This is a genomic window from Stenotrophomonas maltophilia (assembly GCF_004920835.1).
Taxonomy (GTDB): domain Bacteria; phylum Pseudomonadota; class Gammaproteobacteria; order Xanthomonadales; family Xanthomonadaceae; genus Stenotrophomonas; species Stenotrophomonas maltophilia_AQ.
This window is the reverse complement of sequence record NZ_QFHO01000035.1, coordinates 1-43,365: the sequence shown is the minus strand read 5'-3', so window position 1 is coordinate 43,365 and position 43,365 is coordinate 1. Positions and strand designations below refer to the sequence as shown.

The 43,365-nt window shown below is 66.8% G+C and carries 39 protein-coding genes and 1 tRNA gene; 13 read left to right on the top strand and 27 right to left on the bottom strand.

Annotated features, from left to right (window positions below; translation table 11 throughout):
* Positions 1-77: 77 nt before the first annotated feature.
* Positions 78-614: a hypothetical protein gene (locus DI041_RS18775; protein ID WP_136640147.1), complete on the bottom strand. Its 537-nt coding sequence runs from the start codon at positions 612-614 to the stop codon at positions 78-80.
* Positions 611-3,052, bottom strand: a complete 2,442-nt coding sequence (gene mrcB, locus DI041_RS18770; protein ID WP_136639998.1) for a penicillin-binding protein 1B — start codon at positions 3,050-3,052, stop codon at positions 611-613. Before mrcB ends, DI041_RS18775 begins: the two co-directional genes overlap by 4 nt.
* A 96-nt stretch (positions 3,053-3,148) precedes the next feature.
* Here mrcB and DI041_RS18765 point away from each other — a divergent pair, with 96 nt between their 5' ends.
* The gene (locus DI041_RS18765) at positions 3,149-5,248 is read left to right on the top strand and encodes a glycosyltransferase (protein ID WP_136639999.1); all 2,100 of its coding nucleotides are present in this window, start codon (positions 3,149-3,151) and stop codon (positions 5,246-5,248) included.
* Here the strand turns inward: DI041_RS18765 and DI041_RS18760 are convergent.
* Together DI041_RS18760 and DI041_RS18755 are read right to left on the bottom strand one after the other, a co-directional pair.
* Positions 5,245-6,810, bottom strand: coding sequence for a hypothetical protein (locus DI041_RS18760; protein WP_136640000.1), 1,566 nt, complete (start codon positions 6,808-6,810; stop codon positions 5,245-5,247). The genes DI041_RS18765 and DI041_RS18760 overlap by 4 nt on opposite strands.
* Positions 6,811-6,840: 30 nt before the next feature.
* Entirely contained in the window at positions 6,841-8,997 is a 2,157-nt protein-coding gene (locus tag DI041_RS18755) for a RelA/SpoT family protein (RefSeq protein WP_046987844.1), read from the bottom strand.
* A gap of 129 nt (positions 8,998-9,126) precedes the next feature.
* Between DI041_RS18755 and DI041_RS18750 the strand changes: the two genes are divergently transcribed.
* Positions 9,127-9,663 carry a hypothetical protein gene (locus DI041_RS18750; RefSeq protein WP_046987845.1) on the top strand — a complete coding sequence of 179 codons (537 nt, stop codon included), beginning with the start codon at positions 9,127-9,129 and terminating at the stop codon, positions 9,661-9,663.
* Between the two features lie 110 nt (positions 9,664-9,773).
* Here the strand turns inward: DI041_RS18750 and hrpA are convergent, their stop codons facing one another.
* The gene (gene hrpA / locus DI041_RS18745) at positions 9,774-13,856 is read right to left on the bottom strand and encodes an ATP-dependent RNA helicase HrpA (RefSeq protein WP_136640001.1); all 4,083 of its coding nucleotides are present in this window, start codon (positions 13,854-13,856) and stop codon (positions 9,774-9,776) included.
* Positions 13,857-13,942: 86 nt separating this feature from the next.
* Here hrpA and DI041_RS18740 point away from each other — a divergent pair, with 86 nt between their 5' ends.
* The 6 genes from DI041_RS18740 to DI041_RS18715 all read left to right on the top strand — a co-directional run bounded on the left by DI041_RS18740 (position 13,943) and on the right by DI041_RS18715 (position 20,951).
* Positions 13,943-14,491 carry a Dps family protein gene (locus DI041_RS18740; protein ID WP_025879374.1) on the top strand — a complete coding sequence of 183 codons (549 nt, stop codon included), beginning with the start codon at positions 13,943-13,945 and terminating at the stop codon, positions 14,489-14,491.
* A gap of 558 nt (positions 14,492-15,049) precedes the next feature.
* Positions 15,050-16,855, top strand: coding sequence for a DNA helicase RecQ (gene recQ / locus DI041_RS18735; RefSeq protein WP_136639872.1), 1,806 nt, complete (start codon positions 15,050-15,052; stop codon positions 16,853-16,855).
* Between the two features lie 224 nt (positions 16,856-17,079).
* Positions 17,080-17,463 carry a CopL family metal-binding regulatory protein gene (locus tag DI041_RS18730; RefSeq protein WP_046983229.1) on the top strand — a complete coding sequence of 128 codons (384 nt, stop codon included), beginning with the start codon at positions 17,080-17,082 and terminating at the stop codon, positions 17,461-17,463.
* Between the two features lie 75 nt (positions 17,464-17,538).
* Positions 17,539-19,341 carry a copper resistance system multicopper oxidase gene (locus DI041_RS18725; RefSeq protein WP_136639871.1) on the top strand — a complete coding sequence of 601 codons (1,803 nt, stop codon included), beginning with the start codon at positions 17,539-17,541 and terminating at the stop codon, positions 19,339-19,341.
* On the top strand, positions 19,338-20,357 hold the full coding sequence (locus tag DI041_RS18720; protein WP_136639870.1) for a copper resistance protein B: 1,020 nt from the start codon (positions 19,338-19,340) through the stop codon (positions 20,355-20,357). The genes DI041_RS18725 and DI041_RS18720 overlap by 4 nt, the downstream gene beginning before the upstream one ends.
* Positions 20,358-20,438: 81 nt before the next feature.
* Complete coding sequence (locus DI041_RS18715) at positions 20,439-20,951, top strand: GNAT family N-acetyltransferase (RefSeq protein WP_136639869.1); 513 nt, start codon at positions 20,439-20,441, stop codon at positions 20,949-20,951.
* 6 nt (positions 20,952-20,957) lie between these two features.
* Here DI041_RS18715 and DI041_RS18710 read toward each other — a convergent pair whose 3' ends face one another.
* Positions 20,958-21,275, bottom strand: coding sequence for a TFIIB-type zinc ribbon-containing protein (locus tag DI041_RS18710; RefSeq protein WP_136639868.1), 318 nt, complete (start codon positions 21,273-21,275; stop codon positions 20,958-20,960).
* Positions 21,276-21,424: 149 nt separating this feature from the next.
* On the opposite strand from DI041_RS18710, the gene DI041_RS18705 reads away from it, so the two are divergent.
* Both DI041_RS18705 and DI041_RS18700 read left to right on the top strand, forming a co-directional pair.
* On the top strand, positions 21,425-22,192 hold the full coding sequence (locus tag DI041_RS18705) for a CPBP family glutamic-type intramembrane protease (protein WP_136639867.1): 768 nt from the start codon (positions 21,425-21,427) through the stop codon (positions 22,190-22,192).
* Positions 22,193-22,286: 94 nt separating this feature from the next.
* Positions 22,287-22,712, top strand: coding sequence for a response regulator (locus DI041_RS18700; protein WP_046983224.1), 426 nt, complete (start codon positions 22,287-22,289; stop codon positions 22,710-22,712).
* A 37-nt stretch (positions 22,713-22,749) separates the two neighbouring features.
* Here DI041_RS18700 and DI041_RS18695 read toward each other — a convergent pair whose 3' ends face one another.
* Together DI041_RS18695 and DI041_RS18690 are read right to left on the bottom strand one after the other, a co-directional pair.
* A complete protein-coding gene (locus tag DI041_RS18695) occupies positions 22,750-23,688 on the bottom strand; it encodes an alpha/beta hydrolase (protein ID WP_136639866.1) in 939 nt (312 codons plus the stop codon).
* A gap of 84 nt (positions 23,689-23,772) precedes the next feature.
* On the bottom strand, positions 23,773-24,624 hold the full coding sequence (locus tag DI041_RS18690) for an alpha/beta hydrolase (protein ID WP_136639865.1): 852 nt from the start codon (positions 24,622-24,624) through the stop codon (positions 23,773-23,775).
* A gap of 198 nt (positions 24,625-24,822) precedes the next feature.
* On the opposite strand from DI041_RS18690, the gene DI041_RS18685 reads away from it, so the two are divergent.
* Positions 24,823-25,140, top strand: a complete 318-nt coding sequence (locus DI041_RS18685) for a hypothetical protein (RefSeq protein ID WP_136639864.1) — start codon at positions 24,823-24,825, stop codon at positions 25,138-25,140.
* A gap of 75 nt (positions 25,141-25,215) precedes the next feature.
* On the opposite strand, the gene DI041_RS18680 is transcribed toward DI041_RS18685, so the two are convergent.
* A tRNA-Lys gene (locus tag DI041_RS18680) sits at positions 25,216-25,291 on the bottom strand.
* A gap of 178 nt (positions 25,292-25,469) precedes the next feature.
* Between DI041_RS18680 and DI041_RS18675 the strand changes: the two genes are divergently transcribed.
* On the top strand, positions 25,470-26,426 hold the full coding sequence (locus DI041_RS18675; protein ID WP_136639863.1) for a DUF2268 domain-containing putative Zn-dependent protease: 957 nt from the start codon (positions 25,470-25,472) through the stop codon (positions 26,424-26,426).
* Between the two features lie 75 nt (positions 26,427-26,501).
* Here DI041_RS18675 and queC read toward each other — a convergent pair whose 3' ends face one another.
* From queC to aspS, 18 genes are all read right to left on the bottom strand, one after another.
* Positions 26,502-27,167, bottom strand: coding sequence for a 7-cyano-7-deazaguanine synthase QueC (gene queC / locus DI041_RS18670; RefSeq protein WP_049422913.1), 666 nt, complete (start codon positions 27,165-27,167; stop codon positions 26,502-26,504).
* Between the two features lie 77 nt (positions 27,168-27,244).
* On the bottom strand, positions 27,245-27,946 hold the full coding sequence (gene queE, locus DI041_RS18665; protein WP_046983218.1) for a 7-carboxy-7-deazaguanine synthase QueE: 702 nt from the start codon (positions 27,944-27,946) through the stop codon (positions 27,245-27,247).
* Between the two features lie 232 nt (positions 27,947-28,178).
* Entirely contained in the window at positions 28,179-28,997 is an 819-nt protein-coding gene (gene ybgF / locus DI041_RS18660; RefSeq protein WP_046983217.1) for a tol-pal system protein YbgF, read from the bottom strand.
* Between the two features lie 3 nt (positions 28,998-29,000).
* A complete protein-coding gene (gene pal / locus DI041_RS18655; protein ID WP_006386160.1) occupies positions 29,001-29,519 on the bottom strand; it encodes a peptidoglycan-associated lipoprotein Pal in 519 nt (172 codons plus the stop codon).
* A gap of 64 nt (positions 29,520-29,583) precedes the next feature.
* Positions 29,584-30,903: a Tol-Pal system beta propeller repeat protein TolB gene (gene tolB, locus DI041_RS18650; RefSeq protein ID WP_006386162.1), complete on the bottom strand. Its 1,320-nt coding sequence runs from the start codon at positions 30,901-30,903 to the stop codon at positions 29,584-29,586.
* Positions 30,904-31,197: 294 nt separating this feature from the next.
* Positions 31,198-32,253 carry a cell envelope integrity protein TolA gene (gene tolA / locus DI041_RS18645; RefSeq protein WP_136639862.1) on the bottom strand — a complete coding sequence of 352 codons (1,056 nt, stop codon included), beginning with the start codon at positions 32,251-32,253 and terminating at the stop codon, positions 31,198-31,200.
* On the bottom strand, positions 32,243-32,671 hold the full coding sequence (gene tolR, locus DI041_RS18640; RefSeq protein ID WP_006386166.1) for a protein TolR: 429 nt from the start codon (positions 32,669-32,671) through the stop codon (positions 32,243-32,245). Before tolR ends, tolA begins: the two co-directional genes overlap by 11 nt.
* A 24-nt stretch (positions 32,672-32,695) precedes the next feature.
* Positions 32,696-33,475, bottom strand: a complete 780-nt coding sequence (tolQ, locus tag DI041_RS18635) for a protein TolQ (RefSeq protein ID WP_046983215.1) — start codon at positions 33,473-33,475, stop codon at positions 32,696-32,698.
* Between the two features lie 10 nt (positions 33,476-33,485).
* Entirely contained in the window at positions 33,486-33,917 is a 432-nt protein-coding gene (ybgC, locus tag DI041_RS18630; protein WP_006386170.1) for a tol-pal system-associated acyl-CoA thioesterase, read from the bottom strand.
* Positions 33,907-34,947, bottom strand: a complete 1,041-nt coding sequence (gene ruvB, locus DI041_RS18625) for a Holliday junction branch migration DNA helicase RuvB (protein ID WP_046983214.1) — start codon at positions 34,945-34,947, stop codon at positions 33,907-33,909. Before ruvB ends, ybgC begins: the two co-directional genes overlap by 11 nt.
* 488 nt (positions 34,948-35,435) lie before the next feature.
* On the bottom strand, positions 35,436-37,355 hold the full coding sequence (locus DI041_RS18620) for a potassium transporter Kup (RefSeq protein ID WP_136639861.1): 1,920 nt from the start codon (positions 37,353-37,355) through the stop codon (positions 35,436-35,438).
* Between the two features lie 49 nt (positions 37,356-37,404).
* Positions 37,405-37,998 carry a Holliday junction branch migration protein RuvA gene (ruvA, locus tag DI041_RS18615; protein ID WP_005410756.1) on the bottom strand — a complete coding sequence of 198 codons (594 nt, stop codon included), beginning with the start codon at positions 37,996-37,998 and terminating at the stop codon, positions 37,405-37,407.
* A gap of 13 nt (positions 37,999-38,011) precedes the next feature.
* Entirely contained in the window at positions 38,012-38,533 is a 522-nt protein-coding gene (gene ruvC / locus DI041_RS18610) for a crossover junction endodeoxyribonuclease RuvC (RefSeq protein WP_006386268.1), read from the bottom strand.
* A gap of 129 nt (positions 38,534-38,662) precedes the next feature.
* Positions 38,663-39,394, bottom strand: coding sequence for a YebC/PmpR family DNA-binding transcriptional regulator (locus DI041_RS18605; protein WP_006386270.1), 732 nt, complete (start codon positions 39,392-39,394; stop codon positions 38,663-38,665).
* 162 nt (positions 39,395-39,556) lie between these two features.
* The gene (locus tag DI041_RS18600) at positions 39,557-40,189 is read right to left on the bottom strand and encodes an esterase/lipase family protein (RefSeq protein WP_012511900.1); all 633 of its coding nucleotides are present in this window, start codon (positions 40,187-40,189) and stop codon (positions 39,557-39,559) included.
* Between the two features lie 75 nt (positions 40,190-40,264).
* Entirely contained in the window at positions 40,265-40,786 is a 522-nt protein-coding gene (locus tag DI041_RS18595) for a GNAT family N-acetyltransferase (protein WP_136639860.1), read from the bottom strand.
* Between the two features lie 32 nt (positions 40,787-40,818).
* Entirely contained in the window at positions 40,819-41,151 is a 333-nt protein-coding gene (locus DI041_RS18590; RefSeq protein WP_136639859.1) for a DNA primase, read from the bottom strand.
* A 16-nt stretch (positions 41,152-41,167) separates the two neighbouring features.
* Positions 41,168-42,919: an aspartate--tRNA ligase gene (gene aspS, locus DI041_RS18585; protein WP_136639858.1), complete on the bottom strand. Its 1,752-nt coding sequence runs from the start codon at positions 42,917-42,919 to the stop codon at positions 41,168-41,170.
* A gap of 158 nt (positions 42,920-43,077) precedes the next feature.
* On the opposite strand from aspS, the gene DI041_RS18580 reads away from it, so the two are divergent.
* Positions 43,078-43,365: DUF3011 domain-containing protein (locus DI041_RS18580; protein ID WP_136640146.1), on the top strand; the 288-nt coding region annotated here is incomplete at its 3' end.

The following is a 43,365-nucleotide window of genomic DNA, read 5'->3' as shown; positions in this document are numbered from 1 at the left end:
CCACCCACCCGGCCCATCACCCGCATCCATCAGTGCGCGCGCCGCAGAGGGGGCAGCGCCCGATGGAGTGGAATACCTCAGTACCGCTTGATCCCCGGCACGGTGCAGCCTTCAATCTGCGCATGCGCGGACACCGCGTTCTCCTTCTCACCGCGCGCCAGACGCGACTGCTCGATCGTCGCCCAGTGGCGGCGGCACAGCGGCCCCGTCTTCGAGCCCAGATCAACAGCCTTGCGCGCGAACGTCTCCGCCTGTGCCCACTGACCCTGCAGCAGCGCCAGTTCGGCTCGTTCCTGCAGCACCGCCGGATCGGCGGCCACGATTTCCAGCGCATGATCCAGGCTGCTGGCGGCACCGGCCAGGTCGTTGGTCTGGCGTTGCGCCTGCGCGGTCACCCGCAGGTCTTCCACCTGCGAATCACGCAGCGGCTGCACCGACAGTTCCTTGTCGTCCGGGCCTGCGGCGGCGTCGACTGCGGCCAGGCGCTGCGCCGGCGTCGTGGTATCCACCGGTTTGGCCGCCGGTGGCGGGCTGCTCACGCAGGCGGCCAGGGCCAGGCTGAGGCCGGTCAGGGCCAGGGGCTGCAGCAGGGATCGGATGTTCATCGGCATCATCGGCTCGGAGGAGGTGTGGCTGCGGCGGGTGCCGCGGCAGGTTCAGCAGGCGGCTCGGGCTTTCGGTCCAGGCCGAACCAGCTGCGCCAGCCGCCGCCCTCACCTTCGGCCCCACCCTGCCCATCCGGCGACACCGCCGGCGCACACGGCGCATAGGCCGGTGCATAACCCACCACGAACGGGAAGCGACGCGCGCCCGGGCATCCATCGTCGGTGGTGTTCATGCCGGTGGCGGCCACCGACTGCCAATCCAGGCCCTTGTTGCTGACCTTCAGCGGTGCGCTTGGCAGGCGCTGGAAGATACCCGACCAAACCCGCATCGCGCCGGTGGCACCGTACAGGCCGGCCTGTTCGTTCTGGTCGTTGCCCATCCAGATCACCGCCAGGTGGTCGCCGGTGTAACCGGCATACCAGCTGTCGCGGCCATCATTGGTGGTACCGGTCTTGCCCGCCGGCTGCAGGCGGCCCAGGCCATCGGCATTCAGTCGCTGCGCGGTACCGCTGGCAACCACCTGCTGCAGACCAATGCTGATCAGGTTGGCGGCAATGGAATCACCTTCCTGCGCTGGCGCTGGGGTCTTGTCATAGCGCTTGAGCAGCTTGCCCTGCGGATCGAGCACGCCACGCACCGCATGCAACGGCTGGATCTCGCCACCCGAAGCCAGGAACTGGTACAGCTGCGCCATCGCGTAGGGGCTCTGGTCGGTCGAACCGAGGATCACCGCCGGGTTCGCCTCGGCCTTGATGCCGGCCAGCACGTGAATCAGCTGGGTCACGCGCTCGGGGCCGACCTGCATGCCAACGCGCACCGTGGCCTGGTTGTACGAATGGGCCAGCGCATCGATCAGGCGCACAGTGCCATGGCTGCGGTTGTCCGCGTTGCCGGGGTTCCAGTTGCGGCCGCGGCCGAGCTGCACGGTCACCGGCGAATCGTCGACCCAGCTGGCCAGCGAGTAGCGGTCCGGCTGTGCCAGCGCCAGCAGGTACACGAACGGCTTGAGCAGCGAGCCGACCGGGCGCTGTGCCTCGATGGCGCGGTTGAAGCCGACTTCGGAGACCTCGCGGCTGCCGATCACCGCCAGCACGTCGCCGTTGTGCACATCGGTCAGCACCATGCCGGCCTGCAGCTCGGGCCGGCGCTTGCTCTCCAGCGACTTGATGGTGCGGGTCACCGCGCCTTCGGCATAGGCCTGGGCGGACGGCGACATGCCGCTCATCACGCTCAGGCCGGCGCCCTGCAGTGCCGATTCCGGATAGTCATGGCCAAGCTGGCGACGGACCAGATCGACGTAGGCCGGGAAGCGGTTGGCAGCGACCAGGCCCGGAGTCTTGGGTACGCCGAGCGGCGCTTTGAGGGCGCGCTGGTACTCGGCATCGTCGATCAGAGTTGCCTCGTGCAGCTTGCCCAGCACGAAGTTGCGGCGATCCAGCGCGCGTTCCGGGTTGCGACGCGGATCGTAGAAGGAGGGGCCCTTGACCAGGCCGATCAGCAACGCGATCTGCTCGGTTTCCAGCGACGACAGGTCGCGGCCGAACCAGAATTCGGCGCCGGAGGACATGCCGTGGATGGCCTGGCTGCCGCGTTGGCCCAGGTACACCTGGTTGAGATAGGCCTCGAAGATGGTGCGCTTGTCGTAGCGCGCTTCCATGATCAGCGCGTACAGCACTTCGTTGAACTTGCGGGTGACCGTCTGTTCCTTGCCGATGCCGAGCAGGCCGCTGCGGGCCAGCTGCTGGGTCAGCGTGGACGCGCCCTGTCGGCTCTGGCCACCGGAGCGGATGGTTACCCACACCGCGCGCGCAATGCCGGACAGGTCGATGCCGTGGTGGCGGTTGAAGTCCTTGTCCTCAACCGCCTGCAGGCCGGTCACCAGCAGATCCGGCGCTTCGTTCATGCGGATCAGGCGGCGCTCTTCCTGCTTCTGCCCGTACAGCGTGGCGATGCGCGCCGGATCCAGGCGGGCGGCCTTCAGTACCTTGCGCGAATCGGGATCACGCAGCGACGCGATGCTGCCACCGGACAGCGACAGTTCCACCCGCTTGGCAGCGACGTGGCCATCGACATCGTTGTAACCGCGGCTGGAGATGGTGAAACGCCCGCCCTGCACCGCATAGGTCGCCGGCTCCTTGCCCTGCCCGTCATCGCGGTAGGCGGAGGCGGCCAGCTCGGTCTTCAGGGTGGACGCGTCCATCGCCTTGCCCGGCGTGAGCACCAGCGGGCGGGCGTAGACCCGTGTCGGGATCTGCCAGCGCAGTTCGCCGAAGCGCTGGGTCACCTGCTGGTTCAGGTACAGCGTATAGGGAATCAGGAAACCCAATCCCAACGCGACCGCTGCCATGCTCCAGGTGATCAGGCGGCGCCGCCACAGGGGACCGTTGTCCTGCTGGTCGTCGTCGTCGAAATCGTCGATGTCGTCGGAATCGTAGCGTCGGGGCACGGGAATGCGAGAATGTAAGGTCTGGCGAGTCTACCCCAGCCACCGTGGCTGGCGGATTCTCCCGGGTTCCCCTGCTTAAGCTGGAGTTGCAACCGGATGGCGATGTCCCTGGCCGAGATCCGATACCTGATCAACCGCCTGTCGGGCTTGGCCCGGCGCAGCCTGGCCAGCCTGCGCACCCGCGGCTGGAGGGCCACCTGGCAGCGGATCCGGGTCCATGCCCAGCGTGCCGTCCCCGCCCCGCGTACTCCCTTGTACCTGCCACCCGCGGAGGCATTTGCCCCGTTCGCGGTGCCGTACAGCCCGGCGCCGGAGGTGAGCATCATCATCCCGGTCTACAACCACGTCGAGCACACCCTGGCCTGCCTTCGCGCCCTCGCCGCGCATCCACCGGCCGCCGCGTGCGAGATCCTGGTGGTGGACGACGGCAGCAGCGATGCGACCGCGCAATGGATGCCACAGGTGGCCGGCCTGCGCTACGAGGTCCGGGAGCGCAATGGCGGCTTCATCGAGGCCTGCAACGACGGCGTTTCGCGCGCGCGCGGCCGTTACGTCGTACTGCTCAACAACGATACCGTGCCGCAGCCGGGCTGGCTGGATGCACTGCGGGACACCTTCAGCAGCGTGCCCGACGCCGGCCTGGTCGGCAGCCAGCTGCTGTACCCGGACGGTCGCCTGCAGGAGTCCGGCGGGGTGATCTTCGCCGACGGCAGTGGCTGGAGCTATGGCCGCTTCGAGGCAGCCGACGACCCGCGTTTCGCCAGCCTGCGCGACGTGGACTACTGTTCAGGCGCCGCGCTGATGCTGGCGCGCACCGTGTGGCAGCAGCTCGGCGGCTTCGACACGCGCTACAAGCCGGCGTACTACGAAGATACCGACCTGGCCTTCCGCGTACGTGGGCAGGGCCTGCGCGTGCTGGTGCAGCCTGCCAGCCGGGTGATCCACGACGAGGGCACCAGCAATGGCACCGACACCGGCAGCGGGGTCAAGGCCTACCAGGTGCGCAACCAGGCGGTCTTCGCGGCGAAATGGGCGACCGAGCTGACAGGCCACCCCGCCGTGGGCACGGTGCCATCGCCGGCGCTGCTGCTGCGCGGTCGCCGCCAGGTACTGATCCTGGACGAGGAAGTACCGCAGCCGGATCGCGATTCCGCGTCACTGCGCCAGGTCAACCTGATCCGCCTGCTGCAGCAGGGCGGCGCCCACGTGGTGTTCGTGCCGACCCGGCGCGAGCACGGCGGCTCGGCCACCGAAGCGCTGCAGCGGATGGGCGTGGAGGTCTGGTACGCCCCCTTCCTGGAAGGCGTGGCCGGCTGGTTGCGCATGCATGGTGCACGTTTCGACGTGGCACTGCTGGTCCGCCACCATGTCGCCCATGAATGCCTGCCGCTGCTGAGGCGCTATGCACCCCAGGCGCGCACCGTGTTCGATACGGTGGACCTGCATTACCTGCGCGAGCGCCGCGGCGCCGAAGTGGCCGGAGATGCCGGCCTACTGCGTGCCGCCGAACGCACCCGTGCGAGCGAGCTGGCGGTGATGCAGCAGTGCGATATCACCGTGCTGGTCAGTGCCGCCGAACGGGAGCAGCTGCAGGCCGATGCGCCAGCGGTACGGGTGGAGTTGATTTCCAACCTGCACGATGTCGCCGGTGCCGGCAAACCGTTCGAACAGCGCCATGACCTGGTGTTTGTCGGCGGCTTCCGCCATCCGCCGAACCTGGATGCAATGGAGTGGTTCATCGGCGAAGTATTCGCCAGCATCCGCGCCCGCCTGCCCGAGGTACGGCTGCACTGCATCGGTGCCGCAACACCAGAGTCACTGCTGGCACTGGCCGCCCGCCAGCCTGGCGTGCAGATGCATGGCTTCGTCGAGGACATCACGCCCTACATGGACGGTGCACGCATCTCCGTCGCGCCACTGCGCTTCGGTGCCGGCGTGAAGGGCAAGATCAACCTGAGCATGGCCCATGGCCAGCCGGTGGTTGGCACCACGTGCGCGGTGGAGGGCATGCACCTGCGCGCCGGCCAGGATGTGCTGGTCGCTGACGATGCGGCCAGCTTTGCCGATGCTGTGGTCCGCCTCTACCAGGACCCGCAGTTGTGGCAACAGCTGTCCAATGCCGGCCTGGCCAACATTGCCGAGCACTTCTCGCTCGACGCCGCCCGCGCAACCGTGCAGCGGGTGTTCTTCGCCTAGTCCACGTGCCCACCGGCACGGCGCAGGCGGTCTTCGAAGGCTGGCAGTTCGGCCAGATCCGGTTGCAGCAGCCGGGCCTGCTCTGCCGCATGCGCGGCAAACGACACATCACCACTGCCCAGCCGCTCGCTGCCGATCGCCAGCCAGCGCTGGGCCAGTCGCAGTCGTGCTGCAGGCAGGCTCGCCGCGGTTGGCGACAGTGTCTGCCAGGCCTGCAGGCAGGCGCCCGCGGCCTGCACGCGGTTCTGCCGCAGGTTGTCATCGAAGCAACGTCGGCTGGCCGGCAGCAGCCGCGCGGCAGCCGCTTTCACCCGGGCATCGCGCGGTGCCAGTGATTGCGCCTCACGCAGCGCATCGAACGCGCTGTGGCCCGGCGGGCTGATCCACTGACCAGCACGCTCGGCGCGTTCAACCCTGCGCAGGTGCTCGCGCAGTTGCCGCTCACGCTGCGCATTGCTGACGCTTGGCTGCTGCATTGCCTGCTGCGCCTGTTGCGCACGCTGCAGGCGCTGCGCCAGTTGCTGCCGCGCCGCCGGCGAAGCCCCCAGTTCCTGCGCCAGCATGGCATCACGCTGTGCAGCTTCGAACTGGAAGTCGTCAGCCTGTTTCTGGCTGCGTGCCAGCACAGCCTGCAGCGACTGCTCACGGCCACGTTGAGCGTTGGGATCGTCGGGTGCGACGGCCAGCACGGCCAGGAACCCTTTCCCTGCAGCGTCCAGCTGCTGCCGCTGCAAGGCACGCTGGGCCTGCCGCAAGCGCTGGTCAACCGCCTGTGCCAACGCTTCCTGGCTGGCGGGCAGATCGGCATGGCCGGCATCGAACTGGCGTGCGCGCTGCACGATGCCAGCGGCCGCGGCCAGTTCACCGCGCCCGGCCAGTGTGCGCGCATGCTGCAATAGATCGCTCAGGGCATCCTCGCGCCCTTCCAGCGCCGGCAGGTTATCCGGCTGCACTGCCAGGATGCGTTGGAACAGAGGCAGCGCACTGCTGTCCCCGTCATCCAGGCGGCCGGCGGCAAAGGCATTGCGGGCCTGCGCCAGCAGCGCGCCGATACCTGCTCCGGCGCTGCGACGTGCCTGCAGCTGGCGCGCCACGGCGTCGCCATCAGCCTGCGGCACCTGCAGCTCACGGGCCAGCGCCAGCGCCTGCGCGCTGCCGTCCAGGTCATTGGCCTGCAGTTTGTCGCGGGCCTGCTGCAGCGCGGCGGCACCCGTACGGGCCAGGCCCTGGCGCGCCTGCGGACGGTCGCCATCCAGTGCCAGCACGGCCTGGTAGCGTTCGCGCGCACCACTGCCGTCGGCCGCGCTCAGTCGACCGGCCGCCAATGCGCGATCACCTTCGGCCAGCAGCTGCTCGATCTGCGGCTCGTCCCAGAACCAGTCGGCCAATGGCTTGCGCAGCAACACCAGCAGCACGAACACCGCCAGCGCGGCGACCAGTGCCCACCGCCAGACCCGGCGTGCATGGCGCGCCTGCAGCCACCACCAACGGCCTTCGCGGCGGACGCGGTCCAGCGCAGGATGTTCAGCGCCATGCGGGCGATGCGGAGGCTCGCGTTCCATGCGTGCAGGGTAGCCGGGGCAGCGTGAAGCCTAGCCGAGGCGACGCGCCTCGCTCACGCCCGGCAGCGCGTCCAGCTTGCCCAACAGGTTGGACAGCTGGCCGTAGTCGCTGACCTTCAGCCGCAACCGCAGATGGGCACGGCCGCTGTTGCGCACGTTGTCACTGTGGATGTCGAGCACGTAGGCGTCTTCCTGGGCGATCAGGTTGGTGATGTCCTTCAGCAGCCAGCGGCGATCGACCGCATCGACCACCACGTCCACTTCGTAGCCGCCCCCGGCCTGCCCCCACTCCACCGGCAGGATGCGCTGCGGACTGGTGGCGGCCAGCCGAGCCAGCGCGACACAGTCTGCACGATGCACGGTGACACCGCGGCTACGGGTCAGGTAGCCGACAATCGGTTCGCCGGCCACCGGCTGGCAGCAGCGTGCCAGCTGCACCAGCAGGTTGCCCACGCCCTGCACGGTGAACTTGGATTTACCCAGGTTCTCGCGGCGCGCGGTCGGCCGCGGCAGGGTCGGCGCGGGCGCCGGTTGGCTGGCCGCACGCTCTGCTTCCAGCAGCGCACGGCTGACCTGGTTCGGGCCGGTATCACCCAGCGCCACCTGGATGTACAGGTCATCGACGCTGTCAGCATGAAATTTCTTCGCCGCTGCCGCCAAGTCCGAGTGCTGCAGGCCCAGCCGCTTCAATTCGCGCTCCAGCAGCTCACGACCGGCCTGCACGTTGCGCGCACGGTCGAGCTTGTGGAACCAGCTGCGCACTTTCTCGCGCGAACGGTTGCTGGCCAGGAAACCCAGGGCCGGCATCAGCCAGTCGCGGCGCGGATCGGCCTCCTTGCCGGTCAGGATTTCGACACGGTCGCCGCTGCGCAGGCGGTAGGTCAGCGGCACGATGCGGCCGTTGACCTTGGCGCCACGGCAACGGTGCCCCACCATCGTGTGCACCTGATAGGCGAAATCGAGCGGCGTGGCGCCCTGCGGCAGGTCCAGTACCTCGTCCTTCGGGCTCAGAGCATAGACACGGTCTTCGGTCAGCTCGGCATCAAGCGCACCGGCCAGCTCATTGCCCTGCCCCTCCTGCGCCTGTTCCAGCAGCTGGCGCATCCAGGTGATCTTGCGGTCGAAGGACTTTTCCGCGCCTTTGCCGCCTTCCTTGTACTTCCAGTGCGCGGCTACGCCCAGCTCGGCCTGCGAGTGCATTTCATGGGTACGGATCTGCACTTCGATGGTGCGGCCCTCCGGCCCGACCACGGCGGTATGCAGCGAACGGTAGTCGTTGGCCTTGGGCCGGGCGATGTAATCGTCGAACTCACTGGGCACCGGCGCCCACAGCGCATGCACCACGCCCAGCGCGGCATAGCAGGCAGCAACATCGTCGACCATCACCCGCACCGCGCGGATGTCATATAGCTGGTCGAATGCCAGACGCTTCTTCTGCATCTTCCGCCAGATGCTGTAGATGTGCTTCGGGCGACCGCTGACCTCGGCCCTGATGCCCTGCGCGACCAGCTCGCGCGACAGCACCTTCTTGACGTTCTCGACGTAGCGCTCGCGCGCGATGCGGGTTTCGTCCACCTCACGGGCGATGCGCCGGTAGGTCTCCGGCTCCAGGTGGCGGAACGCCAGATCCTCCAGCTCCCACTTCAGCTGCCAGATGCCCAACCGGTTGGCCAATGGCGCGTGGATGTCGCGTGTCAGCTGCGCCAGCGCGCGGCGCTGCTCGTCGTCCAGCTTGTCGGCGGCACGCATCCGCGCCAGCTGCCGGGCCAGCAGGATCGGTACAACGCGCAGGTCGCGGATGATCGCCAGCAGCAGCCGGCGCAGGCCTTCACTGTTGCGCCCTGCCTCGCGGCCGGCGTGCAGCGCCCATACCGGGTCGGCGGCGTCCTGGCCGTCAAGCAGGCCGATCACCGCGGCCTTGTGGCTGCCCAGCGGCAACTGTTCCAGGCTCGCCCGCAGGCCAGGCAGGTCGAACAGCAGGGCCGCGACCACCGCGCCTTCATCGGCAGACAGCATTGCCAATGCGTCGAGGGTGTCACCCAGCACCGACCAGCTGGCGCGCATCTGGTGGTCGCACTCCGGCGCTTCCCAGCGCTCGCGCAGGGCCTGGCGCAGCGGAGCAGGCAGCACCGCTGCCGAGGGACGGTTCAACAAGGCATCCAGGCCGGGGACGGAAGCGCGGTTCACAGCATCGAGCAGGCAAGACAGAGGCCTCTACACTAGCGCCGGTGCCGTTCAGGGACAATCGCTGCGGCTGCATCGCCCGGCATGAGCACATGCCGCTACACTCGCGGGCAAACCCAGGAGAGTCCCGCCATGCCCTCGATCCTCCCGCATTTCCGCCCACGGCTGCTGGTCTGCGCCGCACTGCTGCTGTCCCTGTCGGCGCCTGCACTGGCCCAGCGCGTGGTCGAAGGCGACCTGCAGCAGCAGATGTCGCCGGCCGAGTTCAAGGCTGCCGGTCTGGACAAGCTCAACGCCACCGAGCTGGCTGCGCTCAACCGCTGGTTGCAGGGCAAGGTCGAAGCGGCCACCACCCAGGCGGTCGCCGCGGTGCGCGAGGAAGCGCGCGAAGAGGGCCGCCAGGAGGTAATCAAGAAGAATCGTGGCTTCTTCGATTTCGGCAGCGCCGAGCCGATCGAAAGCAACCTGCAGGGTGAGTTCCGTGGATTCGGCCAGGGCCGCCACTATGTGCTGCAGAACGGACAGGAATGGGAGCAGGTCGATTCCACCCACTACTCCGGCGGACGCAGGGATGCGCCCAAAGTCAGCATGCGTCCTGGCGTGATGGGCGTGTGGTACATGAAAGTTGACGGCGTGAACGTACAGCCGAAGGTTCGTCGTACCAAATAAGGCCATGGCCTTCCTGTAGCGCCAGGCCCACGCTTGGCTGCCTTTCCATGGACTGCCATCGTCCATCGCCAGAAGCAGCCGAGCATCGGCTCGGCTCTACAGGACCGGGTTCACGCCTGGCGCAGTGCGGTCACCCGCTGCGCCAGCTTCTTTGCCGAGATGCCGGTGCGTGCGCCCAGCTCCTGCGCGAACAGCGACACCCGCAGCTCTTCCAGATCCCAGCGCAGCGCCTGCCATTGCGGGCGCTCGCGCAGGCCCTGCTGCTCACCCACCTGCAGCGCCTCCAGGAACGGATGCAGTTCCAGCATGCGTGCCTGGTCACGTGGCGGATCGCGCTTGGCACGCTCGGTGCGCAGGATCATCGCCTTCAGGTAGCGCGGGTACTGCGCCAGCGCGTCGGCTGGCGTATCGCGCAGGAAGCCGGGGTGGATCAGCCCGACCAGCTGCGCCTCCATGTCATCCAGATTGCCACGCGCCCAGCCCATCAGCGGTGCTTCCAGCATCGGCTTCAGTTCCGCTACCAGCGCCAGGATGGCCTCGGCCAGTTTCAGCCGCTGCATGGCTTCGCCGAACAACGCCTTGGCCGCATGCTCGCGACGCTGCTCGAATGCCTGCGTATCGCGGATCTCGCCCAGGCCATCGGCCAACACCGCGTTCAATGCGGCGTCGACCAGATCCCCCCGCAGGCGCTCCTGCGTTTCGATCGAGGCGTACAGCAGGCCGGTCTTGGCCGCTACCGGCAACTGCTTGCGCGCCTGCTTGATCTTCTCGCCGAGACCGATCTCCAGCAGTCGGCGCACGCCAAGCGGATGTGCTTCTTCGGCCTGCTGGCGGTCTGCGAAGATGCGCAGGGCCACGCTGTCGCCCTCGTCCAGCAGCGCCGGGTAGGCAGGAACACCCGCCTCGCCCGGTACCTGCAGCGGAATCGGTGTGGCCGGGAACGTGCGCAGGCCATCGGCGGCCATCTCGCGCCCCGCGCGTGCGGCGAAGGCATCACCGGCGCGGCCACCGAACGTCGCACGCAACGCCTCCAGATCGCGCGACGTTGCCAGTACCTTGCCGTTCTCGTCGCGCAGGCGAAGGTTCATGTGCAGGTGCGCTTCGATTGAATCCGGTTCGAAGTCCGTGGCTGCCACCTTGGCGCCGGTCGCGCGTGACAGGAAGCGCGCCAGCTCGCCGGTGATGGCGTCGGCACTGGGCTGCGGGAATGCCTCGAAGAATGCACGCGCGAAGTCCGGCGCGGGCACATAGTTGCGGCGCATCGCCTTGGGCAGGCTGCGGATCAACGCGGCCGCCTTGTCGGCAACGAAGCCCGGTGCCAGCCAGCCCAGCTGCACGGCATCCAGCGCGTTGAGCAGGTGCAGCGGCACGTCCAGAGTCACGCCGTCATCGTCGGCGCCCGGCTCGAAGCGGTAATGCAGCGGCAAGCGCGCCTGGCCCAGCGCCAGGTACTTCGGATAACGCTCCTGTTCGCTGCCCTCACCCGGCAACAGATCGACCAGCGACCAGTGCAGGGTCTTCCGCTGTTCCGGTGCCAGCCCCTTCCACCAGGTATCCAGCCCCGCCGCCGAATGGATCTGCGGCGGCACCCGGTCCAGGTACCAGCGGGCCTGCCAATCCTCGTCGGCAACAATGCCGGCGCGGCGCAGCTTGGCTTCTTCCTCGCGCGCGACCTCCAGCACCTTCTGGTTGTCGGCCACGAAGCTGGCGCGGGTGTTGATCTCGCCGGTCACCAGCGCCTGGCGCACGAAGATGTCGTGCGCTTCGCCCGGGTTGATGCGGCCGTAGTGCACTGGCTTTTTCGGCGCCAATACCAGCCCGAACAGAGTGATCTGCTCGGAGGCCAGCACCTGGCCCTGCGCGCGTGACCAGTGTGGATCGAAATGCTTGCGCAGCAGCAGGTGCGGCAGTTCGGCAATCACCCAGTCCGGCTCGATCGCCGCCAGGGTCATGCCCCATACCTTCTGCGTGTCGAGCAGGTTGGCCGCCAGCAGCCACGGCGGTGGCCGCTTGGACAGCGTCGAGCCCGGGAAGGGCAGGAAGCGACGCTGGCGCGGCGCCTGGAAATCGCCCTTGTCGGTGCGGTGGCCGATCTGCGTCGGCAGGCCCGCCACCAGCGCCCGGTGCAAGGTCTGGTAGGTGGCGGCACGCACGCGCTCGCTGTAACCACCACTGTCGGGCGCCTGATCCTTCTGCGCGCGTGCCGCCACCGGCGCAGGTGCGGTTTCAGCCTTGCCTTCGCGGGCCAGACGCGCGGCACGGTGCAGCTGGCCACGGGTGGCCTTCACTGCACTGGCATCATCGCGGGCTGCAGGCGGTGCACTGCTGCCGGCCAGCAACGGCGCCATCGACGCCTCGTTGGCTTCTTCCTTCCAGCCCAGTTCCTCGCACAGCAGGCGCAGCTGCCGATGCAGCTCGCGCCACTCGCGCATGCGCAGGAAGCCGAGGAAATGGCGGCCGCACCAGTCGCGCAGCTTCGATTGGGTCAGGTCTTCGTGGGCCTGCCGGTAGGCATCCCACAGGCGCAGCACGCCGACGAATTCGGAGCGTCCATCGGCGAACTGCGCATGCGCGCTGTCGGCCGCGCCACGCGCTTCCGGCGGCCGTTCGCGCGGGTCCTGGATGCCCAGGAACGAGGCGATCACCAGCATCGGCCGCAGGCAGCCAGCGGCCTGCGCGGCCACCAGCATGCGCGCCAGCTTCACGTCCACCGGCAGGCGCGCCATCTGCTTGCCGATCGCGGTCAGGTGACGCTCGCTGTCGATCGCGCCCAGTTCGGTCAGATGCTGCCAGCCGTCGGCCACCGCACGTTCGTCGGGGGCCTCCAGGAACGGGAAGTCCTCGATGCGTCCCAGGCCAAGCTGCAGCATGCGCAGAATCACCCCGGCCAGGCTGGAGCGCCGGATTTCCGGATCGGTGAATTCCGACCGAGCCTGGAAATCGGCTTCGGCGTACAGGCGGTAGCAGATACCCTCGGCTACACGGCCGCAGCGGCCTTTGCGCTGGTTGGCACTGGCCTGCGAGATCGGCTCGATGTGCAGGCGGTCGAGCTTGTTGCGCGGGCTGTAGCGCTTTACACGGGCGAAACCGGGATCGACCACGTAGCGGATGCGCGGCACTGTCAGCGAGGTTTCCGCCACATTCGTGGCCAGCACGATGCGGCGGTTCGAGCCGGGGTTGAACACGCGGTCCTGGTCCTGGTTGGACAACCGCGCGTACAGCGGCAGCACCTCGGTATTGCGGTACTTGCGGCGCTCCAGCGACTGGTGCGCATCGCGGATCTCACGCTCGCCCGGCAGGAAGATCAGCACGTCGCCGCGCGCATCCAGACGGGTGATCTCGTCGATGGCCGAGACGATGGCGTCGTTGACGGTGCGCTCGCCCGCCTGCTCGCCCTCACCTTCCAGCGCGCGGTAGCGAACCTCCACCGGATAGGTGCGGCCTTCGACGCTGATCACCGGCGCATTGTCGAAATGCTGGGCGAAGCGTTCGGTATCGATGGTAGCCGAGGTGACGATCAGCTTCAGGTCCGGGCGCTTGCGCAGCAGCTGCTTGAGATAGCCAAGCAGGAAGTCGATGTTGAGGCTGCGTTCGTGCGCTTCGTCGACGATGATCGTGTCGTAGTTCGACAGCCAGCGATCACTGGCGATCTCGGCCAGCAGGATGCCGTCGGTCATGAACTTGATGCGGGTGTCTTCGCCGACCTTGTCGTTGAAGCGCACCTGGTAGCCCACCAGCTGGCCCAGCTCGCTCTGCAGTTCCTGCGCGACACGGCTGGCCACCGCGCGTGCGGCGATCCGGCGCGGCTGGGTGCAGCCGATCATGCCGGCCTGGCCACGGCCGGCGGCCAGGCACAGCTTGGGCAGCTGGGTGGTCTTGCCCGAACCGGTTTCGCCTGCGATTACCACCACCTGATGGTCGCGGATCAATTGGGTGATGGTCTCGGCTTCACGCGCAATCGGCAGCTGTGGGTCCAGAGTAATGGCCGGCTGCTGTTGCGCCCGCGCCTGCCGGCGCTGCACCGAAACCTGCAAGGCCTGCTCGAAACTGGCGGCCAACGCCGCATCCTGTGGCTTGGCCTGGCAACGCGAGAGCATTCCCAGCAATCGTCCACGGTCGCGGCTCATGGCACCGTCAATGGCGGCACGCTGTTGGCGCTGGCGGGACTGCGGCATTTTGTCGATAGCGTTCATCAATCGGTTCGTTTAAAACTTTGAATGCGACCAGTCATCACGACTGATTTATTGTGAAGGCCAACGATTCCACAAGGAGGAACCCCATGGCGAAGACCAAGAGCACGACCAAGCCCAAGACCGGCAAGCAGAAGCTTGCGGCATCGGCACCGTCGGCCCCCAACATCGATATCGGGATCACCCAGGGCGATCGCAAGAAGATTGCCGACGGTCTGGCACGGTTCCAGGCCGATGCGTTCACGCTCTACCTGAAGACCCACAACTTCCACTGGAATGTGACCGGGTCGATGTTCAACTCGCTGCACACCATGTTCGAAACGCAGTACACCGAGCAGTGGGCGGCACTGGACGATGTGGCCGAGCGCATCCGCGCACTGGGCTTCAATGCCCCGGGCTCCTACCGGGAATTTGCTGCGCTGACCTCGATCGTCGAGGAGCCGGGCCTGACCGACAGTGCGGACTGGCGTGAAATGGTACGCCAGTTGGTGGTCGCCAACGAAGCGGTATGCCGTACGGCACGTGAAGTGCTGGATGTGGCCGACGACGCTGACGACGCCCCGACCGAGGATCTGATGACCCAGCGCCTGCAGACCCACGAGAAGTACGCCTGGATGCTGCGCTCGCTGCTGCAGTAAGGGTTGAGGGGGCTTCGGCAGGGCTTGCAGCCCTGCACCTGCCGAGGCAACGTCAAGTTCAACGTCAACGTCAAAAGCGGGTTTCCTGAGGGTTGGCGGGGTGGGTCCGGTTGAGGGGGACGCCGTAAACCCGTCCATGGGGGCTTGGTCGCGGCATCCATGCCGCTCACACCCCCTCAACCGGACCCACCCCGCCTTCGACAGTTTCCCGCGATCTGCCAGCAAAGCCTGGGGTCAGATCCGTTTTCCTGCGGAAAACGGATCTGACCCCATTTTGTTTGTCGATATCTGACAGATTCCATCCACGCATCGCGTGGATGGCCCCACCGCCACCGGGAAACGGTCGAAGGCGGGGCGGTGTGGGCTTGCAGGACCGTTGGCGCCATGGATGGCGCCATCGAGCCCCCATGGACGGGTTTACGGCGTGTCCTGCAAGCCCACACCGCCCCACCCAGCCAGCAGACAAGCCAGAGCCGGCTGTTGCCTTTGACGTTGCACCGGCTTGTAGCGGGTGCAGGGCGCAGCCCTGCCGAACCCCCGCCGGGGTAAACTAGCCGGATGGCTTCCCGTCCCGCGCACGACCTGCTCCGCCGCGTCTTTGGTTACGACGATTTCCGTGGTCCGCAGCAGGACATCGTGGAGCATGTGGCTGCCGGTCACGATGCCCTGGTGCTCATGCCCACCGGCGGCGGCAAGTCGCTGTGCTACCAGGTGCCGGCCCTGCTGCGTGACGGATGTGGCATCGTCATCTCGCCGTTGATCGCCTTGATGCAGGACCAGGTCGAAGCCCTGCGCCAGCTCGGCGTGCGCGCCGAGTACCTGAACTCGACTCTGGACGCAGAGACCGCCGGGCGCGTCGAACGCGAGCTGCTCGCCGGCGAGCTGGACATGCTCTATGTCGCTCCCGAGCGCCTGCTGACCGGCCGTTTCCTGTCACTGCTGTCGCGCAGCCACATCGCCCTGTTCGCCATCGACGAAGCGCATTGCGTATCGCAGTGGGGCCACGACTTCCGCCCGGAATACCGCCAGCTGACCGTACTGCATGAGCGCTGGCCGGAGATTCCGCGGATCGCGCTGACTGCCACCGCAGACCCGCCAACCCAGCGTGAGATCGCCGAGCGGCTGGACCTGCAGGAAGCACGCCACTTCGTCAGCTCGTTCGACCGCCCCAACATCCGCTACACCGTGGTGCAGAAGGACAACGCCCGCAAGCAGCTGAGCGATTTCCTGCGCAGCCATCGCAGCGAGGCCGGCATCGTCTACTGCATGTCACGGCGCAAGGTAGAGGAAACCGCCGAGTTCCTCTGCACACAGGGCTTCAACGCCCTGCCCTACCATGCCGGCCTGCCGTCGGAGGTACGCGCCAACAACCAGCGCCGCTTCCTGCGCGAGGACGGCATCGTGATGTGCGCCACCATCGCCTTCGGCATGGGCATCGACAAGCCGGACGTGCGCTTCGTGGCGCATACCGACCTGCCCAAGTCGATGGAAGGCTACTACCAGGAAACCGGCCGCGCCGGTCGCGATGGCGAAGCCGCCGAGGCCTGGCTCTGCTACGGCCTGGGCGATGTGGTGCTGCTCAAGCAGATGATCGAGCAGTCCGAGGCCGGCGAAGAACGCAAGCAGCTGGAACGGGGCAAGCTCGACCACCTGCTGGGCTACTGCGAATCCATGCAATGCCGCCGCCAGGTGCTGCTGGCCGGATTCGGCGAAACCTACCCCGAGCCCTGCGGCAACTGTGACAACTGCCTGACCCCGCCAGCGTCGTGGGACGCGACCATTCCTGCCCAGAAGGCGCTCAGCTGCGTGTACCGCAGTGGCCAGCGTTTCGGCGTCGGCCACCTGATCGACGTTCTGCGCGGCAGCGAGAACGAGAAAGTGAGGCAGCAGGGCCACGACAAACTGAGCACCTACGCGATCGGCCGCGACCTCGACGCGCGCACCTGGCGCAGCGTATTCCGCCAACTGGTGGCCGCCAGCCTGCTGGAAGTGGACAGCGAGGGCCACGGCGGACTGCGCCTGACCGATGCCAGCCGCGATGTACTGACCGGACGTCGGCAGATCAGCATGCGTCGCGACGCCGTCAGCACCAGCACCGGCCGCGAGCGCAGTGCCCAGCGCACCGGCCTGTCGGTGTTGCCGCAGGACCTGGCGTTGTTCAATGCCCTGCGCGGCCTGCGTGCCGAACTGGCACGCGAACAGAACGTGCCCGCCTTCGTGATCTTCCACGACAGCACCCTGCGCAACATCGCCGAGCAGCGCCCGACCAGCCTGGACGAACTGGCCCGGGTCGGCGGCATCGGCGGCACCAAGCTGAGCCGCTACGGCCCGCGCCTGGTGGAGATCGTGCGCGAGGAAGGTTGACCGCCACGCGTTGCCGCGTTGGGCGCTCGCCGGGCATGGCCCGGCGCTACCCCTTCGCTGACAGCGCGCTGGTGTCCTCGTAGAGCCGAACCCACGCTCGGCTGCTGTTGCCGCACAAGCAGCCGAGCATGGGCTCGGCTCTACATACATTGGTGCTGCTCCAACCTTGAACCGGCCATTCAGCCGGAAGTGCATCCGCGCCCACTTGCAGCTAGATTAGTGTCATGTCCCTGGCCTCGACCCTGCTCCGTGTCGTGCTCATGCTCAGCCTGTTGCTCAACGGGCTGAACGCGGCCATGGCCAGTGGTCACGAGGAAATGGGCCGGATGGCCCACGCCGTAGCCGCTGCTGTTGAAGGTGGCACTCCTGATTGCCACCACCACGCCGGCATGCAGGCCGACGAGGCCCCGCAGGCCAAGGCCCCCGCCCACGACGCTCATTGCCAGATCAAGGACTGCGTGCGCAGCTGCGCGCAGCACCCGCTGCTGGTGGTGCTGCCGTTGCCGGTCATGGCTGGCCCGGCGTTGTCGCTGGCACCGCAGCCGATGCCGGCCAATGGCCGCCCGGCGCCGCCGCTGCCGCCGATCTCGCGCCCTCCCATCGGCTGATTCCACACGCACCGTGCGCCCTGCGCACTGGAGCCGGTTACCCGCCGGCGTCTTTCCGTGTCTGGAGTCACCCTCATGAATACCCGCATTCCCCCCGGCCCGGGCGCTGTGCCCATGCCGTCGCGCCGCCTGTTCGTACAGGGCCTCGCCGCCGGTGGCGTGGTTGCCGGCATCGCCGCTGTCGGCGTGCCGCAGCGCGCGCTTGCCGCCGCCAGCGCCGCCCCGCGCCTGGCCGGTGCCCCGGCCTTGCTCAGCGATACCCGCCTTGAACTGGCCATCGGCGAATCGCTGGCCAACTTCACCGGCCGCACCCGCCCGGCGATCACCGTCAACGGCTCGCTGCCGGCACCGATCCTGCGCTGGCGCGAAGGCCAGTCCGTGGACCTGTTCGTGCGCAATACGCTGGAACGCCATCCGACCTCGATCCACTGGCACGGCATCCTGCTGCCGGCCAACATGGACGGCGTGCCCGGCCTGAGCTTCAACGGCATCGGCCCCGGCGAGACCTACCACTACCACTTCGAGCTGAAGCAGTCGGGCACCTACTGGTACCACAGCCATTCACTGTTCCAGGAACAGGCAGGGCTGTACGGTGCACTGATCATCGACCCGGCCGAGCCGGCGCCTTACCGGCATGACCGCGAACACGTGATCATGCTGTCGGACTGGACCGACATGGATCCCGGCGCGCTGTTCCGGCGCATGAAGAAGCTCGCCGAGCACGACAACTACTACAAGCGCACCCTGCCCGACTTCCTGCGCGACGCCCGCCGAGATGGCTGGTCGGCCGCACTGTCCGACCGGGGCATGTGGGGCCGGATGCGGATGACGCCAAGCGACATCTCCGACATCAATGCCCATACCTACACCTACCTGATGAACGGGACCGCGCCGGCCGGCAACTGGACCGGGCTGTTCCGCAGTGGCGAAAAGGTGCTGCTGCGTTTCATCAACGGTGCGTCGATGACCTACTTCGACGTGCGCATCCCCGGCCTGAAGATGACCGTGGTCGCCGCCGACGGCCAGTACATCCATCCGGTCAGCATCGACGAGTTCCGCATCGCCCCGGCCGAAACCTACGACGTACTGGTGGAACCCAGCGGCCAGGATGCCTTCACCATCTTCTGCCAGGACATGGGCCGCACCGGCTATGCCGCCGGTACCCTCGCCGTGCGCCATGGGCTGCAGGCACCGATTCCCGCGCGCGACCCGCGCCCGTTGCTGATGATGAGCGACATGGGACACGACATGGGCAGCGGTGGCCACGACATGGCGGCGATGAAGGGCATGGAAGGCGGCTGCGGTGCCAGCATGGGCCACGGCGCACATGGCGGCGGCGAGACCGCCAGCAAAGCGCCAAAGCATCCGGCCAGCGAGCGCAACAATCCACTGGTGGACATGCAGAGTTCGGCCACCGAGCCGAAACTGGACGACCCCGGCATCGGCCTGCGCGACAACGGTCGCCAGGTGCTGACCTATGGTGCGATGCGCAGCCTGTTCGAAGACCCCGACGGCCGCGAGCCCGGCCGCGAGATCGAGCTGCACCTGACCGGCCACATGGAAAAGTTCTCCTGGTCGTTCGACGGCATTCCCTTCGCCGGGGCCGAACCGCTGCGGCTGAACTACGGCGAGCGCATGCGCATTGTGCTGGTCAACGACACCATGATGCAGCACCCGATCCACCTGCATGGCGTGTGGAGCGACCTGGAAAACGCACAGGGTGAATTCCAGCTGCGCAAGCACACCATCGACATGCCGCCCGGTACACGCCGCACCTATCGCGTACGCGCCGATGCCCTCGGCCGATGGGCCTACCACTGCCACCTGCTGTACCACATGGAAGCAGGCATGATGCGCGAAGTGAGGATCGAAGAATGAGCCGCTCCCTGCTTCCCCCCAGCCTGCTGGCCTTGGGCCTGGCTGCTACGCTGCCGGTGTTTGCGCAGTCCCATGCCGGCCATGACATGGACACGATGGACGCGCCCGCGAAGGCCGTGAAGACGCCGGCCGAACAGGTCGATCATTCGAAGATGGATCATTCGAAGATGGACATGGGTGCGGCAGATCCCGCCGGCATGGACCACATGGACCACTCGAAGATGGACCATGGCGCGATGCAGCCAGCGGCGATGGACCATTCCAAGATGGATCACGCGGCGATGGGGCACGGCACACCCGCACCGACCGAACCGCGCGAACCGATCCCGGTGCCCACCGATGCCGACCGCGCCGCCGCGTTCCCGCCCATCGCGCACGGTGCGATGGAACACGCGCCGGAGATCAACAGCCTGCTGCTGATCGACCGTCTCGAACACTGGGATGGCAAGAGCAGCAACGGCCAAGCCTGGGAGACCACCGGCTGGATCGGCGGCAACATCAACCGCCTGTGGCTGCGCACCGATGGCGAGCGTAGTCGTGGCCGCACCGAGTCGTCATCGCTGGAAGCGCTGTATGGCCGCAGCGTATCGCCGTGGTGGGACGTACTGGTCGGTGTGCGCCAGGATTTCCGCCCCGCCGATTCACGCACCTGGGCGGCGATCGGCATCCAGGGCCTGGCGCCGTACAAGTTCGAGAGCTCGGCGACGCTGTACATGGGCTCCGGTGGCCAGGTGCTGGCCAAGGCCGAGGTCGAGTACGACGTGCTGCTGACCAACCGCCTGGTCCTGCAACCCCTGCTGGAAGCTACAGTCGCGGCCAAGGACGAGAAGGAGTATGGCATCGGCCGTGGCCTGAACAAGGTCGAAGCCGGGCTGCGACTGCGCTATGAGTTCAGCCGCCGCTTCGCGCCCTATATCGGCATCAGCCACGAACGCACGTTTGGGGACACCGCCGACTACGCCGGTGACCACGCGCGCGACACGCGCTGGGTGGCGGGCGTGCGCATGTGGTTCTGAGCAGCGTTACGTGAGCAGTGGCCAGCCCCGGCAGCCGCCGTGGCCGGCTACACTGCGCCACGTTCCAATGCAGGCACCGCCATGTCGTTGCAGATCCGCCGCGCCACCCTCGCCGACGCCGACGCGCTGTCGGTGATCGCCATCGCCACCTACACCGAGACCTGGGGCGACTCGTACCCACCGCATGATCTGCACGATTTCCTGCAGGCGCACTACGGCATCGCACCGCAGCGGGCCGAACTGTCCGATCCGCGCAGTGCGGTCTGGTTGCTGATGGACGGTGACTCGGTAGTCGGCTATCTCGCCGCCGGCGCCAATACCCTGCCGCATGCCGATGCACGCGAGGGCGACATCGAACTGAAGCGGTTCTACATCCTGGCCGCACACCAGAACGGCGGCCATGGTGCACGCATGATGGATGAGTTCATGGCCTGGCTGGACCAGCCGCACCGCCGCACCCTGTGGGTGGGCGTGTGGGAAGAGAACTTCGGCGCGCAGCGCTTCTATGCGCGTTACGGCTGCAGCAGGGTCGGCGAGTACGATTTCATCGTCGGCGACAGCCGCGACCGCGAATTCATCCTGCGCCGGCCCTGAGCAGCGTCAGAAATCGAACAGTTCGGAGAGGAAGCTCTCCTTCTTCTTTTTCTTGTAGCCCTGGCTGTACTGGCCACGGTTGTCATCATGGCGCTGGCCGAGATGACGGGTATCGCGATGCATCACCGGCGGCGGAGCGGCCTGCGGTTGCACAGGCGCTGGCGGCGGCATGGCGGCACCTGCACCGTCAGTGGCGCGCTCGATGATCTTGTCGAGTTCGCCACGATCCAGCCATACACCACGGCAGCTCGGGCAGTAGTCGATCTCGATGCCATGGCGTTCGGCCATCTGCAGGGTCTGGGTCTTGCACACGGGGCACAGCATCGGCATTGCTCCTGTCGGTCTGGCATCGACTGTACCTGCGCGGTGATGACTGTGCGGCAACGCATGACCGAAGGCACAGGGACTTCCGGCGCGTGCCGGTATTGCCGAAAGGCCCGACACTGCGGACTTGTCCCGCAGGGAGTGCGTACATGACAGTGTTGTCCCGCTTGCCCACCGCCACACGTCTGTTGCTGGTCCTGCTGGGCGTTGGCCTGGGCCTGAACCTGCGCGATATCGCCGCAGCCGCAGGAACTCCCATTCCCGCCCTGCCCATGCCCTATGGCGGCAGCCTGCTGGACAACGCACTGGCAGTACTGGTTGCGCTGCTGCTGGCTACGCTGCTGCGACCCCGCGGCATTGGCCTGCTGGCCAGCCTCGGCCTACGTGGAAACGGCTGGCGCGGTCCGACGTGGGTGCTGCTGGCCAGCCTCCCCTGCTGGCTGGGACTGGCGCTGCTCGGCACCCCGAACACGGCGCTGACCGCGCTGGACGCCACGATGCTGGCCGTGCTGTTCCCGCTGGCCGAGGAAGTGCTGTTCCGCGGCCTCGGCTTCGTGTTGCTGGTGAAGATCGTGCGCGGCCCGTGGCCGCTGCTCGCGCTGCCGCAGGCGGTGCTGTTCGGCATGGTGCACTGGCTCGGCTTCGGTGGGTTCGACGGTGGCGGCATCGCGTTGTTCATTGGCGCGGTCATCGCGTTCGGCGGCTTCATCTTCGCTTGGCTTGATCACCTGGACGGCGACACCCTGTGGTGCGGCCTGGTCCTGCACGTTTCGATGAACCTGGCCTGGAATGTGTTCAGCCTCGATGATGCCGTTGCACTGGGCTGGCAGGCTACCGGCCTGCGCATCGGCACGGCCCTGCTCGCGGTCACGATCCTGGCCTGGCACGTGCGTCGCCGGCGCCAGTCGCGGTTGTAACGCCCACTTAGCTTGCCGTGCACGCCGGGATCACTACCGGCTTGCGCATACTTGCGCGCCTTTCGCTCCCCCTGTTGTCCGGAGTTGCCGCGTCATGTTGCTGTCCAAGCGCTTTGTGGAACCGCGCGTCCTGCTGATCGAGGACGCCGAGGAAACCCAGGAACTCAGTCGTCTCGCCCTGGAAAGCCAGGCCTGCCAGGTCACCGCTGTCAGCAGCGCCGAGGCCGCACTGGGCCTGCTCAACGCCGGCGAACCGTTCGACCTGCTGTTCACCGACGTCTGCCTGGGCGGCATCAGCGGCATCGAAACCGCCAACCGCGTGCGCGAGCACCTGCCGCAGCTGCCGATCCTGGTAACCTCCGGCATGGACCAGCACCGCGTGCTGCCGCAGTTGCGGGAGGGCATCCACTTCCTGCCCAAGCCGTACAGCATGAGCGAGCTGCTCGATGCCATCCGCCTGTGTTTCCGCCATGCGGCGGATGCCACGTTGATGCCGCCGCCGCAGGCCAGCGCGGCCTGAGGCAATCATCCACGCATGGCGTGGATGCGACCGGCCATCAACCGCCGGTGTACGGCCCTTCGCCCGGCATCACCTCCAGCAGTGCACGAGTGATCACCCGTGGGTAGACCGTGAGATGGTCCTCGCCGTCGATCACCACGTTGTCCACCTGCAGCTTGCGGCCACTGCGCTGCAGCTGGGTGGTGAAGTCCGCGGTCTGCCGCAGCATGTCGTTGCCTGTTGAATAGCGCGGCCCTGGCTTGTCCGTCTCGTAGCTGCCCACCGACAGCAGCACGCGCGTGGGCTGCACCGGAATCACGGCAGCATCCTGCATGCGCGGCAGCAGAAGCTGGTCGAACCACAACGAAGGACTCGACAGGATGTAGGTGCTGAACATGTCGGGTTGCGTGGTCAGCACGTAGGCGCCGAACAGCGCACCATAGGAATGGCCGGCGAACAGGCGCCGGGCGGGGTCGGTGCGATAACGCGCATCGACCATCGGCAGCACCTGTGCCGCCAGGAAATCACGATAGTGCGCGGCACCGCCGTAGGTGACGTCATCGCTGTAATAGCCCTCAGCAGTACGCGCCGGATTACTGGGCGTGTAGTCGCGCGAGCGACTCTGCTTCGAGGTCAGGCCTTCCTGCGGTGGCAGCCCAACCAGGATGAAATTCTCGATGTTGATACCCTGCTGCCCCACCAGATTGCGCACGCTGCGCACCAGCGGGAAGCTGTAAAGCGCATCGGTCACGTACAGCACCGGATAGTGCTTCTCAGGGTGTGCGGCATAGTCGGCCGGCAGCGCCACCCAGATCGGGTAATCGCGGCCCACAGGATCGTGCACGCGCAATGCTTCGGTATCTGGCAGCACCACGCCCGGCACGGCGGCTGCCGCGCTTTCCTTCGCGTCACTTTGCGTTGCCGGTGGCGCCACCGACATCGCGCAGCCACTCACGGCCAGGCAGGCCGCCACACTCCATCCACGCACACGCTGCATCCACGCTCTCCCGTTGCGGGCGGCGCACCCGGGTGGCGCCGCTACCGCATCCTCACACGTCGTGCGATGCAGTGCCACGCCGGGTCAGGGCGAGGCCGGCGGCGGCGCCGGGAACAGCGTGCGCAGCGCCTGCAGGGCGGCCGGGTGATAGATCGTGGCGTGGGTTTCCTCAGGCAGCGGCAGGTACTTCATCAGCGGCGACGGCGAAGCCTGCTGCAGCAACTCGGCCAGTCGCGCAGTGGATGCGGCCAGTTCCGGCTGTCCGCTGCTGGCCAGGAACACACGGGGCTGCGCGCGCGTCACAGCCGGCAGCTGCTTGGCCGCAGCGGCCAGCATCGTGCCCCGGTTCCACCACAGGCTGGGGTCCAGCGCGATGTAGCTGTTGAACAGTGTCGGTTCCTGCAGCAGCGTCTCGATCACGAACAGGCCGGCCAGCGATTCACCAATCAGCGCACGCTCGTCGGTGGTCGGGTAGCGCAGACGCACCTGCGGCATCAGCTCATCGCGCAGGAAGCGGCGGTAGGCCGCCGATCCACCGATGCGCGGCGCGATCTTCTGGTCCTGCGGGTCGTTGCTGGGGCCGGTCATGTCGCGGCGACGCTCGGTGTTTTCGATGCCGACCAGCAGGAACGGGCGCATGCTGCCGTTGCCGGTCAACACCTGCACCAGCCCGGCCACATGCAGGAAGTCCTCGCCGATGCCGCCATCGGCCATGTACAGCACCGGCAACGGCGCTTTCGGATCCAGGCCCCACGGCTGCGGGCGATAGACGTTGATGCGGCGGGTTTCGCCCAGCGCCTTCGATTCAATGCTGAAGGTCTCGCCGATCACCAGTGGGGCTGCGGCAGCGGCCAGCGCGGGCGGTGCAGTTTCGGCGGCCATCAGGGGCGCGACGGTGATAGCGGACAGCAGAAGCGACAGCACGATCAAGCGCATGGGGTAAGCCATCCTGGGAAAGATGCCGAGCATAGCGTCAGGGCCGGCGCGTTGGCGGTTTCGGCATGCTCGCTACCGCTGCCAGATGCTCAGTAGATCCAAGCCCTGCGTGGATGAGGGGAACACCTGCACCACGAACGGGGCCATACTCGGGCCAGACCGCACCGTAGTCCAATCGAAACCTACAAGGAGGTACGCATGTTGAATGCCCTGGTCATCACAGCGCTGGCTGCAGGCCCCGCTGCATCTGCACCGTATGCTGACTGCTTGCTCGGCAACATCCAACCCGGCCTGTCCGACCGTGCGGTACAACTGGTGCAACAGGCCTGTGCCTCGAAGTATCCGGAAAGCTTCGTCGCATCTGCAGAACTGGAACGCCGGATCAGCGCGCAGCGCCGGGCAGACTTCGAGGCGGCTCAAGCGGAAGCGGCGCGTTCCGCGAATGCGGCAGCAACGGCCGCACAGGAGGCTGCCGACGCAGCAGCCGCAAAAGCCAAGGGAATGCGGACGAAGTAGAGGCACTGGACCAGGGCAACAAAAAAGGCACCGCTTGGCGGTGCCTTCCTGAATGACCTGGGTCACTGGATGCAATGGTGGGCCGTGAAGGATTCGAACCTTCGACCAAAAGATTAAAAGTCTTCTGCTCTACCGACTGAGCTAACGGCCCATTGCACTTCCCCGGCCTTTCGGCGGGGTGGGCATTCTACCCTACTTTGCCGGGCCGGGTGAAACCCCGATGTGTTGCGGGTGCCGGCCAGCGGCCGGCACTACCCGGCCAGGCGAGCCCGCTTAAACCTTCCGGGCCTCCTGCGCATCCCAGGTATGATCCCCGCTCGGAGCCACGGATGCGCCTGCCCTTCAGCCTGATTGCTGCCTTGCTGCTGCCGTGTTCGGTACTGGCCGCCCCGTCCCAGGTCGTCACCGATGATATCGGCCGCTTCTGGGCCACCTATGACGCGGTGCGCGCCGAGCCTGATGCTGAGCGTCAGGTGGCGCTGGTCCAGCAGCGCTACATCGATCCGGGCAGCCCTGGACTGCATGCGCTGATGCAGGTGCGCAACTACACCGCCCGCGAATACGCCGAGGCCATGAACGCGTGGCCGCGCTTCTGGACCTCGGTACGCCCGCTCACCGCCAACGCGCAGCAAGCCAGTGCCTCGCTGGAGCGCGATCTGGCCGCGTTCCGTGCGCTCTACCCTGCTCTGCGCCCGGCCACCATCACCTACGCGGTGGGCGTGCTGCGTACCGGTGGTACCACGCTGGGTGACAAGGTGCTGATCGGCGCGGAGATGGCGCTGGGCGATGAGCACGTGGACGTTAGCGAACTCCCGGCGAAGATGCGCGACCGCCTGCGGATCTTCTACGACAGCCGGCCGGGCGCGAACAACGCGCAGAACAACCTGCACGAGTACGTGCACACGCAGCAGCGTGAGACCACGGGTAGGCTGGCCCAGTACGCGGTGCGCGAGGGCGTGGCCGAGTATTTGGCGGAGCGCATCAGCGGGCGCCGGCCGGCACTACCCTTCTACGACTACGGCGCAACACACGAAGCGGACATCCGCACGCGCTTCATTGCTGAGATGGATGGGGAAAATCTCGACAACTGGCTGTACAACAGCGCCCGCAATCCGTTCGGGGTGAGTGATGTGGGCTACTACGCCGGCTACCGCATCGCGCAGGAGTACATGCGGCAGCAGGCCGATGAAAAGGCGGGCATCGCGCGGATGATCGAGCTGGACTACAACGATCCCGAGGCGGTGCGTGCCTTCATCGCGGCATCGGGGTGGCTGCGGCAGCGGTAGCGCCGGGCCGTGCCCGGTGGAAGTGCCAACCAAGGTTGGCAACTACCAGAATCAAACCTGCCGGCGTATCCGCGGTCAGGCGTACAGCGTCGGGTCGGCTACACCGGCCTCGGTGAAGCCCTGCGCGCGCAGGCGGCAGGCGTCGCAGTGGCCGCAGGCGGCGCCGTTGGCGTCGGCGTTGTAGCAGGACACGGTGAGGCCGAAGTCCACGCCCAGGCGTACGCCTTCGCTGACGATCTGGCCCTTGCTGAGGAACTGCAGCGGTGCGTGCACTTTGATTCCCGCGCCTTCCACGCCGGACTTGGTGGCCAAGTTGGCCAGCGCCTGGAACGCGGCCACGAACTCGGGGCGGCAGTCCGGGTAGCCGGAGTAGTCCACGGCGTTGACGCCACAGAAGATGTCGTTGGCACCGAGCACTTCGGCCCAGCCCAAGGCCAGCGACAGCATGATGGTGTTGCGCGCCGGTACGTAGGTGACCGGGATGCCGGCACCGCCGGCTTCGGGCACGTCGATATCGTCGGTCAGCGCCGAGCCACCGATGCTGCGCAGGTCCACGTCCACGGTCTTGTGCGCGATTACGCCCTGGGCCTTGGCCACGCGGGCGGCGGCGTCCAGTTCAGAGGTGTGGCGCTGGCCGTAACGCACACTCAGGGCATGCACGGCAAAGCCCTGTTCCTGGGCCATGGCAATGACGGCGGCTGAATCCATGCCGCCGGAGAGAAGCACGACTGCCTTCTTCATGGGTCAATCTTCCGGTTTGGGGGAAAAGCCAGCACGCTGTCCCGCGCCGGAGCTACATCAGGGAACGCTGCGCGGGCTCATCGGCCCGGCTCGTCGTTCCACAGGATTTTATGCAACTGCATCTGGAACCGCACCGGCAGCCTGTCTTCGACGATCCAGTCCGCCAGCTGGCGCGCGGTGATCTCGCCTTTGCTGGGCGAGAAGAACACGGTGCAACGCTTCACCAGGTCGTGCTCGGCCAGCATCGTCTTGGCCCAGTCGTAGTCCTCGCGGCTGCAGATGACGAACTTGATCTGGTCGCGCGCGGTCAGCAGCGGCAGGTTTTCCAGGCGGTTGCGCGCGGCTTCGGCCGAACCGGGCGTCTTGATGTCGACCACGCGCGACACGCGCGGGTCCACTGCGCTGACATCCAGCGCGCCGGAGGTTTCCAGCGAGACGTCCATGCCGGCGTCGCACAGCTTCTGCAGCAGCACCAGGCAGCGCTTCTGTGCCAGCGGCTCGCCGCCGGTCACGCAGACGTGGCGCACGCCCTGGGCCAGCACTTCGGCCACGATGTCGTCGATGTCCCACCAGGTGCCACCATGGAAGGCGTAGGCGGTGTCGCAGTACTGGCAGCGCAGCGGGCAGCCGGTCAAGCGCACGAACACGGTCGGCCAGCCGGCGGTATCGGCTTCGCCCTGCAGCGAGGTGAAGATCTCGGTGATCTTCAGGCGTGGCAGCGGCGACTGCACGATCTCGCTGGGTGTGGCGGCGGCGCTGGACGGGGTAACGGCGGTCATGGCGGGACTTCTTGGTGGGACACGTGGCGGGTGGGCTACCGTGGCCGGTAACGAAAGCAGCCGAGCATGGCTCGGCTCTACAACAGCGGCCGGTCGGGCATGGCACGGCGGGAATGCAAGCCGGGCATGGCCCGGCGCTACCGGATCCGGACGGGTTTGCCGGTCCGGAAACGAAAGCAGCCGAGCATGGGCTCGGCTCTACAGGACACGTATTGTACGCCCGGTCAGCGGATCAGCGGATCTGCTTGCCGAGGCGGATCGACTGCAGGCGGTCCTGCGCGGTGCGCGCGGCGTCCGAGCCGGGGTACTGCGCCACGACGGTCTCCAGCGTCTGCTGGGCCTGGTCGACCTTGCCCTCGCCGTACTGCGAGAGGCCGACCTTGAGCAGGCCGCCAGCGGCCTTGTCGTGGGTCGGATAGCGCGAGAGCAGTTCACGGAACTGGGTCTCGGCCATCGGGAAATTGCGGGTGGCGTAATAGCTCTCGCCCAGCCAGTACAGCGCGTTCGGCGCGTAGACACCGTTCGGGTACAGCTGCAGGAAGCTCAGGAACAGCTGCGCCGAATCATCGTACTTGCCGGCCTTCAACGAATCGAAGGCGACGTTGTAGGTGGTGCGCTCGTCGCCAGTGGCGGCAAGGCTGCCGGCATCACCATGGACGGAAGGCGGCCGCTCGGAAGTGGCCGCCGCTGCGGGTTTTGCCGGGGCCGGAGCGGCCTTCGGCGCGCTCGCCGGAACGGGCGGCAGGGCCGGGGCGGCATTGCCCCCTTCCAACCGGTTCAGGCGGCTGTCCAGATCCAGGTACTGGTCCTGGGCGGACTGCTTGAGCTGGGCGTTGTCGTGCTGCAACTGCTCGATCGAGGCCTGCAGACTGGTCACCTGCTGCCGCAGCTGGTTGATCTGGTTCAACAGGTCCTGATTGGCACTGTTGTTGTACATCTGCTGCTCGATCGCGCCGACACGGTCGGCCAGACTCTGTCGCTGTGCATGCGCCGGTGCGGCAGCCACGAGGGCTGCCGCAACGACCAGCATCAATTTGATGCCAATGCGCATGGATTACTGCGCGGTGTAGACGATTTCGACGCGACGGTTCTGCGACCAGCAGGACTCGTTCGACTCGGTGCAGACCGGACGCTCTTCACCGTAGGACACGACGGTCAGCTGCGAAGCCGAGCCACCGTTGGCCTGCAGCGCCGAGTTGACGCCGTTGCCACGACGCTCGCCCAGGGCCTGGTTGTACGCGCGCGAACCGCGCTCGTCGGTGTGGCCCTGCAGGGTGATGCGCGAGGACGGACGGTCACGCAGGTACTTGGCGTGGCAAGCCATGATGGCCTGGAATTCCGGCTTCACGTCTTCCTTGTCCAGGTCGAAGTAGACAACGCGCTGACGCAGGCAGGCATCGGTGTCCAGGTCGCCCGGGCCGTACAGGCCGGAGGTGGACGGACCGGTCGGGGTGGTGGTCGAGGTGCCGGTGTCAACCGGAGCCTGCGGCTCTTCCTTGACCTTCTTCGAGCAACCGGCCAGGACGGCCACAGACAGCAGGGAAACAAGCAGAACGCGGGTGGACTTGTTCATGGCGATACCTTTGTGGCTCCTAGGCCGATGAGGGGATCAAGACAGCGAAAATATTAACACTCTTTTAGCGCTGGGTACGGTATGGGGACCATGCCGGTTCGCGCACATCTCCGTCAGCCAGAACCAACCGCTGGCGCACGCGCGCATCGGCCGAAACGGCGTACAGCACACCACGGCCACCCTCGCGGGCGGCGTACAACACCATGCTTGCGTTGGGCGCAAAGCTCGGAGACTCATCCAGCGAACCGGGGGACAGCGTGCTCCAGCGGGGCGAACCCAGCGAGCTGTCCATCATCGCGATCTTGTAGCTGTTGCCCGAGCCCTGGGCGACGGCGATCTTCTTTCCATCGTAGGACACCGAAGGCTTGGCGTTGTAGTTGCCCTGGAAGGTCACGCGCTCGGCGCTGCCGCCGCCCGCACCCACCTTGTAGACCTGCGGACGGCCACCGCGGTCGGAAGTGAAGTACACCGCGCTGCCGTCCGGCGCCCAGGTCGGCTCGGTGTCGATGGCGAAGTGGTTGGTCAGCTGGGCCAGCTGCTTGCTGCCCAGGTCCATCACGTAGATTTCCGGGTTGCCCGAACGCGACAGGGTCAGGGCCAGCTTGCGGCCATCCGGCGAGAACGCCGGGGCGCTGTTGATGCCACGGAAGCTGGTGACCAGCTCACGCGCGCCGGTGCCGATGTTCTGGATGTAGATGGCCGAGTTGCCACGTTCGAAGCTGACATAGGCCAGCTTGCTGCCATCCGGGCTCCACGACGGCGACAGCAGCGGCTCGGCCGAACGCACGATGGTCTGCGGATTGAAGCCGTCGGAGTCGGCCACCATCAACGCATAGCGCATGGCATCGCCCTTGCCGCTGGCGGTCACATAGGCGATGCGGGTCCAGAAGGCGCCGCGCACACCGGTGATCTTCTCGTAGATGGCATCGGCCATCTGGTGGGCGACGTCACGCATGGCATTGCCACGGGCGGTCATCGCCAGGCCCAGCAGGCGCTCGCCCTTGGGCACGTCGAACAGCTCGTACTCGACGCGGTAGGCGCCGGCACCGGCGTCGAGCACGCGGCCGACCACGATGTAGTTCTGCTTCAGCGCGCGCCAGGTGGCGAACTGGATGTCGCCGCCGCGCACCGGCTTCTCGACGATCTGCGCTTCCGGCAGCGTGCGGAACTGGCCCGAACGCTCAAGGTCGGCACGGACCACGCCGGCGACGTCGGTCTGCGGTGCGGCCGAAGACCCCTGGTAGGGCATCGGCACAACGGTGATCGGCAGCGCGGAGGCATTGCCGCCGATGATGTCGATATCCAGCCCCTTCTGCTGCGCAACGGCAGCAAAGGGCAGCAACAGGGCCGCAAACACGGCAAGCCAGCGAGGCATCTTTTTCATGGAGCGCTCAATAGGGGGAAACCGGAACGAGGGATAGCAAAGCGGAAGTGAACCGCTTCGCAATCATGAACCAAGGGTACGTGAATTCCGGGTCAGTTCCAGCCCGTTCTCTCACGCACCGTTAACGTCGTGGCTAACATCGCACCCACCGGCCTCGTCGGCCCGATCACGGCCCCCTCGAAAGGCGGCGTTCGCGGGCGACACCCAGCCTGCCCGGCTGAAACCGGGCCCGCCAGAGGCAAGCGCGACATCCGTGGGCGCAGGTGGCCCGATGGCCACCCTGCCCTGCCCGCCTCAGCGATCCTGGGCGGTAAAGGTGAAGTTGAGCGTGCGCGCGAACACAGACTCGAACCCGCGGTACGGCAGCGGCTGGGCGTTGAGCACCGCGGCCTCGATCGAACGCCTGCCGGCCTCGTCGTATGGGCAGTTCGGGCTGACCTTGGCCTGCATCACCGTGCCACCCGGAATCTGGGTGATGGTAATGGTGCAGCGCTGGCCCAGTGGCACCGTATCCGGACGTACCCACTGCGACAGCACCTTGGCCTGGATCGCGGCGGCGTACTTGGCAGAAAGGTCATCGCTGGTGCCACCACCACCGCCAGCCGGCTGTGCCGCACCACTGGCACCGGCGGCGGCGCTGCCGGCGGCGTTGCGCGCGGCGGCGACCTGGCGCAGCTTCTGCTCGGCCAGCTTGGCTTCCTTCTCGGCCTGCTCGCGGCGGGCGCGGATCTCGGCGATCTTCTTCTGCTTTTCGGCCTCGGCCTTGTCAGCCGCCACGCGTTCCTGCTCGGCCTGCTTCTTCTTCTCGTCCGCTTCCTGCTGCTTGGCCAGGCGCAGCTTCTGCTCCGCTTCTTCCTGACGCTTGCGTTCGGTCAGGTCGATCTGCTCCTGGCGGCGCTTGGCTTCCTGTTCCTGCTTGGCCTTCTCCTGCGAGATGGCCAGTGCGCTCACCGCTTCCTGATCCTTGGTGTCCGGCTGCGCGACACGCTCCTGCGCCTGCTGCTGCTGAGGCGTGGGGGCGTCCTGCGGGCGCGGCTCGGGAATTGGCTGCGGCGGCGGGATGGTGTCTTCCGGCACCGGGATCGGCTCGGCGACCGGCGGTGGCAGGTCTTCCAGCTTCTCCGACTGGCGCAGGGCCTGGCGCGCGGCAGCGGCCTCGGACGAGGACAGCGCCAGGCTGGCCTCGACCGACGGATCGCCGGCGGCGGCATCGGTGTTGCGCTGGGGCGACCACAGCCAGGCGCCGATGAAGATCAGCGCGACCAGCAGGTGCACCAGCACGGCCAGGGCCAGGGGCAGGCCCCAGCCGGGTTCGCGCTGATGCGGGGGTGGCAGGGCGTCAGCGTGCATCGGTGGCCAGGCCTACCTTGTCTACCTTGGCGCGCTTGATCACATCCATCGCGGCAATGACTTTTTCATAGGCCACGGCACGGTCGGCGGCGACGATCACGCGCACGCCCTTGTCCTGGGCAGCGATGCCGGCCAGGCGGCCTTCCAGTTCCTCGGCCGACACGGCGGTCGGCTCCTTGGCGTCAGGCAGCTTCAGGCTGAGCTGGCCGTCCTGGCGCACCGAGACGATCACCGGGTCCTGCTTGCTCTCCAGCGCCTTGGCGTTGGAGTTGGGCAGGTCGACATCAAAACTCAGGGTGAGCAGCGGCGCGGTGACCATGAAGATGATCAGCAGCACCAGCATGACGTCGATGTAGGGAACGACGTTGATTTCCGATTTCAGCTTGCGGCGCTTGCGGCGACCGATGGCAGCGGACATGGCATGGACTCCCGGGTCAGGCGCTTACTCGTCGCCAGCGCTCTGGCGCTGCAGGATCGAGCTGAACTCGTCGGCGAAGGTCTCGAAACGCACCGACATGCGCTCCACGCGGGTGGTGAAGCGGTTGTAGGCCCACACCGCCGGAATCGCCACGAACAGGCCGATGGCGGTGGCGAACAGTGCTTCGGAGATGCCCGGCGCGACGGCGGCAATACCGGCCTGCGCACCGCTGCTGATCATGTCGTGCATGGTCACCATGATGCCGAACACGGTGCCGACCAGGCCCACGTAGGGGGCGGTCGAGCCGATGTTGGCCAGCAGTTCCAGGTTGCGTTCGAGCTGGTCGACTTCGCGCGTGTAGGTGGTGCGCATGGCACGCTGCGCGCCTTCCAGCTGCGCACGGCCGTCCAGCCGGCGCTTGTCGCGCAGGCGGCTGTATTCGCGGAAACCGGCTTCGAAAATCGCCTCCAGGCCTCCGACATTGCGGCTGCGGTCGGTGGCCGAGCTGTACAGCTTGCCCAGGTCGGCGCCGGACCAGAAGCGGTTCTCGAACTCGTCGGCTTCGCGCGTGGCCTGCTTGAAGATGCGGGCCTTGCGGAAAATGATCACCCAGCTGACGAACGAGCCGACCAGCAGCGCCAGCACGATGATCTTCACCGGCAGGCTGGCCTTGGCCATCAGTTCGAGGTAGTTGATGCCGCCGCCGGTGGTGGCCTGGGCAAGGGTCTGTGTCGCGGCGTTGCTGACGTCGGCCGGCAATGCCTCGGTGACCGTGGCCTGCAGGGCCAGGAGCGTTGCGATCATCCGTTGTTCCTCAATGTTCGGATTCGGGGTGGAGGTGGGGTTTCAGCACGGCAAGGACGGCTTCGTCCATGCCACGCGGGCGAAAACTGGCCGCTTCCAGTGCGGCGATGCGGACCTGGGCCGACAGCAGCAGCTCGCCGTCGCGCAGGATCTGCTGGTCGAAGGCCATGCTGGCCTTCTTCAGCTGGACCAGCGTTGCGCTCACCTGCAGGGTGTCATCCAGCCGTGCCGGCTTGATGAAATCCATCTGCATCGAACGCACCGCGAAGACCATCCCGTGCTCGGCACGCATGCGCTCCTGGCCGTAGCCCAGCGCACGCATCCATTCGGTCCGGGCCCGTTCCATGAAGGCCACGTAGCGGGCGTGGTAGACCACGCCACCTGCGTCGGTATCTTCCCAGTAAATGCGTGTCGGCCAACTGAATCGGGGCTCAACCGACATCGGGAACCTCGGCGAACAGGTCCTGCGGCGGGTTCTTCGGCTTCAGGCCCATGTGCCGGTAGGCCTTGTGGGTGGCCATGCGGCCACGCGCGGTGCGCACCAGGAAACCCTGCTGGATCAGGTACGGCTCGACCACGTCTTCCAGCGTGCCGCGCTCTTCAGACAGCGCCGCAGCAAGCGATTCGATGCCGACCGGGCCGCCGTCGAAGTAATCAACCATGGTCTTGAGCAGTCGCCGATCGAGCTCGTCGAAGCCTTCCGGGTCGACCTTGAGCATCTTCATCGCAGCCTGAGCCACGGCTTCGTCGATGTGGCCGCCGGCCTTCACCTGCGCATAGTCGCGCACGCGGCGCAGGAGGCGGTTGGCGATACGCGGGGTGCCGCGCGCGCGGCGCGCGATCTCGCCAGCGCCATCGGCGGTGCAGTCGATGGCCAGGATCGCTGCCGAGCGGCGCACGATGCGGGTCAGCTCTTCAACGCTGTAGAACTCCAGGCGCTGGACGATGCCGAAGCGGTCGCGCAGCGGCGCGGTCAGCAGGCCGGCGCGGGTGGTGGCGCCGATCAGGGTGAACGGCGGCAGGTCGATCTTGATCGAGCGCGCCGCAGGGCCCTCGCCGATCATGATGTCGATCTGGAAGTCTTCCATCGCCGGGTACAGCACTTCCTCGACCACTGGCGACAGGCGATGGATTTCGTCGATGAACAGCACATCGTGCGGCTGCAGGTTGGTCAGCAGTGCGGCCAGATCGCCGGCCTTTTCGATCACCGGGCCAGAGGTGACCCGCAGGGCCACGCCCAGTTCGTTGGCGATGACATGGCTGAGCGTGGTCTTGCCCAGGCCGGGCGGCCCGAAGATCAGCACGTGGTCCAGCGCGTCGCCACGCCCCTTGGCCGCCTGGATGTAGATCTCCATCTGCTCGCGCACCGGCACCTGGCCGAGGTAGTCGGCAAGGCGCTTGGGGCGGATGCTGGCGTCGGCGGCGTCATCCTCGCGGGTGGCGCCGGCGGCGATGATGCGGTCGTCGGTCATGTGCTGATTATGCGGTAAAAGCGGGGAGATTCGGCCGGGCTGCGCCCGGCACCCGCAGAAGACGAAGCAACGTCAAAGGCCGGGCTACTGAGGAATGGCGGGGTGGGTCCGGCAGCGGGGGACGCTGCAAGTACGTCCATGTAAGCTCGGTCGCCGCATCCATGCGGCTCACGCCCCCGCAACCGGACCCACCCCGCCTTCGACAGTTGGCCGCGATCTGTTGGAACCTGCTGCTGATGGTGGGTGCCGACCGTCGGTCGGCACGGGGCGGATCTGGTAGGTGTCGACCTTGGTCGACACGGTAGATCCACGCCATGCGCGGATGGACCTGAGGAGCCGAGTGGACTCTGCTTCCAGAGCGCACCGTCTCCGCAAGCGGAGCCCCCTTGTTGTTCAAGGGGGCGCGCCGACAGGCGGGGGGATAAGGTGGAATGCGGGCGGGGCCCACGATTTGCGCAGCAAATCGTGGGACGTAGCGCAGGTGGAGATTAAATCTCCACCTGCGCTCCGAGCTCCACCAACCGGTTGCCCGGAATCCGGAAGAACCCAGTCGCCGGGGCGGCGTTGCGATGCATCAGCGCGAACAGCTTGTCGCGCCAGATCGGCATGCCGCGGTTGGCGGTGGCGACGATGGTTTCGCGGCTGGCGAAGAAGGTGGTGTCCATCGGGTCGAAGTAGATGCCGCCGTGGTCGCACGAACGCATCAGCGCCAATGGTACGTCCGGAGTCTCCATGAAGCCGAAGCGCACGTAGACCCGGTAGAACTCGTCGCCCACCGATTCAATCTTGAGGCGCTGCCCCTCCGGCGCATACGGTACCGGCAGGGTCACCACGTGCAGGAACACGTTGCGCTCGTGCAGCACCTTGTTGTGCTTGAGGTTGTGCATCAACGCATGCGGGGCCACGGTCGGATCGGCGGTCAGGAACACGGCCGTGCCCGGTACGCGTACCGGCGGCGCCAGCATCAGGCCCGGCAGGAAGGTGTCGATGCGGATGCCGTCCTTGCGGATCTCGTCGCGCAGCAGTTCGCGGCCACGGCGCCAGGTGCGCATCATGGTGAACAGGAAGATGCCCAGCACCACCGGGAACCAGGCGCCCTGCAGCAGCTTGGCGCCGTTGGCGATGACAAAGCCCAGATCGATGATGAAGAACACCACGCACAGCGGCAGGATCCAGTTGCGTGCCTTGGGCCACAGCGAACGTGCGACCAGGGCCAGCAGCAGGGTATCGATCAGCATGGTGGCCGACACCGAGATGCCGTAGGCCACGGCCAGGTTGGACGAGCTGCGGAAGGCCAGCACCAGGCCGATCACCATCACCGCGATGCCCCAGTTGATGCCGGGGATGTAGATCTGGCCGATGGTGTCGTGCGAGGTGTGCTTGATGCGCATGCGCGGGATGTAGCCCAGCTGCATGGCCTGGCGCGAGACCGAGAACGCACCGGTGATCACCGACTGCGAGGCGATCACCGCAGCCATCGTGGCCAGGATGATCATCGGGTACAGCGCCCACGACGGCACCGCCTCGAAGAACGGGTTCTTCACCGCCTCGGGATGGTTGAGCACCAGCGCGCCCTGCCCCAGGTAGTTCAGCACCAGGCAGGGCAGCACGAAGAAGTACCAGGCGTGGCGGATCGGCTTGGCACCGAAGTGGCCCATGTCGGCATACAGCGCCTCGCCACCGGTCACCGCCAGCACCACCGCGCCGAGGATGAAGATGCTGTGCCAGCCGTGCTCCATGAAGAAGCGGATCGCCCACCACGGGTTGAACGCCTTCAGCACTTCCGGCGCGTCGACGATGTTGTAGATGCCGATCGCGGCCAGCGAAATGAACCAGATCGAGGTGATCGGGCCGAACAGCTTGCCGATCTTCGCGGTACCGAAGCGCTGCACCGCGAACACGGCCAGCAGCACCACCACGGTGATCGGCACGATGAAGGCGTGCAGCCCGGGGGCAGCGACCTCCAGGCCTTCGACCGCACCCAGCACTGATATCGCCGGCGTGATCACGCCATCGCCGAAGAACAGCGAGGCACCGAAAATGCCAAGGATGCCGACCACATAGGCCGAACGCGACCCGTTGCGCAGCGTGCGCTGGGTCAGCGCCATCAGCGCCATGATGCCGCCTTCGCCGTCATTGTCGGCGCGCATGATGATGGTCACGTACTTCAGGGTGACCACGATGTTCAGCGCCCAGAACGCCAGCGACAGCACACCCAGCACGGTGTCATGGTCGCTGTTGAGCCCGTAGTGCGGCGAGAACGCCTCCTTCAGGGTGTACAGCGGGCTGGTGCCGATATCGCCGAAGACCACGCCGATCGCACCGATGATCAGCGCCAGGCCTCCTGCTGGAGGGGCGTGACCGTGGCCGCCGGGGGCGGCTGCGTGCGGGGTTTGACTGCTGGACATGGGACTCCTGGCGAAGCTCAGGCGGTTCGTTGAGGGGAAGGAAAGCGGGTCAGCGCAACGCCGACTGCAGCGCCTTGCGGATCACGGTGGCCACTTCGTCACCTTCATTGAAGGCATCGCGGGCCATCCGCGCCGCTTCAGCCGGCTTGTAGCCCAGCTGCTGCAGGGCCACGGTGGCATCGGACAGCGGATCGGCCGGGGCCGGACCACTGCCGGTCGGCAGCGCGCCACCGGCACCGAACTGCGCCGCGCGGTCGCGCAGTTCCAGCACCATGCGCTCGGCGGTCTTCTTGCCGATGCCGGGGATGCGGGTCAGCGCCGTGATGTCGCCGGCCTGGACCATGCGGGCGAATTCTTCGACGGTGACGCCGGACAGTACGGCCAGCGCGATCTTCGCGCCGATGCCGCTGACCTTCTGCACGTCGCGGAACAGCCTGCGCTCGCCCTCGCGCAGGAAGCCGTACAGCGAGACGCTGTCTTCCTTCTGCGAGTAATGGGTGTACAGGGTGACCTCGCGGCCGAGTTCGGGCAGGTCGTAGAAGGTGCTCATCGGCGCCTCCAGCTCGTAGCCCACTCCGTTCACGTCCACCACCAGCCACGGCGGCGCCTTGTAGGCGACGATGCCGCGCAGTCGACCGATCATTGCGTGCAGCTCCTCATTTGCGGCCCCACGCCTGGCGGGCACTGAGCCCCAGGCGGTTGGCCGTTGCCCTTACGTGGGCATGGGTGATGGCCACCGCCAACGCGTCGGCCGCGTCGGCCTGCAGCTTGGTTTTCAGGTTGAGCATGAGCCCGACCATGTGTTGAACCTGTTGCTTTTCGGCGCCGCCACGGCCAACCACTGCCAGCTTGATCTCGCTGGCGGCATATTCGTGCACCGGCAGGTCGCGCAGCACCACGGCCGAAATCGCCGCGCCACGGGCCTGTCCCAGCTTCAGCGCCGAATCGGGGTTGCGTGCCATGAACACGCGTTCGATGGCCACTTCCTGCGGTTCGTACTCACGGCAGAGGTCGGCCAGGCCCAGTACCAGCAGCTTCATCCGCTGCGGGAAGTCATCGGCGCCCAGCAGCACCAGCGGTTGGTGATGCACATGGCTCACCCGGCCGGTGGCATCGACATCGATGATGCCGACCCCGGTCCGCTGCGAACCCGGGTCGATGCCAAGAATGCGGGTCATGCGGCACACACGCGGCTGCCGAAGGTCCGGAACGGACGCTGGCAGCGGCAATGGCAGGAAACGGCTGGGGTCATCATGGTGCGCATTGTCCGCTCACCGGCCGCCAAAGGCGACCGGTGATGCGTCCGTTCAGGCGTACGCGTCCGCGCCGAGATCGGCGTTGGAGTACACATCCTGCACGTCGTCGAGGTCTTCCAGCATGTCCAGCAGCTTCTTGACCTGCAGGACGGTGTCGCCTTCGACCTTGATGTCGTTGTCGGCACGGAAGGTCAGTTCCGCATGATCCGGCGTGCGCCCGGCCGCTTCCATCGCTTCCTTGACCGCGTGGTAGCTGTCTGCGGCGGTGAGCACGTCGATCGCGCCATCTTCGGGATAGACCACGATATCGTCCGCACCGGCCTCGATGGCCGCTTCGGAAATGGCGTCCTCATCGGCACCTGCGGCGAAATGCAGCACGCCCACGCGCTTGAACATGAAGCTCACCGAGCCTTCGGTGCCCATGTTGCCGCCGCACTTGCTGAACGCATGGCGGACATCGGCCACGGTGCGCACGCGGTTGTCGGTCAGGCAGTCGACGATGACCGCCACGCCACCCGGGGCATAGCCCTCGTAGCGGATTTCCTCGTACTCGACGCCTTCCAGCTCGCCGGTGGCCTTCTTGATGGCCCGCTCGATCACATCCTTGGACATGTTCGCGGTCAGGCCCTTGTCCATCGCCACGCGCAGCCGCGGGTTGTTGTTGGGGTCGCCTCCACCGCCGCGCGCGGCAACGCCGATCTCACGGATGATCTTGGTGAAAATCTTGCCGCGCTTCGCGTCAGACGCGTTTTTGCGGTTTTCGATGGAGGGGCCTCTACCCATGGGTCTTTCCGTACGTGCGTTGATGGATAAGGCCGCGGATTCTACCTGATCGGGCCCGTTGACCGTGTCGAGGCCGGCCAGATGCCGCCGGGCATGGCCCGGCGAAGAGCGTGCGAACCAACGGTTCGCCCCCACCGATGGAGGTCGTTCGCACCCACCGACTTACGCGGCGGCGGCGTCGCGACCGTGCTGGAACTGACCGTGACGGAGGAAATGCGCGGTCTGCCGGGCCGCATCCGGCGACACCACCAGGCCGCTGTGGCTGGTACGCACCACGCAATGGTCGGCCAGCCCCGGCAGCCGGGTCTCGGCCAGCGCCACGGTACCGTCGGAGGCATCGTCAATGGCGCCGAGCAGGCTGCCCAGCCCGTGCGGGACCGAACCGGCGATCAGGCCGACCTCGGCTTTACCCTGCCAGTCCGGCAGGCCGTCCAGCAGCAGATCGCTGCTGCGGCCCAGGGCCAAGCCCCAGCCATGTTCGGACAACGAGCGCGCCGTGCCGCTGCCGCGCAGCGGCGACCCCAGGCAGACCACGCGCTGCACCGGCAACTGCGGATTGCGACGCAATGCCTCCAGCGCCAGCAGTCCGCCCAGGCTATGGCCCACCAGCGACAGCGGGCCGGCATCGGCCAGCCGCTCCAGCAACTGCGGCACGGCCACATCCGGGCCGCCGAACACCGAGGAGTAACCAAACGCATGCACCTGGAAGCCACGCGCACGCAGGCGCCAGGCCAGCGGCCCGACCCAGGCGCGGGCATTCCAGATGCCATGCAGCAGTAATACGGGGGGAGTCATGCAAACAGCCTGGCGGTCAGCGGGGCAGGAACGTACGGTGATTGGACACGCGCGCGCAGCAAGCGGCGGTGAACGTCAGGCCTCGCGCGGTGCGCGGCGCAGGATGAATTCAAGATCGTTCGTGTCGCCAACCGGGAACAGGTACTCGCCGACCTTCTCGAAACCATAACGGGCGTAGAAGCGCTGTGCACCGAAGTTTTCCGACCACACGCCCAGCCACAACGTACGCGGGCCCTCCTGTTCCAGCCAGGCCAGTGCGGTTTCCAGCAGCCGGCTGCCCCAGCCGCAGCTCTGCTGAGTCTTGATCAGGTACAGGCGCTTGAGTTCGCCGTCACCAGGTTTCACCTCGGGATGCGGCAGGCCACAGGGGCCGGCGGCGGCATGGCCGACCGCCTCCCCATCCAGTTCCAGCAGCCACACCGCGTAATCGGGGTGGGCCAGGATCGTGCGCTGGCGCTCGACCGTATAGGACTCCTCCAGGAACGCCTGCAGGTCCTGTGGCGGATAAAGATGTCCGAAGGTTTCGGTGAACGTGCGGGCGGCCAGCGCCGACAGGGTCGGCGCGTCGTCCACGGTAGCGCGGCGGATCGAATACATGGGTCGAGTTGACGTCAGGACAACGGTTCGGGTCAAGCCCGTTCTGCCGGTGCCTTCTCGTCTTCTTCCTCTTCCTCTTCGTATTCCTCGTCGTCCTCTTTTTCCTCGCCGTCTTCCTCTTCTTCGCCTTCCTCGTCCTCGTCGTACTCTTCCTCTTCGTCGTCCTCGTAATCCTCGACGCCGAAGTCCTCACCATCCCAACGGCCTTCGCCGTCGGCGACGAAGGTCAGGGCCATCGCCGCCGGGTTGGTACCGACACGGACCAGCCAACCACCGAACACACGTGCACGCTCGGTGACCAGGGTGGCCTCGGAGCCTTCATTGCCCAGCTTTTCCCACTCCAGCGAAAACGCAAACTCGGTCATTGCCTGGATCTCCTGATCAGTTGGTCTTGGGGCGAACCTGGATGTGTACTTCGGCCAGCTGCACGTCGACGATCGGCGACGGCGCGTCGGTCATCAGATCCTGTGCACCGGTGGTCTTGGGGAACGGGATGACGTCGCGGATCGACTCGGTGCCAGCCATCAGCGCAGCAATGCGATCGATGCCGAAGGCGATGCCACCGTGTGGCGGCGCGCCAAAGTTCAGCGCGTCGAGCAGGAAGCCGAACTTGGCGCGGGCCTCTTCGGCGCCGATGCCCAGCAGTTCAAACACCGCGCTCTGCATGTCCGGACGGTGGATACGGATCGAGCCGCCGCCGATTTCATTGCCGTTGAGCACCATATCGTAGCCGCGCGAAACGGCGGTACGGGCATTGGCACGCAGGTCGGCGATGTCGTCCACCGCCGGTGCGGTGAAGGGGTGATGCAGGGCGACGTAGCGCTGCGCTTCGTCGTCCCATTCGAACATCGGGAAGTCGGTGACCCACAGCGGGGCCCAGCCATCGGCGACCAGGCCGAAGTCCTTGCCGGCCTTCAGGCGCAGCGCGCCCATGAAGTCGGAGACCTTGTTGTAGCCGCCTGCACCGAAGAACACGATGTCGCCGTTGCCGGCACCGACGTGCGCGACCAGGGCGGCGAAGGATTCCTCGCTGAAGAACTTCTGGATCGGCGAGCTGACTTCGCCGTTGTCGGCGATCTTGATGTAGGCCAGGCCCTTGGCGCCGTACTTGGCGGCATGCGCGGCATACTCGTCGATCTGCTTGCGGCTGAGCGACGCACCGCCCGGAATGCGCAGCGCGGCCACGCGGCCGTCGGCATCGTTGGCCGGGCCGGTGAACACCGGGAACTCACTGTTCCTGACCAGCTCGGCCACGTCCACCAGCTCCAGCGCGATGCGCAGGTCCGGCTTGTCCGAACCGTAGCGACGCATCGCCTCGGCCCAGGTCATGCGCGGGAAGCTTGCATCCAGTTCGACGTTGACCACTTCCTTGAAGATGTCGCGGATCATGTCCTCGACGAAATCCTGCACGTCACGCTCGCGGACGAAGGCGAACTCCATGTCCAGCTGGGTGAACTCCAGCTGGCGGTCGGCACGCAGCGCTTCGTCGCGGAAGCAGCGCGCGATCTGGTAGTAGCGGTCGAAGCCGGCCACCATCAGGATCTGCTTGAACAGCTGCGGGCTCTGCGGCAGGGCGTAGAACTCGCCCGGGTGCATGCGCGCCGGCACCAGGAAGTCACGCGCGCCTTCCGGGGTGGCCTTGGTCAGGATCGGGGTCTCGATGTCCTGGAAGCCCTTTTCGTCCAGGTGGCGGCGCAGGGCCTGCACCAGCTTGATGCGGGTGCGCTGCATGCGCTGCATTTCCGGACGGCGCAGGTCCAGGTAACGGTACTTCAGGCGGGTTTCTTCGCCCGGGTTCTCGTGGGCGTGGAACGGCAGCGGCGCGGCCTTGTTCAGCACGGTGATGGCAGTGGCGATCACTTCCACCTTGCCGGTACGCATCTTGTCGTTGACCGCGTGGCGGGCGCGCACGACGCCTTCCACCTGCAGCACGTCCTCGTAGCCCAGCGACGCGGCCACGGCGAACACTTCGGCGTTGTCGACCTCCACCGTCACCTGCACGATGCCTTCATGATCTCGAAGATCGATGAAGCAGACGCCGCCCTGGTTACGGGCCACGTCGGTCCAGCCGGCGAGGGTGACAGTCTGGCCAATCAGGGTCTCATCGACCAGGCCGCAGAAGTGGGTACGCATGGGGGGAAGCTCCGCTGGAGAACGCCGGCGCCCGATGGAGGCCGGAAAGCCTCGTATTCTGCGGCCGAGGCCCCGGCCGGGGCAAATCCTGCCAGTCACACCGGCTTGATCGCCCCTCTCCCTATAGTCGGGCACCTGCCACCGTATGGGATGCCGCCATGAAACCGCTGTCCCTGGCCAGCCTGGCCGTGAGCCTCACCCTGGGTGCACTGGGCACCCTTGCCCTGCCCGCCCCTTCCGCGCATGCGCAGAGCGGCGTGGTCCGCTGCGAAAGCCAAAACAACCGCGAACGGGTCTGCAACACCGGTTGGCGCGGAGCGCAGCTGGTCCGCCAGCTGTCCGGCTCGGACTGTGATGAAGGACGAACCTGGGGCAGCCGTAACGGCAGCATCTGGGTCACCAACGGCTGCCGCGCCGAATTCGTCGAGGCCCGCGGCGGCTGGGGC

Bases quoted from the DNA above. Each gene is read 5' to 3' on its own strand.
- pal (WP_006386160.1), bottom strand. From the start codon at position 29,519: ATGAACAAGTCCACCCGCGTTCTGCTTGTTTCCCTGCTGTCTGTGGCC.
- tolR (WP_006386166.1), bottom strand. From the start codon at position 32,671: ATGTCCGCTGCCATCGGTCGCCGCAAGCGCCGCAAGCTGAAATCGGAA.
- DI041_RS18600 (WP_012511900.1), bottom strand. From the start codon at position 40,189: ATGACTCCCCCCGTATTACTGCTGCATGGCATCTGGAATGCCCGCGCC.
- aspS (WP_136639858.1), bottom strand. From the start codon at position 42,919: ATGCGTACCCACTTCTGCGGCCTGGTCGATGAGACCCTGATTGGCCAG.
- DI041_RS18715 (WP_136639869.1), top strand. From the start codon at position 20,439: ATGTCGTTGCAGATCCGCCGCGCCACCCTCGCCGACGCCGACGCGCTG.
- ybgF (WP_046983217.1), bottom strand. From the start codon at position 28,997: ATGCGCATTGGCATCAAATTGATGCTGGTCGTTGCGGCAGCCCTCGTG.
- DI041_RS18765 (WP_136639999.1), top strand. From the start codon at position 3,149: ATGGCGATGTCCCTGGCCGAGATCCGATACCTGATCAACCGCCTGTCG.
- DI041_RS18775 (WP_136640147.1), bottom strand. From the start codon at position 614: ATGATGCCGATGAACATCCGATCCCTGCTGCAGCCCCTGGCCCTGACC.
- ruvA (WP_005410756.1), bottom strand. From the start codon at position 37,998: ATGATCGGTCGACTGCGCGGCATCGTCGCCTACAAGGCGCCGCCGTGG.
- DI041_RS18740 (WP_025879374.1), top strand. From the start codon at position 13,943: ATGGCGAAGACCAAGAGCACGACCAAGCCCAAGACCGGCAAGCAGAAG.
- DI041_RS18590 (WP_136639859.1), bottom strand. From the start codon at position 41,151: ATGACCGAGTTTGCGTTTTCGCTGGAGTGGGAAAAGCTGGGCAATGAA.
- DI041_RS18595 (WP_136639860.1), bottom strand. From the start codon at position 40,786: ATGTATTCGATCCGCCGCGCTACCGTGGACGACGCGCCGACCCTGTCG.
- DI041_RS18705 (WP_136639867.1), top strand. From the start codon at position 21,425: ATGACAGTGTTGTCCCGCTTGCCCACCGCCACACGTCTGTTGCTGGTC.
- DI041_RS18750 (WP_046987845.1), top strand. From the start codon at position 9,127: ATGCCCTCGATCCTCCCGCATTTCCGCCCACGGCTGCTGGTCTGCGCC.
- DI041_RS18685 (WP_136639864.1), top strand. From the start codon at position 24,823: ATGTTGAATGCCCTGGTCATCACAGCGCTGGCTGCAGGCCCCGCTGCA.
- DI041_RS18695 (WP_136639866.1), bottom strand. From the start codon at position 23,688: ATGCAGCGTGTGCGTGGATGGAGTGTGGCGGCCTGCCTGGCCGTGAGT.
- DI041_RS18730 (WP_046983229.1), top strand. From the start codon at position 17,080: ATGTCCCTGGCCTCGACCCTGCTCCGTGTCGTGCTCATGCTCAGCCTG.
- queE (WP_046983218.1), bottom strand. From the start codon at position 27,946: ATGACCGCCGTTACCCCGTCCAGCGCCGCCGCCACACCCAGCGAGATC.
- DI041_RS18760 (WP_136640000.1), bottom strand. From the start codon at position 6,810: ATGGAACGCGAGCCTCCGCATCGCCCGCATGGCGCTGAACATCCTGCG.
- DI041_RS18675 (WP_136639863.1), top strand. From the start codon at position 25,470: ATGCGCCTGCCCTTCAGCCTGATTGCTGCCTTGCTGCTGCCGTGTTCG.
- ruvC (WP_006386268.1), bottom strand. From the start codon at position 38,533: ATGACCCGCATTCTTGGCATCGACCCGGGTTCGCAGCGGACCGGGGTC.
- queC (WP_049422913.1), bottom strand. From the start codon at position 27,167: ATGAAGAAGGCAGTCGTGCTTCTCTCCGGCGGCATGGATTCAGCCGCC.
- DI041_RS18605 (WP_006386270.1), bottom strand. From the start codon at position 39,394: ATGGGTAGAGGCCCCTCCATCGAAAACCGCAAAAACGCGTCTGACGCG.
- DI041_RS18700 (WP_046983224.1), top strand. From the start codon at position 22,287: ATGTTGCTGTCCAAGCGCTTTGTGGAACCGCGCGTCCTGCTGATCGAG.
- ruvB (WP_046983214.1), bottom strand. From the start codon at position 34,947: ATGACCGACGACCGCATCATCGCCGCCGGCGCCACCCGCGAGGATGAC.
- DI041_RS18690 (WP_136639865.1), bottom strand. From the start codon at position 24,624: ATGCGCTTGATCGTGCTGTCGCTTCTGCTGTCCGCTATCACCGTCGCG.
- DI041_RS18710 (WP_136639868.1), bottom strand. From the start codon at position 21,275: ATGCTGTGCCCCGTGTGCAAGACCCAGACCCTGCAGATGGCCGAACGC.
- hrpA (WP_136640001.1), bottom strand. From the start codon at position 13,856: ATGAACGCTATCGACAAAATGCCGCAGTCCCGCCAGCGCCAACAGCGT.
- tolA (WP_136639862.1), bottom strand. From the start codon at position 32,253: ATGCACGCTGACGCCCTGCCACCCCCGCATCAGCGCGAACCCGGCTGG.
- DI041_RS18725 (WP_136639871.1), top strand. From the start codon at position 17,539: ATGAATACCCGCATTCCCCCCGGCCCGGGCGCTGTGCCCATGCCGTCG.
- ybgC (WP_006386170.1), bottom strand. From the start codon at position 33,917: ATGTCGGTTGAGCCCCGATTCAGTTGGCCGACACGCATTTACTGGGAA.
- DI041_RS18720 (WP_136639870.1), top strand. From the start codon at position 19,338: ATGAGCCGCTCCCTGCTTCCCCCCAGCCTGCTGGCCTTGGGCCTGGCT.
- tolB (WP_006386162.1), bottom strand. From the start codon at position 30,903: ATGAAAAAGATGCCTCGCTGGCTTGCCGTGTTTGCGGCCCTGTTGCTG.
- DI041_RS18620 (WP_136639861.1), bottom strand. From the start codon at position 37,355: ATGTCCAGCAGTCAAACCCCGCACGCAGCCGCCCCCGGCGGCCACGGT.
- recQ (WP_136639872.1), top strand. From the start codon at position 15,050: ATGGCTTCCCGTCCCGCGCACGACCTGCTCCGCCGCGTCTTTGGTTAC.
- tolQ (WP_046983215.1), bottom strand. From the start codon at position 33,475: ATGATCGCAACGCTCCTGGCCCTGCAGGCCACGGTCACCGAGGCATTG.